This window comes from Nitrospina gracilis 3/211, assembly GCF_000341545.2.
Classification (GTDB): Bacteria; Nitrospinota; Nitrospinia; order Nitrospinales; family Nitrospinaceae; genus Nitrospina; species Nitrospina gracilis.
Map to the genome: position 1 here is coordinate 1077125 of NZ_HG422173.1, position 51357 is coordinate 1128481.

50 protein-coding genes, 1 tRNA gene and 1 pseudogene (1 of these 52 running past the window's edge) are annotated in these 51357 nt (G+C 55.0%); 13 read left to right on the forward strand and 39 right to left on the reverse strand.

The window, feature by feature from the left end:
• The 4 genes from TX82_RS05155 to TX82_RS05170 all read right to left on the reverse strand — a co-directional run.
• A protein-coding gene (locus tag TX82_RS05155; RefSeq protein WP_005007721.1) for a glycosyltransferase family 2 protein crosses the window boundary here: on the reverse strand, positions 1 to 4 show its 5' end (the start). 680 nt of this gene lie to the left of the window's left edge; the window shows 4 of its 684 coding nt (coding positions 1-4); its start codon is at positions 2 to 4; its stop codon lies off the left edge, out of view.
• A gap of 99 nt (positions 5 to 103) precedes the next feature.
• Positions 104 to 646 carry a Gx transporter family protein gene (locus tag TX82_RS05160; RefSeq protein WP_005007724.1) on the reverse strand — a complete coding sequence of 181 codons (543 nt, stop codon included), beginning with the start codon at positions 644 to 646 and terminating at the stop codon, positions 104 to 106.
• Positions 643 to 3126 (reverse strand): ATP-dependent Clp protease ATP-binding subunit, encoded by a 2484-nt coding sequence (locus tag TX82_RS05165; protein ID WP_005007728.1) that lies wholly within the window; start codon positions 3124 to 3126, stop codon positions 643 to 645. The genes TX82_RS05160 and TX82_RS05165 overlap by 4 nt, the downstream gene beginning before the upstream one ends.
• 41 nt (positions 3127 to 3167) lie before the next feature.
• Complete coding sequence (locus tag TX82_RS05170; protein ID WP_005007730.1) at positions 3168 to 4103, reverse strand: histone deacetylase family protein; 936 nt, start codon at positions 4101 to 4103, stop codon at positions 3168 to 3170.
• A gap of 85 nt (positions 4104 to 4188) precedes the next feature.
• Between TX82_RS05170 and queG the strand changes: the two genes are divergently transcribed.
• The 5 genes from queG to TX82_RS05195 all read left to right on the forward strand — a co-directional run bounded on the left by queG (position 4189) and on the right by TX82_RS05195 (position 10814).
• A complete protein-coding gene (queG, locus tag TX82_RS05175; protein WP_005007732.1) occupies positions 4189 to 5340 on the forward strand; it encodes a tRNA epoxyqueuosine(34) reductase QueG in 1152 nt (383 codons plus the stop codon).
• Between the two features lie 28 nt (positions 5341 to 5368).
• Positions 5369 to 6409 (forward strand): uroporphyrinogen decarboxylase, encoded by a 1041-nt coding sequence (hemE, locus tag TX82_RS05180; protein WP_005007734.1) that lies wholly within the window; start codon positions 5369 to 5371, stop codon positions 6407 to 6409.
• Complete coding sequence (gene hemH / locus TX82_RS05185; protein ID WP_005007736.1) at positions 6402 to 7346, forward strand: ferrochelatase; 945 nt, start codon at positions 6402 to 6404, stop codon at positions 7344 to 7346. Before hemE ends, hemH begins: the two co-directional genes overlap by 8 nt.
• A 68-nt stretch (positions 7347 to 7414) precedes the next feature.
• Positions 7415 to 8563, forward strand: a complete 1149-nt coding sequence (locus tag TX82_RS05190; protein WP_005007738.1) for an ABC transporter substrate-binding protein — start codon at positions 7415 to 7417, stop codon at positions 8561 to 8563.
• Between the two features lie 67 nt (positions 8564 to 8630).
• Positions 8631 to 10814, forward strand: coding sequence for an ATP-dependent helicase (locus TX82_RS05195; protein WP_005007739.1), 2184 nt, complete (start codon positions 8631 to 8633; stop codon positions 10812 to 10814).
• Positions 10815 to 10833: 19 nt separating this feature from the next.
• Here TX82_RS05195 and hflX read toward each other — a convergent pair whose 3' ends face one another.
• Both hflX and TX82_RS05205 read right to left on the reverse strand, forming a co-directional pair.
• Positions 10834 to 12120 carry a GTPase HflX gene (gene hflX, locus TX82_RS05200; protein WP_005007742.1) on the reverse strand — a complete coding sequence of 429 codons (1287 nt, stop codon included), beginning with the start codon at positions 12118 to 12120 and terminating at the stop codon, positions 10834 to 10836.
• An 81-nt stretch (positions 12121 to 12201) separates the two neighbouring features.
• The gene (locus TX82_RS05205) at positions 12202 to 12798 is read right to left on the reverse strand and encodes a toxin-antitoxin system YwqK family antitoxin (protein ID WP_187291914.1); all 597 of its coding nucleotides are present in this window, start codon (positions 12796 to 12798) and stop codon (positions 12202 to 12204) included.
• Here TX82_RS05205 and TX82_RS05210 point away from each other — a divergent pair.
• Positions 12779 to 12985 (forward strand): hypothetical protein, encoded by a 207-nt coding sequence (locus tag TX82_RS05210; RefSeq protein ID WP_005007745.1) that lies wholly within the window; start codon positions 12779 to 12781, stop codon positions 12983 to 12985. The genes TX82_RS05205 and TX82_RS05210 overlap by 20 nt on opposite strands.
• Positions 12986 to 12989: 4 nt before the next feature.
• Here TX82_RS05210 and TX82_RS05215 read toward each other — a convergent pair whose 3' ends face one another.
• The 4 genes from TX82_RS05215 to TX82_RS05230 form a co-directional block, all read right to left on the reverse strand.
• Positions 12990 to 13541 carry a hypothetical protein gene (locus TX82_RS05215; protein WP_005007746.1) on the reverse strand — a complete coding sequence of 184 codons (552 nt, stop codon included), beginning with the start codon at positions 13539 to 13541 and terminating at the stop codon, positions 12990 to 12992.
• Positions 13542 to 15080, reverse strand: a complete 1539-nt coding sequence (locus TX82_RS05220; RefSeq protein WP_005007749.1) for a glycosyltransferase — start codon at positions 15078 to 15080, stop codon at positions 13542 to 13544.
• Positions 15081 to 15092: 12 nt separating this feature from the next.
• Entirely contained in the window at positions 15093 to 16634 is a 1542-nt protein-coding gene (locus TX82_RS05225) for a B12-binding domain-containing radical SAM protein (protein ID WP_005007751.1), read from the reverse strand.
• A gap of 164 nt (positions 16635 to 16798) precedes the next feature.
• Positions 16799 to 17182 carry a tetratricopeptide repeat protein gene (locus TX82_RS05230; RefSeq protein ID WP_005007754.1) on the reverse strand — a complete coding sequence of 128 codons (384 nt, stop codon included), beginning with the start codon at positions 17180 to 17182 and terminating at the stop codon, positions 16799 to 16801.
• A 123-nt stretch (positions 17183 to 17305) separates the two neighbouring features.
• Here TX82_RS05230 and TX82_RS05235 point away from each other — a divergent pair, with 123 nt between their 5' ends.
• From TX82_RS05235 to TX82_RS05245, 3 genes are all read left to right on the forward strand, one after another.
• On the forward strand, positions 17306 to 18055 hold the full coding sequence (locus TX82_RS05235) for a formylglycine-generating enzyme family protein (protein ID WP_005007757.1): 750 nt from the start codon (positions 17306 to 17308) through the stop codon (positions 18053 to 18055).
• Positions 18056 to 18142: 87 nt separating this feature from the next.
• Complete coding sequence (locus TX82_RS05240) at positions 18143 to 19186, forward strand: GGDEF domain-containing protein (protein WP_005007759.1); 1044 nt, start codon at positions 18143 to 18145, stop codon at positions 19184 to 19186.
• A 59-nt stretch (positions 19187 to 19245) separates the two neighbouring features.
• Complete coding sequence (locus tag TX82_RS05245; protein WP_005007760.1) at positions 19246 to 20070, forward strand: carboxypeptidase-like regulatory domain-containing protein; 825 nt, start codon at positions 19246 to 19248, stop codon at positions 20068 to 20070.
• A 4-nt stretch (positions 20071 to 20074) separates the two neighbouring features.
• Here TX82_RS05245 and TX82_RS05250 read toward each other — a convergent pair whose 3' ends face one another.
• The 7 genes from TX82_RS05250 to mltF form a co-directional block, all read right to left on the reverse strand.
• Positions 20075 to 21640: an ankyrin repeat domain-containing protein gene (locus TX82_RS05250; protein WP_005007763.1), complete on the reverse strand. Its 1566-nt coding sequence runs from the start codon at positions 21638 to 21640 to the stop codon at positions 20075 to 20077.
• Between the two features lie 177 nt (positions 21641 to 21817).
• Entirely contained in the window at positions 21818 to 22627 is an 810-nt protein-coding gene (locus TX82_RS05255) for a carboxypeptidase-like regulatory domain-containing protein (protein WP_005007765.1), read from the reverse strand.
• A gap of 39 nt (positions 22628 to 22666) precedes the next feature.
• On the reverse strand, positions 22667 to 23140 hold the full coding sequence (locus TX82_RS05260; protein WP_005007767.1) for a c-type cytochrome: 474 nt from the start codon (positions 23138 to 23140) through the stop codon (positions 22667 to 22669).
• Positions 23141 to 23358: 218 nt separating this feature from the next.
• Positions 23359 to 23823, reverse strand: coding sequence for a tRNA (cytidine(34)-2'-O)-methyltransferase (locus tag TX82_RS05265; RefSeq protein WP_005007769.1), 465 nt, complete (start codon positions 23821 to 23823; stop codon positions 23359 to 23361).
• 15 nt (positions 23824 to 23838) lie between these two features.
• Positions 23839 to 24060, reverse strand: a complete 222-nt coding sequence (locus TX82_RS05270) for a hypothetical protein (protein WP_005007772.1) — start codon at positions 24058 to 24060, stop codon at positions 23839 to 23841.
• Positions 24061 to 24186: 126 nt separating this feature from the next.
• Positions 24187 to 24594, reverse strand: coding sequence for a peptide-methionine (R)-S-oxide reductase MsrB (gene msrB / locus TX82_RS05275; protein ID WP_042250600.1), 408 nt, complete (start codon positions 24592 to 24594; stop codon positions 24187 to 24189).
• Positions 24595 to 24621: 27 nt separating this feature from the next.
• Entirely contained in the window at positions 24622 to 26004 is a 1383-nt protein-coding gene (gene mltF / locus TX82_RS05280) for a membrane-bound lytic murein transglycosylase MltF (RefSeq protein WP_042251919.1), read from the reverse strand.
• Positions 26005 to 26220: 216 nt separating this feature from the next.
• On the opposite strand from mltF, the gene TX82_RS05285 reads away from it, so the two are divergent.
• On the forward strand, positions 26221 to 26451 hold the full coding sequence (locus TX82_RS05285; protein WP_042251920.1) for a GIY-YIG nuclease family protein: 231 nt from the start codon (positions 26221 to 26223) through the stop codon (positions 26449 to 26451).
• 110 nt (positions 26452 to 26561) lie between these two features.
• Here the strand turns inward: TX82_RS05285 and TX82_RS05290 are convergent, their stop codons facing one another.
• The 15 genes and pseudogenes from TX82_RS05290 to TX82_RS05365 all read right to left on the reverse strand — a co-directional run bounded on the left by TX82_RS05290 (position 26562) and on the right by TX82_RS05365 (position 41456).
• Positions 26562 to 27047, reverse strand: a complete 486-nt coding sequence (locus TX82_RS05290) for a hypothetical protein (RefSeq protein ID WP_144079089.1) — start codon at positions 27045 to 27047, stop codon at positions 26562 to 26564.
• An 8-nt stretch (positions 27048 to 27055) separates the two neighbouring features.
• Positions 27056 to 29260 (reverse strand): WD40 domain-containing protein, encoded by a 2205-nt coding sequence (locus TX82_RS15070; protein ID WP_005007786.1) that lies wholly within the window; start codon positions 29258 to 29260, stop codon positions 27056 to 27058.
• Positions 29261 to 29405: 145 nt separating this feature from the next.
• Positions 29406 to 29810: a CBS domain-containing protein gene (locus tag TX82_RS15075; RefSeq protein ID WP_005007789.1), complete on the reverse strand. Its 405-nt coding sequence runs from the start codon at positions 29808 to 29810 to the stop codon at positions 29406 to 29408.
• Positions 29811 to 30242: 432 nt separating this feature from the next.
• Positions 30243 to 30644, reverse strand: coding sequence for a hypothetical protein (locus TX82_RS05305; protein ID WP_005007795.1), 402 nt, complete (start codon positions 30642 to 30644; stop codon positions 30243 to 30245).
• A 228-nt stretch (positions 30645 to 30872) separates the two neighbouring features.
• Positions 30873 to 31892: a DUF8426 domain-containing protein gene (locus tag TX82_RS05310; protein WP_005007796.1), complete on the reverse strand. Its 1020-nt coding sequence runs from the start codon at positions 31890 to 31892 to the stop codon at positions 30873 to 30875.
• Positions 31893 to 32204: 312 nt separating this feature from the next.
• Positions 32205 to 32729, reverse strand: coding sequence for a hypothetical protein (locus TX82_RS05315; RefSeq protein ID WP_042250601.1), 525 nt, complete (start codon positions 32727 to 32729; stop codon positions 32205 to 32207).
• Positions 32720 to 33367 carry a hypothetical protein gene (locus TX82_RS05320; protein ID WP_144079090.1) on the reverse strand — a complete coding sequence of 216 codons (648 nt, stop codon included), beginning with the start codon at positions 33365 to 33367 and terminating at the stop codon, positions 32720 to 32722. The genes TX82_RS05315 and TX82_RS05320 overlap by 10 nt, the downstream gene beginning before the upstream one ends.
• 103 nt (positions 33368 to 33470) lie before the next feature.
• On the reverse strand, positions 33471 to 35141 hold the full coding sequence (locus tag TX82_RS05325) for a DEAD/DEAH box helicase (RefSeq protein WP_005007799.1): 1671 nt from the start codon (positions 35139 to 35141) through the stop codon (positions 33471 to 33473).
• Between the two features lies 1 nt (position 35142).
• The gene (locus tag TX82_RS05330; protein WP_005007800.1) at positions 35143 to 36270 is read right to left on the reverse strand and encodes a ParB/RepB/Spo0J family partition protein; all 1128 of its coding nucleotides are present in this window, start codon (positions 36268 to 36270) and stop codon (positions 35143 to 35145) included.
• Between the two features lie 15 nt (positions 36271 to 36285).
• On the reverse strand, positions 36286 to 37119 hold the full coding sequence (locus TX82_RS05335; protein WP_144079091.1) for a hypothetical protein: 834 nt from the start codon (positions 37117 to 37119) through the stop codon (positions 36286 to 36288).
• Positions 37120 to 37161: 42 nt separating this feature from the next.
• The gene (locus TX82_RS05340) at positions 37162 to 38553 is read right to left on the reverse strand and encodes a DNA cytosine methyltransferase (protein WP_005007803.1); all 1392 of its coding nucleotides are present in this window, start codon (positions 38551 to 38553) and stop codon (positions 37162 to 37164) included.
• Positions 38554 to 38623: 70 nt separating this feature from the next.
• Positions 38624 to 39061, reverse strand: a complete 438-nt coding sequence (locus TX82_RS05345; protein WP_237100611.1) for a hypothetical protein — start codon at positions 39059 to 39061, stop codon at positions 38624 to 38626.
• A 158-nt stretch (positions 39062 to 39219) separates the two neighbouring features.
• A pseudogene (locus tag TX82_RS05350) lies at positions 39220 to 39678 on the reverse strand (site-specific DNA-methyltransferase); the annotation flags it as partial.
• A 925-nt stretch (positions 39679 to 40603) separates the two neighbouring features.
• Positions 40604 to 41218, reverse strand: coding sequence for a hypothetical protein (locus tag TX82_RS05360; RefSeq protein WP_005007808.1), 615 nt, complete (start codon positions 41216 to 41218; stop codon positions 40604 to 40606).
• Position 41219: 1 nt separating this feature from the next.
• The gene (locus TX82_RS05365) at positions 41220 to 41456 is read right to left on the reverse strand and encodes a helix-turn-helix domain-containing protein (RefSeq protein WP_005007809.1); all 237 of its coding nucleotides are present in this window, start codon (positions 41454 to 41456) and stop codon (positions 41220 to 41222) included.
• A 137-nt stretch (positions 41457 to 41593) separates the two neighbouring features.
• Here TX82_RS05365 and TX82_RS05370 point away from each other — a divergent pair, with 137 nt between their 5' ends.
• The 3 genes from TX82_RS05370 (at position 41594) to TX82_RS05380 (ending at position 43721) form a co-directional block, all read left to right on the forward strand.
• Positions 41594 to 42130, forward strand: coding sequence for a hypothetical protein (locus tag TX82_RS05370; protein ID WP_005007811.1), 537 nt, complete (start codon positions 41594 to 41596; stop codon positions 42128 to 42130).
• Positions 42131 to 42138: 8 nt separating this feature from the next.
• Entirely contained in the window at positions 42139 to 43278 is a 1140-nt protein-coding gene (locus TX82_RS05375) for a tyrosine-type recombinase/integrase (RefSeq protein ID WP_005007814.1), read from the forward strand.
• Between the two features lie 113 nt (positions 43279 to 43391).
• Entirely contained in the window at positions 43392 to 43721 is a 330-nt protein-coding gene (locus TX82_RS05380) for a hypothetical protein (RefSeq protein WP_005007815.1), read from the forward strand.
• Between the two features lie 163 nt (positions 43722 to 43884).
• Here TX82_RS05380 and TX82_RS05385 read toward each other — a convergent pair.
• The 7 genes from TX82_RS05385 to TX82_RS05415 form a co-directional block, all read right to left on the reverse strand.
• A tRNA-Arg gene (locus TX82_RS05385) sits at positions 43885 to 43961 on the reverse strand.
• A 210-nt stretch (positions 43962 to 44171) separates the two neighbouring features.
• Positions 44172 to 44651 (reverse strand): FKBP-type peptidyl-prolyl cis-trans isomerase, encoded by a 480-nt coding sequence (locus tag TX82_RS05390; protein ID WP_005007817.1) that lies wholly within the window; start codon positions 44649 to 44651, stop codon positions 44172 to 44174.
• Positions 44652 to 45148: 497 nt separating this feature from the next.
• A complete protein-coding gene (locus TX82_RS05395) occupies positions 45149 to 45334 on the reverse strand; it encodes a hypothetical protein (RefSeq protein WP_005007821.1) in 186 nt (61 codons plus the stop codon).
• A 628-nt stretch (positions 45335 to 45962) separates the two neighbouring features.
• Positions 45963 to 47789 carry a TIGR03545 family protein gene (locus tag TX82_RS05400; protein ID WP_005007824.1) on the reverse strand — a complete coding sequence of 609 codons (1827 nt, stop codon included), beginning with the start codon at positions 47787 to 47789 and terminating at the stop codon, positions 45963 to 45965.
• Positions 47786 to 48280: a TIGR03546 family protein gene (locus TX82_RS05405; protein WP_005007827.1), complete on the reverse strand. Its 495-nt coding sequence runs from the start codon at positions 48278 to 48280 to the stop codon at positions 47786 to 47788. The genes TX82_RS05400 and TX82_RS05405 overlap by 4 nt, the downstream gene beginning before the upstream one ends.
• Positions 48281 to 48373: 93 nt before the next feature.
• Positions 48374 to 50203 (reverse strand): cation:proton antiporter, encoded by a 1830-nt coding sequence (locus tag TX82_RS05410; protein WP_005007829.1) that lies wholly within the window; start codon positions 50201 to 50203, stop codon positions 48374 to 48376.
• Positions 50204 to 50802: 599 nt separating this feature from the next.
• The gene (locus tag TX82_RS05415; protein ID WP_005007833.1) at positions 50803 to 51033 is read right to left on the reverse strand and encodes a YgaP family membrane protein; all 231 of its coding nucleotides are present in this window, start codon (positions 51031 to 51033) and stop codon (positions 50803 to 50805) included.
• Positions 51034 to 51357 lie beyond the last annotated feature (324 nt).

Below are 51357 nucleotides of genomic sequence, written 5' to 3' on the forward strand. Positions count from 1 at the left end.
TCACGGAGCCTCAGCCTGTGTAACTCGTGGTATTCATTGGGGTCAACTGTTCCAGTGTAAGGCATCAGGCCCAGGATGTCTAAATTAAATTGGGGCGGCAAACTCAGGGGACGGTGACGTTTTCCTCGCGCATGCGTTCGAGCACGTGGTTGGCGAGAATGCCGGTCAGGATGCCGGTGAGCAGTGAAAAGGTGAGGAACACGGGCAGCAGTTGCAGGAACGTTTTCTGTTGAATGAAGAAAAAGAACACGCAGAGGAAAATGGTGGTGGTGTGCGCGTAGGCGGCGGAGACGCTGACGCCGATCAGGCTGAACCAGCGCTTTCCAAGGTGATGCACGAGCCCCATGACAGCCATTGCCGCGAGGCCACCGGTCAGGCTGAGAAAAAAAGTAGGGCCGAGGAACGTGCCGCCAAAGATACCGCCCAGAAAGATGCGAAGCACTGTGACGGTGAGCGCTTCCGAAAACCCGTAGCGTACCAGTGTGACGAGGGTGATGACGTTGGCGAGGCCGAGTTTCACCCACGGCGAGGGCAGGGGGAGCATCGCCTCCACCCGGTGAAGGACCACCCCGAGTCCGACCAGGATGGCGAGCACCACAAGCTTGCGGTTGTCCGGCGTCGCGTTTTGCGTGTGAGAGATGGTCATGACGCGGGTACCGCCTCCGGCTCGGCTTCCTTCGCGGAGAATACGTACTCGTCGTCCACGTAATCGACAAGGATGGTGTGGCCCTGCGTGAGTTCGCCGTTGATGATCTTCATGGAAATCGCGTTTTCTATTTTGTCTTCAATCAAACGGCGCAACGGGCGTGCCCCATAGGTGTCGCTGAATCCTTCTTTTGCAAGCTGGCCTTTAACGCGTTCGGTCACTTTCACGCTCATGTCGTTTTCCTGCAAACGCTTGTTGAGGTTGTTCAGCATGAGGTCGGCGATGGCGCGCACGTGCTCCGGTTCCAGCTTGTGAAACACGATGAGATCGTCCAGCCTGTTGATGAACTCCGGCTTGAACAGCTTCTGCACTTCGCTCAGAACGAGCGAGCGAATCTGGTTGTAGTCACGGTCAGGGTCGTCCATGGTGGCGAAGCCGATGCCCTTGGTTTTGCCTTCCGTGATGAACTGCGTGCCGATATTGGAGGTGCCGATGATGATCGCGTTCTTGAAGCTGGTGACGCGGCCCTGGGCGTCCGTCAGGCGCCCGTCGTCGAGCAATTGCAGGAGGATGTTGAACACGTCCGGGTGCGCTTTTTCCAGTTCATCCAGCAGGATAACGGAGTAGGGCTGGCGGCGTACTTTTTCCGTCAACTGGCCGCCTTCGTCGTAACCGACGTATCCCGGCGGCGAGCCGATGATTTTCGACACTGCGTGTTTTTCCATGTACTCGGACATGTCGAGGCGGATGAGGCGGTTTTCGTCGTCGAGCAGGAACTCGGCAAGCGCCTTGGCCAGCTCCGTTTTGCCGACTCCCGTGGGACCGAGAAACAGGAACGACCCGATGGGTCGGTTCTTGTCCTTGAGCCCCGCACGGTTCCGGCGGATGGCGTTGCTGAGCGCGACGATGGCCTGATGCTGGCCAATGACACGCTTGTGCAGGTTGTCCTCCATGTTCTTGAGTTTTTCGGTTTCCGTTTCGCGGATCTTGTTGACCGGGATGCCGGTCCACGTCGCCACCACGTTGGCGATGTCTTCTTCCGTTACCGAGTGATCGACGTCCTTGAGTTCATCGTTCCATTTTTGTTTTTCGTCCGAGAGTTTGTGGTCGATCTCGATGACCTCCTGCCGCAGTTCCGCCACCTTGCGGAAATCCTGCTCGTCGAACGCCGCCTTCTGGGCTTTCAGCAGATCGTTTTTCTCCTTTTCCAGCTTCTGGATGACCGGTGGCACGTAGATCAGGGCGAGGTGTTTTTTTGCCCCCGCCTCGTCCAGCAGGTCCACCGCCTTGTCCGGCAGGGCGCGGTCGGAAATGTGTTTCTCCGACAGTTTGGCAGCGGCGCGGACGGCGCTGTCGCTGTAAATGATCGAGTGATGCCGCTCGTAACGCGCCTTGATGCCTTTCAGCATCTCGATGGTCATCTCCACCGACGGTTCCGACACCATGACGGGCTGGAAGCGGCGTTCCAGCGCCTTGTCCTGTTCGATGGATTTCTTGTAATCGTCCAGTGTGGCGGCTCCGATGCATTGGAGCAGACCGCGGGAGAGCGCCGACTTGAGAATGTTGGAAGCATCCACCCCGCCCGCACCCGCGCCGGCGCTGACCAGCGTGTGCAGTTCGTCGATGAAGAGAATGACGTTGCCATGGGCGCTCACGATCTCGTCCTTCACCGCCTTCATGCGTTCTTCGAACTCACCGCGCATCTTCGCGCCGGCGATGATCTCCGACAGCTCCAGCATCTTGACGCGTTTGTTGAGCAGGCTGTTGGGCACCTCCGCTTTCACGATCTTCTGCGCCAGGCCTTCCACAATGACGGTCTTGCCCACGCCCGGCTCGCCGATGAGCACGGGATTGTTCTTGTTGCGCCGTGACAGTATCTGGATGAGCCGGTCGATTTCCTTTTCGCGGCCGATGACGGGATCGAGCTCGCCCCGCCGCGCGAGGTCGGTGAGATCGGTCGTGTACTGGCTGAGCACGTCCATCTTGCCTTCGGCGTTCTGCTCGTCGATGGTGGTGCCGCCGCGCATGATCTCCAGGTCTTCGTGGACCTTGGCGTACTTGAAGCCGAACTCCTGCAGGATATCGGCAACGCGCCCGACGCGGGAGTCCAGCATGCCGAGGAACATGGTGCCGACGCCGATGTAGCGGTCGCCGAACTTCTTGGCCTCTTCCTGCGCCACCTCGAACAGGATGTTGGTTTCCTGGGACAGGTGGATCTGCTGGATCTGTTGCATCTCCTCGGGACTTTCCGCAGAGACGGTCTCGAACAGGCGGTCGAGGAGCTGACGGGAGAGGTCCTTGTTTTCCGGATAATAGGTTTCGAAGAAACGCTTCAGGCGGGAATCCTGCGCCTCGATCAGGCCGATCAGCACGAACTCCGGCGTGAGCAGGGTCTGGCGCAGGTTCACCATTTCCATGGCGCCGACGTTCAGGGCGTCGATGACTTTATCGGTGAATTGCCTCAAATATTGTTGAAGCATGATTCAAGTCAAAGGAATGTGGGTGAGTGAAATGATTCCTTTTATGATAACAAATTTTCCAGATGGATGTACACCGAGTCCGCCAGAGCCTCGTAATTGTATCCGCCCTCCAGCATGGAAATGAGGCGGCCCCGGCAGATTTCGTCCGCCGCACCGCGGATCAGCCGGGTCATTTCGCCGAAACACTCCGTGGTGAGCGACACGTTGGCCAGTGGGTCGTCCTCGTGCGCGTCGAATCCGGAGGAGATGATGATGAGGTCCGGCTTGAAGCGGAACATCTCCGGGACCAGCTTGTCCTTCACCACCGAGATGTAATCCGCATCATTGGAAAACGCCCGCATGGGGAAATTGAGCGTGGTGCCGAGCCCGTCGCCCGTGCCCGTTTCGTCCTTGTCGCCGGTGCCCGGATAAAAAGGAAATTGATGAGTGCTGGAATAATAAATGTTAGGATCCGCGTAAAACGAATGCTGGGTGCCGTTGCCGTGATGCACGTCCCAGTCGAAGATGAACACGCGGTTGAGGTCCTTTTTCGCCAACGCGTAGCGGGCGGCGACGGCGACGTTGTTGAACAGGCAGAATCCCATCGACCGCGTTTCCTCCGCGTGGTGGCCCGGCGGGCGCACGGCGCAGAACACGTTATCACAGGCGCCGTCCACCACCGCATCCACCGCGGTCAGCCCCGCTCCCGCCGCCAGCAGGGCCGAGTCGTAGGACTTTGTGCTGATGGCGGTGTCCATGTCCAGGCGGCTCATGCCCGATTCGCAGGCGCGGGCGACGGAATCCATATACTTTTCCGGGTGGTTGAGCGCGATCTCCTCCGCCGTGGCGGGGCGCGGCTCCAGCGTGGGCAGGCGCGAGGCCAGGCCGGACTCCTCCAGCTTTTGCGTGATGGCGCGCAGTCGGCCGGGGTTTTCCGGGTGGCTTCCGGTTTCGTGCTCCAGGAACAGCGGATGATAGATGTATCCGGTTTTTTTCATGGGTATCCGGGATGAAAAGGGGAACAGCAAAGGTGAATCCCGAGAATAGCAAAATCGCCCAACCCCCGCAATCGGTTTGAACGGCATGCACACCGCAACCCTCCCCGAAAAAATGAACGCCCTGCGCGACCGCGCGCGGGAGCTGGGATTCGACGCGCTGGGGGTGGCTCCGCCCGATGTCGGCGACGACGGCAAACGGTTTCTGGAATGGCTCGACCGCGGGCACGATGGTGAGATGGCCTACCTGAAACGCGGCGAAGCCAAACGGCTTGATCCCGCGCTCATCCTGCCCGGCGTGAAAAGCATCCTGTGCCTGCGCACCAATTACCACACGCGGGCCAAATCCCTCGACTTTTTAAATCAGCCCCAAACGGGCGATATTTCCAACTACGCGTGGAACGTCGATTACCACGACCTCATCAAACCGCGCCTGCACAAGCTGGAACATTTTTTATGGGAACTGTTTCCCGACTGCACCAGCAAGGCGTACGTGGACACGGGTCCGGTGCTGGAAAAAGCGCTGGCCGAGAAGGCCGGGCTGGGGTGGGTCGGCAAGCACTCGAACCTGCTGACGGAAGGACTGGGATCGTATTACTTCCTGTCCGAGATTTTGATCGACGTCGCTCTGCCGCTCTCCGAGCCCGCCACCGACCACTGCGGCACCTGCACGAACTGCATCGACATCTGCCCCACCCGCGCCATCGTCGCGCCGTACGTTCTCGACGCGCGGCGGTGCATTTCGTACCTGACCATCGAACTCAAGGGCGTCATCCCGCTCGAATTCCGCAAGGCCATCGGCAACCGCATCTACGGATGCGACGACTGCCAGATCGTGTGCCCGTGGAACTCGTACGCCGTCACCACCGGCGAACCCGCATTCCAGGAGCGCGACGGCACGCGGTTGCTGATCGACCTGATGCGGCTCGACGAAAACGGGTTTCGCGAGCGGTTCCGCAAAAGCCCCGTCAAACGCATCAAGCGCCGCGGCCTCTTGCGCAATGTGGCCGTCGCCCTGGGGAACAGCGGCGACCCACAGGCCGTGCCCGTGCTCATGGAAGTGCTTTCCGATCCGGAACCGCTGATCCGCGCGCACGCCGTGTGGGCGCTGGGGGAACTGCTGGGCGAGGAAGCCTGGCAGGCGGTACAGGGTGCCTTGTCGGAGGAGGCCGACCCCGCCGTTCAGACCGAAATCGAGCGCCTAAAACCCGTTGATAATCTGGGACGAAACGGCCTATAATCAGCATTTCCCCAAAATCAGGAGCACCATGGACAAAAACGGAGAATACCGCTTTCTGAAGGCCTGCCGGGGCGAGCCGGTGGACTGCACCCCGGTCTGGTTCATGCGCCAGGCGGGCCGCTACATGAAGGAATACCGCGACCTCAAGGCCAAGTATTCCTTTCTCGAAATGTGCCGCACGCCGGAGCTGGCCACCGAGGTCACGCTCCAGCCTCTGGACGTTCTGGGCGTCGATGCGGCCATCATTTTCGCCGACATCCTTCTGCCGCTGGAGCCGATGGGCACCGGGCTGGAGTTCACGGCGGGCGATGGTCCGTCCATCCCGCGTCCGGTGCGCACGCGGAAGGATGTGGACAACCTCAGGCCCGTCAACAGCGAGGAGCAGTTGGGTTATGTCGGGGATGCGATCAAGCTGGTGCGCAAGGAGATTGCGGGGAAACTGCCGCTCATCGGGTTCAGCGGCGCGCCGTTCACACTCAGCAGTTACATGGTGGAAGGCGGCAAGTCGAAGGAATTCACCACCACCAAACTCATGATGTATCAGGAGCCCGAGACGTGGAACCGGCTCATGGACAAGGTGGTGGACGTGCTGGTCGATTACCTGAAGATGCAGGTGAAGGCGGGCGCGCAGGCTCTCCAGATTTTCGACAGCTGGGTGGGATGCCTCAATCCCGGCGACTACGAACGCTACATCCTGCCGCACACCAAACGCGTGTTCGACGGGTTGAAAGAATGCGGTGTGCCGGTGATCAATTTCAGCACGGGCACCTCGACCATGTTGCCGCTGGTACGGCAGTCCGGCGGCGACGTCATGGGCTTCGACTGGCGCATTCACCTGGACGACGCGCGGAAACAGATCGGTCTGGACACGCCGGTGCAGGGCAACCTCGACCCCAACATCCTGTTCGCGCCGATTCCGGTGATCCGCGAAAAGGTGCTCGATATCCTGAAACGCGCCGAAGGGCGGCCGGGCCACATCTTCAACCTCGGTCACGGCATCCTGCAACACACGCCGGTCGATCACGTCAAAGCCGTGGTGGACATGGTGCACGAGTATCAGCATGGTTAACCCAACCGCACAAGATGTGAAGACGGGCGTCATCCTGCTGGCGCACGGTGCGCCCACGCGCGTTGCCGACATCCCCGAATACCTGAAACGCATCCGCGGGGGCACCGCGTCGAGTACGGAAGTGATCCGCGAAATCACCGAACGCTACGAGGCCATCGGAGGCAGTTCGCCCCTGCTCCAGATCACCAAGGCCCAGGCCGAGGCGCTGGAAACGTTCCTCAATCAGGAAGGCGACCGCTTCCGCGTGTACATCGGCATGCGTAACTGGTACCCGCTCATCGAAGAGGCCGTGCAGAAGGCGAAGGACGACGGTGTGGAGCGCCTCATCGCCCTGTGCCTGGCGCCGCAGTTCAGCAAGTGGAGCACGGAACGGTACCTCAACTCCTTCAACGAAGCGCTGGGCGCGTGCGACGCGGGCGGTATCCCGGTGCAGTTCATCAAAAGCTGGCCGAACCAGCCGTCTTTGATCGACGCCTTTGTGGAACGGTTCCGCGCCGCGGAGTCGGACCTCAAAGCCAAGGGTTACGACACGTTCCACACCGTATTCACCGTGCACAGCATTCCGTCGGCGTACGTGGAGGAGGGCATTGACCCTTACGTGCAGGAATACGAAAAAACGCTGAACGGCATCCGCCAGCAGGTGCCGATGGAACCGTGGCACCAGGCGTACCAGAGCCAGGGCATGATTCCCTGTCCGTGGCTGGAACCGAGCGTGGAAGAAATCCTCGACAAGATCGCCGATGCGGGCGGCAAGGCGGTGCTCATTTTCCCCGTCGGGTTTGTCTGTGATCACATTGAAATCCTTTACGATATCGACATCGGGTTCAAGAAATACGCGGAAGAAAAGGGTCTTTCCCTGTTCCGCACGGAATCCCTCAACACCTCGCCCCTGTTCATCGAGGCCCTCGCCGGGGCCATCTGGGAACACCTCGCCTGACCCCTGTTTCCTCTTGTGGATTTCCCTCTTTCAACAGTGATATTCTGTTTGTATTGAGGTGACCCGACATGAAATATTTTTCCCGATTTTCGATTTGGGCGCTGGCGCTGTGGGCGCTGGGCGCTTTTTTCTATCCACAGAGTGCCGCGGCTGAAAGCAGGGAAACCCGCATTGTGCTGGGCGCGGTCCTGCCTTTGAGCGGCGAGAACGCGTCGCAGGGCATCGACGCCGAACGCGGCATCCAGCTTGCGTTGAAGACCCATGCCCCTGCCCTGGCCGGGAAGGGTCTCAAGGTGAAGATGGTGATGGTGGACGACCGCTCCGATCCCGAGCAGGGCAAAAAGGTGACGCGCGCGTTGATCGAGGAAGAGCACGTGCAGGCCATCATCGGACCCTTCACTTCCCCCGTGTTCCTCGCCATGTCGCCCATCGTGCAGCAGAACAGGGTGGTGTTGATGTCAGGAAGCGCCACCACGCCGAAGATCCGGAAGGCGGGCGATTACGCCTTCACACTGGTCACGCCGGACGACCGCCAGGGTAAGGCGCTGGCGCGGTTTGCGTATGAAATCCTGCGCGCCCGACAGGGCGTCATCCTTTACCTCGATAACGATTACGGCCGCGAGTTCCAGAAGGTGGTGCACCGCGAGTTCGCCAGGCTGGGAGGGAGTGTCGACTGGGTGCACGGCATCATCAAGGGCACGACGGATTTTTCGGCAATATTGGAAAAGGTGAAGGACCTGGACCCGCACGCGGTGTTCTTCCTCACGTATCCGGCGGAAGGCGGACTGCTCCTCAAACAGGCGCGGGACATCGGGCTGGAAGCGCCGTTTCTGGGCGGTGACGGAGTGTACAGCCAGGATTTGATCGACATCGCAGGCGAAGCCGCGCGCAACACCTTCGCTTCCGCCATGAACTGGCGGCTCAAATCGCCGAAACCGCACGTGCGGGATTTCGTCAAACGTTTCACCACGCAGTACGGCCTGCAACCGAATTTGTACTCGGCCAGTTATTACGACGCCACGACCATCATCCTGCAATCCCTGATGGCGGGGAAACTCGATGCCGAATCCATGCGCCAGCACATCGAACAATCGCGGTTTCAGGGTGCGACGGGAGAGATCCATTTTGAATCCGACCACGCCGTGAAAAAACCCATCGACATTTTCAAGGTCGAGGATTACACTTTCGATTACTTTCAAACCATCATGACGCACTGAACGCGCGCATGATGCGTGGAGCGTGACGGGCGCCCGCCCTTCCAGATTCTCCCGCCCTTTTGGTTACATGGATACCAACGAACTCAATCCGCAACAACTGCAGGCCGTCCGGCACACGGAAGGTCCGCTCATGCTGGTCGCGGGCGCCGGGTCGGGCAAGACCCGCGCCATCACGTTCCGCATCCTGCACATGATCCGCGACAAAGGCATCGCGCCGGAGAACATCCTCGCCATCACCTTCACCAACAAGGCGGCGGGGGAGATGCGCGAGCGCGTGCTGGGGCAGATGGGCGAAGGCGGCCGCGCGCCATGGATCAGCACCTTCCATTCGCTGTGCCTGCGCCTTCTGCGCCAGCACATGGAGTTTTCAGGCTACACGAAAGACTTCGTCATCTACGACGCGCAGGACCAGTTGTCGCTGGTCAAAAAATGCATGAAGGCGGCGCAGGTGAATGAAGAGGCGTTTCCGCCCAAAACCATCCTGAACCACATCAGCGGATTCAAAAACGATTACCAACTGCCGGAGCACATCAAGCTCGACGCCCTGCCGTACGGCCACAAGCTGAAAGCGGCGCACGTGTACCCGCACTACCAGAACGCGCTCAAGGAAAACAACGCGCTTGATTTCGACGACCTGCTGATGATGACGGTGAAACTGTTCAAGACGAACAAAGAGCTGTGCGATCATTACAACGACCGGTTCCGTTACATTCTCGTTGATGAGTTTCAGGACACCAACCTCACGCAATACCATCTCATTCAACTGCTGTCGCGGGCGCATCACAACGTATGCGTGGTGGGCGACGACGACCAGAGCATCTACCGCTGGCGCGGCGCGAATCTCGAAAACCTCCTGCACTTCGAAAAAGATTTTCCCGGCACCACCGTCATCAAGCTGGAGGAAAACTACCGCTCGACGCAGACCATCCTGAACGCCGCCGGGGCCGTGGTGCGACAGAACGCGGCGCGCCGCGAGAAAAATTTGTGGACGCGCAACGAGTCGGGCGAACCCATTTTGTATTACCGCGCCGAGGACGAAATCGACGAAGCCCGCGCCGTGTGCGAACGCATCCATCAATGGGTGCAGGACGGAGCGTCGCTCAACGACATCGCAATCCTGTACCGCACCAACGCGCAGTCGCGGGTGCTGGAGGATCAGCTACGTCACCTGGGTGTGACCTACCAGGTGATCGGCGGCCTCAAGTTTTACGAACGCAAGGAGATCAAGGATATCCTGAGTTACCTGCGCGTGATCCTGAATCCCAACGATTCGGTATCGCTCAAACGCATCGTCAACACGCCGGTGCGCGGCATCGGCAAAACCTCCGTGGACAAGATCGAAGCGTTTTGCGGCGAACATCACCTGAATTTGTTGGAGGGACTGCGCCGGGCGGCGGAGATCGTGGGAGCAGGTCCGGCAAAAAAGATTGCGCAGTTCGTCGCCATGATGGACCGCTTCCACCAGGTGGCGGAGGACAGTTCGGCGGTGGATCTGCTGAAAGAGGTGTTCGAGAAAACGGGCTACCTCACTGCCCTGCAGAAAGAGAACACGCAGGAAGCAAAAAGCCGTCTGGAAAACCTGAACGAGTTGTATTCCGCTGTCGAGCAGTTCGTGGACATCGACCGCAAAGGCTCGCTGAGGGAGTTTCTCGATACGACAACCCTCGTTGCCGATCTTGATAACCTGGATGACAGCCGCGGCGTCTTGGCATTGATGACGCTTCACACTTGCAAGGGACTGGAGTTCGACTCGGTGTGCATCATCGGTTTCGAGAACGGACTCCTGCCGCACGCCAGTTCGCTGTCGAGCAACGACGAGTATGAGGAGGAGCGGCGGTTGTGTTACGTCGGCTTCACCCGCGCGCGCAAGAGGCTGATGGTCAGCAACGCACGCCGGCGGCGCATTTACGGAAGCACCTTCACCTACCAGCCCTCCGATTTCATCAACGCCATTCCTCGTGAAGTGATGACGATGGAATCGAGTGCACCTTCGATGACCGCCTCTTCTTCCTATTCTCCATCCTACGCCTCAAAAAGCGGCGGCGACGAGTGGTCGCTCCCCGCGGGCGCACCGCCGCCCGCGACCGATACCGGCTTCGCCGTCGGCACGAAAGTCCTGCATCCCAAGTTCGGCTCCGGGGTCGTGGTCAATCGTGAAGGCAGTGACGGCGACATGAAGGTGGTGGTGTTCTTCAAAGGCGCGGGCAAGAAAAAGCTCGCCGTCGCTCACGCCAATCTCATCGTGGTTTGAATTTAAAAGGCGGTCCGCTTCAGGCGTAGCCGTTCAGGAGTTCCATCAAGCGGGCTTTGTGGTGCGGCCAGATGCGCAGGTCGAGCGTCATGGTCTCGTCGTGATACCGCTCGTCCACCACCAGCGCGTGTTTGCGGATTTCGGGAATGAGGTCCGAGCGCGTGTAATCGAGTTCCACCTGGTAGGGAACCAGCCGCGCTTCGTAGTGATGCACGATGGCGCGGCGCAGATCGTCCAGTCCCAATTCCTTCCGGCAGGACACGAACACCGCGTCGGGATACAGCCGCCGCATCTCCTCCACATCCTGCTGGTTTTCGATTCGGTCGATTTTATTGAACACGTTCACGGTTGGCGTGTCGTGCATGCCGAGTTCGTTGAGCACGCTCTCGGCGGTCGCCATCTGCCGCCGGTAATGCGGGTGGCTGATGTCGATGACATGCACCAGCAGGTCCGCATTGCGCACTTCGTCCAGCGTGCTTTTGAACGACGCCACCAGATCGTGCGGCAGTTTGTCGATGAGGCCGACGGTGTCTGCAAGCAGGATCGGATAAGGAAAATTCTTTTTCACCTTGCGCACGGTGGCGTCCAGCGTGGCGAACAGTTTGTTTTCAACCAGCGTGTCCGCCCCCGTCAGGCAGTTCATCAACGTCGATTTGCCGACGTTGGTGTAGCCCACCAGCGCGACCTGGTAGGTGGTCTGCCGACTTTTCCTCTGCGTCTGTTTTTCCTTGTGAATGCGGTTGAGCTTCTTCGTGAGCTTGGAGATCTGATCGCGGATCATGCGCCGGTCGAGCTGGATCTGCGTCTCACCCACGTCGCGCATGCCGATGCCGCCGCGCTGGCGCGACAAGTGACCCCACATCCGCGTCAGTCGCGGTAACGAGTATTTCAACCGCGCCAGTTCCACCTGCGTTTTCGCTTCGCTGGTGCGCGCGTGATCGCTGAAGATTTCGAGGATGATCCACGACCGGTCCACCACGTTGCACTTGAGCAGGTTTTCCAGGTTGCGCGTTTGCGCGGGCGACAGGTTTTCATCGAAGATCACGATCTCCGCGTCGTGGTGCTTCACCGCCTGGTGCAGTTCCTCCACCTTGCCGCTACCGAGATAGGTTTTGGGGTGGATGGTGGACAGGCGTTGGGTGAGATGGGCAACGGGATCGTAATGCGCCGTGGTGGCGAGCCCGGACAGCTCGTCCAGCGAGTCACCGACCGGCGGGCCCGTACCCTGGTTCGTCTCCACGCCGACGAGGATGGCGCGGGGCTGGTGGTTGTTCACTTTCTGTGTATCAAAATAGACAGGCTTCATTCACCCCCATTATATCGCGGTGCCGGAAGCCGTGCCAAACAATTGCAAAGCCCCCGGCATGGAAAATTCATTCGAGATCGGTCAGCGCCCGCCGGGTGATGGATAGTATTGCTTTTCAAGCAGTTGCCCGTCCCGTCCGTAATGCTCGCTTTCCAGCATGCGGTCGTTGTCATGGCGGTACACGAACTGCACCTGCCCGTCTTCGTAATACGTTTTGCTCTCGCCGTGGCGGCGGCCTTCTTTGAATTCGAGTTGTGCCTTCACCGTGCCGTCGGGATGGTACAGCGTCACCGGACCGTGCAGGAGGTCGTTCTTGTAAAATCCGCGGTCCTTCACTGCCCCGTCCTTGAAGTAACCGATGCTCTGTCCGTGCCGCCGGCCGTCCTCGTACACCCACACGGTCATGAGCTCGCCCGTATCGTAATAGAAGCGGGCGAGCCCCTGTTTCACGCCGTGTTCGTGCATGTACTCGCTCATCAACGACCCGTCCTCGCGGAACTCGCGCGTCCAGCCGTGCCGGAACCGGTTTTCGTCGATTTGGATCTCGAAATGCACCCCGCCGTTGGGATAGGATTGAACGACGGTTTCCCGTTCGGCCAACGCCGGGGCGGGACATGCCACCGCGAGCCACAGCAAGGTGGCGGCGAAGGAGGCGGGCATGAAGGCGAAGCGTGTCAAAATCATCCTGCTGGTTGTGGGGGGCGGAATCTACGCCGTTTGGGCCTGGCGCGGTCCCATCCATGCGCTGGAACTCAAGTACGGCGAAAGCGGCTTCACCTGGGGCCTGCTGGTGTTCGGTGTGTTGATTCCCTACCTCGTCTATTTTATCACCGGCCTGTTCAAACCGGACACCCCGAAGGAGTGACGCCTCAATCGTCTGCGAACAGGTGGCCGAGCCACAGCAGGACGACCATCACCACCGACAGCGTGTGCTGGGTGTGAAGCAGGCGTGTCACTTTTGCGCCGGGTTGGTCCGCCCCCTGCAGTTTCATGGCGAGGCCCGACAGACACAGCACGCCGATCAACCCCCATCCCGCCCACAATACCCAGTTGCTGTCCTCCGCCCATAAGCCGTGAAGGTAGCTGAGGCCGAGTATGACGGGATTGCCCCAGTAGTGATAGTTGCGCCAGCGCACTTTCCATTGCACGGGTTTGCGTACGATAAAATCCGGAAGCGCTTCGCGCACACCGCGCGGCAGTCTGCGCACCCCCATGTGGTAATACCAGAGCGCGTTCAGGATCACCAACCCCCACAACGACACCACGCCCAGCGCGTCGCTCACCGCCTCCAGAAACGAATCGCCGGACTCGTCGTGATCGTCGCCGTTGGCCAGGGCCGGAACAGAAACTCCAGAGAGAAATAAAACCGCAAGCCACACTGAAAAGATCCAGAATCGCAAACGGGAATAGTGAAGGGTCATTTATTTGTTCGGTGCGGGGTGTTGAGGTGAGGACGATTCGACAGGCAGGGTGATGGCTTTGCCGCGCCACTGCCGCCAGAACAGCCGCAGGAACACTTTCAGGTAATTGGGGCCGGTCTTGTGCAGGTTGAAGCTGGAGAATCCCATATCCACCGAACGGTTGATCCACGAGATGGGCACCTCCTCGACCTTGTAACCGAGCAGGAGCGGCTGCAGTCCGGTTTCGGCGTTGGCGGCAAAATCGTGCGCCTCCAACTGAAGATTCTGTGCCACTTCGCGTTTCATCAGTTTGAGGTTGTTGGTGAGATCACGCAGGTACTTGCGGAACAGGAGTCGCGCGAATAGATGAAACGCACGGTTGGCGATAATCTTGGTGAACGCGTAATTGAGTAGAACGCTGTCGCGCGAGAAGCGGGAACCGATGGCCACGTCCGCGCCATTGGCCACCGCGTCGAACAATCCGGTGAGCTCCGGCAGGATATGTTGAAAGTCGCAGTCCATGAGCAGAACGTAATCGCCCTTTGCGTCGGCGAGCCCGTCGCGAAGCGCCCGGCCCACGCCGTTCGGCGGCGTGCGTTTGAGCACGCGCACGCGCGGGTCTTCAGCGTGCAACGCTTCGCCCACCTCCGCCGTGCGGTCGGTGCTGTTGTCATCGACCAGCACAATCTCTTTGATGTAATCGTCGAAGTACCCCGTCAGGTTTGCCACCAGCGGTTTCAGGTTCGCTTCTTCATTGTGGCACGGCACCACCACCGACACACGGCCTTTCAGCGACACGTGTTCGGTGAGCGGGACATACGGACGCATCCAGCCTTCCGGCGCGGGATTCTGTCCGTTGAGATACAGCTCGCCCGCAAAGTTACGTACGTAGGGCATGTTCTCGAGGATGAGACTCAGGTTCTGCACCGGCCACAAAAGGGCTTTCGGCAAGGGTGGAAACAGAAAATCGTAGGGCAGAATGCGGATGCCGGTGAACCCGATCTCCGAGAGGATGGACATCATCTCGATGCGGTTGAAGCGTGGACCCTCGTCGCGCAGTTTGATGAAGGGGATCAGCCGCGTGAAGAAGCGGCGTAATTGCGAATACGGATTCCACGGGTTGGGCTCGAACAGCAGGAAGCGGCCTCCGGGTTTCAGCAGTTTTCGCGCTTCATGAAGGAATGCGCCGTAGTTTGGGTTGGGAAGCATGTGCCAGGCGACCACGGTGTCGAACTTGCGCCCAGCCAGCGGACCCGGAAATTCGTTCATGAGAACGGGTTCGACGTTCTCCGGTTGGTCCGCGTTCAGGTTGTCGAAATAATCGGGATTGAAGGTCGCCGCGGTGACGGGGTGTTTGTGGTTGTGCAGGTCGGCGATCTCGCGAGTCCAGCGTCCGTCGCCGCAGCCGAGATCGAGAATGCTCTCGCCGGGCAGGAGGTGGAACAGGTGGCGCGCCATGTGCGCCCGCCATTGCAGGCGGTGCGGGATGAAGTAATCCTTGCGGTCCCAGTAATGCATGCGCGCGCGTTCGCGCTCACGCAGGGCGTCCACCACATCCATCGGGCAGGGTCCTCATGCAGTTTTGAACAGGCGGCCGAGCCGTGCCTTGAGCAGGCTGAAGGCGTCCTTGACCATCGACTTCACCATCTTGTTGCTCTTGTTGGCGGCGCGGTCGGAAAAGAAATCACGGAACAGGTAGTAGATGCGCACCGGCTTGCGCAGGAAATAAAATACGTAGAACAGGCCCTGCCCGAAGATCACCAGGAACGACAGCTCGCGGTGGCCGAAGCGCGGGTTGTAGGACGTCTTGCACGCGCCGAAATCCTGGAACGTGAACAGACTCATCAGGTAATCGTCGTCGAGCTCGGGGATCATGCCGTTCTCGCGAAGCTGGTTGAACGACTCGGTGTTCGGTTGTGGCGAATAGGCGTTGAGATTCACGTTGGTGAATCCGAGCATGGCGCACTTGATCATGGCGGCGTAGGTTTTGAACACGCTTTTGTACGTGTCCTCGGGAAAGCCGATGATGAAGAAGCACCCGACGTTGATGCCCGCCTTGAGCGCCTCGCCCGCGGAATGAAACATCTTGTCGAGATCGACCTTCTTCTTGATCGCCTGCAGTACTTCCGGGTCGCCGGACTCCGGGGCGAAAGCAAACTCGTGGCATCCCGCCGCTTTCAGTTTTTTGGCCAGCTCGAAATCGATGGCTTCACTGCGGGTGCCTGACGGCATCTGGAACGTGATCTCCATGCCGCGCGCCAGTACCTCGTCGCAGAAGGCATGCATCCAGTCCCGGCGCACGATGGCGGTCAGATCTTCGAACTGAAAATCGGTGACGCCGTAGCGTTTCATGTAGGTCTGCATCTCATCGACCACGTTTTTGTGGTCGCGCGCCGTCCATTCGGTGGTCCACATGTGCGGGCTGGTGCAGAACGTGCACTGGAACGGGCATCCGCGTGTCGCCAGCATGGGCATGAAGCGGCCTTGCGATGCGCCATGCGGCTGGTTGACGGCGTTGTACTGCTCGATGTCGAACAGGTCCCACGCCGGCCAGGGAATGGAGTCGATTTCGCGGATGCGGTTGTGACGCGGATTGGTCTGCGCCGTGCCGTCGGGTTTGCGAAAGGCGATGCCCGCGAGATCGTCAACCGGTTCGCCATTCTGCCAACGGTCCAGCAGGCGGACGATGATCTCTTCGCCTTCGCCCAGCACCACCGCATCGAGCGGCGCCTGTTCCAGGGAAAATTCGGGAAAGCCGGTGACGTGTTCGCCGCCCATGATGAGGCGTTTGTTGGGAAACCGTTCGCGGATGCCTTTCACCAGGTCGCGCACGTACACCCAGTTGGAACTGAACATGCAACCGAGGCCGATGACGTCGGCGTCTTCAGGTATGCGCTCGATGATTTCATTGTTCTCCAGGCCGCGGATGTTAATGCCACGGAACTCAAAAAACTGGCGCGGCGCGGAGCCGGGTCCGTCCACCACCGTCACCTCGTGACCCGCCTCGCGCAGGGCGGCGGCGATGTAGGCCAGGCCGATGGGCGGCATGCTGATGGTCGAGACGAAGTTCGTCAGCGACACGAATTTGGATGGCTCGATCAGGCAAATTTTCATAAAAAGCGCCGTTCCGGTTGCGGGCGGAGTGCGTGAAGGACTGTCTTTTCAGTGTAACAGGATAAATCCCCATCTCAAGCGAATCGTGAAAAAGGAAGGAGGGGTGGGGCCTAAGACGGCTGGGTCGGGAGCCGGCTTCGCTAAGGAAGGGTTTTACAGCGGTTTCAGGTTTTGCCGTTGCCGGGAGCGAACTCGCCGGGATCGAGTTTGAATTTGTGGTACAGCTCCTGCGTTTTGGTGCGGGCGGTTTCTTTCTGAACGGGTGCGTTTCTCTGCGCGAACAGGTTGCCCGCCTTGATCATGTGCACGATGGCGTTTCGTCCGTCGCCTACTTTTTCGTACAGGCAACCGAGGTTGAAATGCGCTTCCGCCGAGCCCTCATCGAGGCGCACGGTTTCCTGAAAGGCCGCCAGGGCCTCCTGGTTTTTGCCCAGCCGTTCGTATTCCACTCCAAGCTCGAAATGCAGGCGCGGATTGTCCGGATGGTGCCGCAGGCGTTCCTGGCATTCCTTGATCTTGTCTGTTTTTAACCAGTCGAGAAGTCCCATGGATTTCTTCTTCACCCAGTCTGTGTAGGAAATATGTCGTCGTGCGTTCGGGTTTATATAATGTTAGGATGCATCGGACATCAATTCGTTTTACTGAAAATTTTATTGGTTGAAGGAATGAAAATGAAATTCGGAGTATTTAAGCGGGCCCTTGTGGCCGTGTGGTGTGTGTCGGCGGCATGGATCGCCTTTCATCCGGGGCTGGTCCGCGCGGAGGACCCACTGCAACCTCCGGCCGGCATGGTGTACATTCCTCCCGGAACGTACACCATGGGTCTGGAAGGAGCCAGCAACAAGTACCCTCACAAAGTGTTCGTGGATGGATTTTTCCTCGACAAATTCGAGGTGACACAAAAAGAGTACGTGGCCATCCGCGGGGCCAATCCCTCGAAGTTCGAGGGTGAAAACCTTCCCGCCGACCAGGTCACCTGGCTGGAAGCCAGCGCCTACTGCAAACAGGTGGGCAAACGCCTGCCCACCGAAGCGGAATGGGAAAAAGCCGCCCGCGCGGGAACGCAGACCGCGTATTACTGGGGCGACGAACACAGCGGCGAATACGCCTGGTTCGAGGACAACTCCGATGAGACCACGCACCCGGTCGGCCAGAAAAAGCCCAATGGGTTCGGTCTCTATGACATGTCCGGCAACGTCTGGGAGTGGGTGTCCGACTGGTACGACAAAACCTATTACGAACGCAGTCCCCCCGCCAACCCGCAGGGACCCGAGACCGGAACGGAAAAAACATTGCGTGGCGGATCGTGGTATTCCGGCGCGCGTCACCAGATGAGCGCCACGCGGTTCTGGTCGGAGCCACACCTGCGTAATTCCAATTTCGGATTCCGTTGTGCCATGGATGCCCCAAAAACGCCATAAGGCCTGGACCAAGGGTGGTTCCCCGCACTGACCGGGTTCCCAATCTGGTACAATCGAAATGCAGTTAAATCATCGTTTCAGGTGAGAATGGGAACTCAATCCGAACAGCCTTCTTTCAAACTGCGCGGTGGCGGCACCGTGACCCCGGAGGACGTCGAATCCCTTGTGGCCTTGTTGCGTGTGTTTGTGGAAGGAACGGCACGGGGCCTGCCTCAGGATCACGACCTGCACGATAAGCTGGACCTGCTGAAAAACCGGCTGCCGCCGGTGGCTCCGGGTCTCAATGCTCCGCTGCAAAAGGAGATCGAGCAGGGCTTTGATTTTTTAAAAATGAACACCGACTTGCGGCTGCTGGAGCGGGCGGGGCTGGTGGAGATCATCCGCGCCCTGGCCCGGTCTCTCACATCGATGTTCGGCAAGGGAAGCAAACTCGATCAGGGCCTGGAAAAAATCATCGATGAACTGGAAGAAGCGCGCGAACTGCGGCACACCCTGGCCATCCGCGACAGGATGCTGGATGTCACCGAACAGATTCAGAAACGGTTCGGTATCGTCCGGCAGGAGGTCGAACGTCTGCACCAGCATTGCCTGACCCTGCAGTCACGCGCCGACACGCAGGGACAGGTGATCTTGGACGGATTGACACGGGTCCTGAACCGGTCGGCCTACGACATCAAAATCGAAGAAAACCTGAAGGCCTTTCACAAAACCCTGGAACCGTTCTTCCTCGCGCTTTTCGACATCGATGATTTTCTATCGATACAGAACAAGTACGGGGCGGAAGCGGCGAACAACACATTGTGCAGTGTGGCGGCGGTGATCCGTGACGGAGTGCGGCAGTCGGATTTTGTGTACCGGTACACGCAGGACCGGTTTGCCGTCCTGTTCCACAATTCCTCGTACAAAAATGTGCGGGGTGCCGCCGAGCGTTTGCGAGACCGCGTCGAGACCGTGCGGACGCACCTGATGAACGACATCAACGACAAATTTGGAAACCGGGTGCGTGTGACTGTCAGTGCCGGACTTGCACAGGCTAAGGAAGGCGATACGAAAACAACATTGTTCAAACGGGCGGAAGGCGCGTTGGAACGGGCCAAGCTTCAGGGAAAAAACCGCGTTGCCAGCAGTTAAAACCGATTGATCCTGAAAAAACTTGCGGCCCTTCATGATTCCTTCGCCGGGTTCAGTCTATGAAAACCCCACGCGCAATCAATTTTCTGTTTCTGGTTCCGGCTATTACTCTGGCCGCCTGTTCCGGCGAGCATAGCATCGAAGGCACGGTGGTCGATTACGATACCCGCGAGCCGGTATCCGATGTGCGGGTTCAGACTCGGCAGTACGGCTGGAAGATCAGCCGCGATAGCCTGGTGTGGGATCATCCCACGGTTTACGATACGCGGACCGACGCCCAGGGGAGGTTCCGACTGGATTACGAAGGCACGGACAGCGCCAAGCTTCAGGTCACCCTTGAGGGATACGTTCCCTTTACACACTGGTATGAAAGCGAATCGACCGCCTTCATCAAGATCAAACGGAAAGATCCCGACCGCCCCCCGGTGAAATCCGGTCTCATGCGGATCGGGGTGGAAAACCATCAGCCGTTCGGGTGGTCCTTCAATGAAGGACGACGCGCTTTGGATCCCGAAGAGGCGGATGTATTTCCGATGTTTGGATCGAGGACGGATTGGAACCACATCCGGCTGGCGGTATCCGGTGGGGGTGGGCTGCAGTTTGTCTCCGGCCCTGAACTGGAAGTGGAAAGCGATTTCCTGGTTTACACCGACCGGGCTCCGCCGGAAGGGTACGCTGAAAACCTGTCGATGGATTTCGACAAGCCCGGCGGCGTTTATTATGTGCGTACCCGTGATGGGCGGCACTATGCGAAGTTTGAATTCGATCCCACCCGGCTCGCTACGGAGGGGGGGACTACCGGCTACACGCAGGGCAACTGGGCTCTTCTTCTGATGTACGTTTACAACCCCAAAGGAAGCCGTAACCTGAAGTACGAGAAGTAACGTTTTATCCTGCCGCCAGCAGTTTTTCCAGTTCGGCATGCCCGCCCAGACGGGCGCTTTGGGCGGCGGTCCATCCATCCTGTGTGCGCGCTTGTGGATTGGCTCCTCGTTCCAGAAGCAGTTGCACGATCTCGCGGTTGCCCTCAAACGCGGCACTCATGAGAGCGGTCCAGCCATTGTTCGCTTGTTGATTGACGTCCGCGCCCTTATTCAACAACAGGCGGACTGTGTCTCCATGATTGCCGAAGGCGGCGCTGATCAGCGGTGTCAGGCCCCGGCTGTCCGCCTGGTTGACGTCGGCTCCCTTGCTGAGAAAGAGTTTTACGATCTCGAGGTTTCCTCCGAATGCGGCACTGTTGAGGGGAGTGAACGGTTCGTCTTTCCGGAACTTGGGCGTGGCTCCGTGGTCCAGCAGCCACCGCACCAGCCCGAGGTGTCCGCGTGAGGCGGCGATCTTGAGCGGCGTCATCCCCTGTTCGTCACGTGTGTTCACATCCGCCCCGTAATCGACGAGAAGGCGGACCACCGGTTCGTGTTCCCCTCGCACGGCGCCCGCCAGCGCAGTCCTGCCGAAACGGTCCCTGGCGTGCACGTCGGCTTTCTTGTCCAGTAAAGTCTGTACCGTTTCCGCGTCGCCCCGAAGGGACGCGGCCATCAAGGCGGTCAATCCATCGTGGTCCTGCAGATTGACATTCGCACCGTGCTCCACAAGCAGGTGAACCATATCCTGACGGCCGCGGTAGGCGGTGTCGATGAGCGCGGTGCGGCCGAAGGAGTCTGTGGCATTGATGTTGGCGCCATGTTGAAGAAGAACGGGAAGGATGTCCATCTTGCCACCGACCGCCGCGTCCATAAGCAGGGTGAAGCCGTCGTTGTTTCGCACGCTGGTTTTCGCACCGTGGTCCAGAAGCAGGCGCACGATTTCCAACTGATCGCGCATGGCGGCCAGCCATAAAGCCGAATAACCGTTGCGGTCGCGAAGGTCCACCTCGGCCTTGTTGTCGAGCAACAATTTCACCATGGCCGGGTCTCCCATGGTGGCGGCCCACATGAGGGGAGTGAAGCCGAACTGGTCGCGGTGGTTTGGATCGACTTTCAGGGGGAAAAGGGTCTGCACGAGGTGGTGATTGCCACCGGCAACCGCGCTCATCAAGACCGTGCGCCCGTCATGATCCCGCGCAAGGGGATCGGCTCCCAGTTTGATCAGGGAGGTTGCCAGCTCGGCGTTGCCATTCAGGGAGGCGTGCATGAGAGCGGTGAAGCCGGTGGAATCGGAAGCCGTAGCGGGAGCGCCGCGGTTGACCAGCCATGAAGCCGCACTGCGCGCGTCGGATTCCACCGCTGCGAGAAGGGCCACGGCCAGTGTATCGGGGTCCTTGCCGTGCCCGGCCACCCACATGTCCATTTGGGCAATATTTCCTGCCCTAGCATACTGGATCAACTCCTTCACGGCCTCGGGGGGGATTCCGCTGTCCTTGCGTTCCGAAGAAGGTCCGCAGGCAAGCAAGGTGAAACACAGGACCAAAACAATAAGCCGGGATGGGCGTCGGATAAAGAGGCGGGATATCATACGAGTGTCTCAACGGGTGAATCAACCGCGGTCACTTCTGTCCCGAGTTATACTCCTTCAATCCGGTTGATTCAACCATTGTTTTGAACAGGCAGCGCGTGGGGAATTTGTAATAAGGGGGAAGGCGACGCCGGACCGAAGCCCGGCGCCGCACCAGGGAGGTTCAGGGGAGGTGACTCACTTCGAAGTCAACTCGAAGTCCAGATTCGCGGTTCCGTCGGCGCCGACGGTCACCTCCTTCGTTACCTCACCGACGTAGGGATGCCACGCGGTGATTTTGTAAGTACCGGCGGGAACCTGATCCAGCGTGAACGCGCCGTCCTTCCCGGTGACCGCGTAGTACGGATTCCACACCACGCGCGCATCGGCTTCCATGAAGTTGTGCTGATCGCACTGCAGGAAGAAATGCTGGTCGCGTCCCGGCCGCATGCGCATCAGGTTCTTCGTGACATCGGCCACGTCTCCCTTGCTGGGAAGCGGTTTGTTGAACAGCGTCTTCCTCTGTGCGCCCTTCACTGCATAGCCGTGCGGGTTGTGAAGAATGTCCGGGTCCTGGTTGACGATCTGCACGAGGCCTTCACGAACTCCGCGCGGGGGGCGCCGGACGACAGACACCTTCGGGAAGATGTCGCAGTCCTTGAAATCGAACTGAATGGTCTCGTCTTTCCAATCCTTGCCCTTGTCGATGTTCTGGATGAACACAACGGCGCCGTTGAGTTTGCCGTCCGTCACCTGCACCTTATGCCGTGGACGCATTCCGTCCTTCGTGGCGTCGGGGTGCTGTGCGCAGAACTCGGCGTTCTTTCCCTTGGACAAGTCCTCCATGATCGGGTCCGGGGGCGTGCCTTTGAACAGCACGGTGCCGGTCAGCGTGCCGCCGTTTTTCACATCGACAGCCTCATAGCCTTTTGCCTGGACGAGACCGGTTCCGGTGGCGAGCCAGAGCGCCATCGCTCCGGCGAGTGTCGGAAGCATTGGGGTTTTCATGATGACACCTCCTCTATGGAAGCGGGTTGGCATTGCGGTTTATTTTGCAAGGGACGTATTGATGTACTTCACCAGGTCCCAGATTTCCTTGTCGCTGAGTTGCTTCCCGTGGGCCACCATACCGGTGCCGGGAGAGCCGTTTTTGATGACCCAGAACATCTGTCCCGGCGAAATGTCGTTCATCGTTTTGGCGCAGGTGAAATTGCGCGGAGCCGGTTTCAGCGCCTTGCCCAGGGGCCCCTTGCCGTCGCCTTTGTCACCGTGACACATCTTGCAGGCCATTGGTTTGGCGGATTTCTGGAACAGGGTTTCTCCGTTCTGGGCACTGGCGGTTTTGGGAATCTCCATTTTCTGAAACTTGGACGGGGCGGTTTTGGTCTTGCGCGGTTGCGGGCAGTCCTTTGCCGCCAGTGCCGGCGCGGACGCCAGCACCAGGCCCAGCGTCAGCAGAGCCAGCACCGTCGTTGCCCTGGTTCCCTCAGTCCGTTTCAAACGGGGTCGGTGATAAAGCATGATCGATTCCTTTCCTGTGGGTGAATGATCTGTGACTTTTTGCGAACTCCCTTTGTTGCGTCGAGTGTCCTTTTCACTTTTCAATATAGAAGGTGAAAATTAAGAGACCCTTAAGGCGGCCTTAAAACTTTTTAATTAGATGTGGTTAATGTTGTGGAATGAGGGTTGTGACAAATTGCTGAAAAAGATCTGAAAAAGGCAGGGTTGAAACGGGTGGATCAGTAGCCCAACTGGCGCAGGGCTTCGTACACGGCAATGGAGACGACATTCGACAGGTTCAGCGACCGCACGCGGTCATCGTATTGCGGTACGCGCACGGCGGTCTCTGGGTGGGCATTGATCAATTCTTCCGGCAGGCCCAGCGTTTCTTTGCCGAAGATCAGGTAACTGCCGGGCTGATAGCGGTGCTCGGAATAAAGCTTTTTCGCTTTTTTGGAGAAAAAGATGCAAGGGGCGTCGGGAGGCAGAGTTTGTAAAAACGCGTTCCAGTCAGCGTGCCGCACCACATCCAGGTGCTGCCAGTAATCGAGCCCGGCGCGTTTCAGACGGCTGTCGGTGATCTCGAAGCCGAGCGGTTCCACCAAGTGGAGGGTGGATTGTGTGGCCAGGCACAACCGGCCAATGGACCCCGTATTGGATGGGATCTCCGGTTCCAGCAAAACGACGTTCAGGTTGTGCGGCATGCCGGTGGGTGCGGGTCAGCTGCGGGGACGGATGCGGTAGAAGTACCCGTCCAGGGCGGCAAAGCTGCCGTTTCGGACCACGCCCAGAAAGGTTCTGACCTTGTCTTCCGGCGCCGAGTCCAGAATGGATTCCAACTCCTCGTGGGACACATCCTCCCACTCCTGGCAGTCGGCGGAGCGTTCTATGGGATAGGGTGAAATGTCTTCCATTTTGATCTTGTACCTGTCCGTTCGCATTTCGGGTTCACATCCTTACAGAGGGAATTTCTTCGTGGAGACCACGATATATATACCACAACCCGAAAGGAATGGAACGGATAACTGATGGAGTGCGGGCCGCTTGTCGGAAAACCGCCCGGTCCTTCAGCCGCCGGACCCGGATGATTTGTGTTTGAGCGAAGCGGAGTTGATGCAGTAACGCAGGCCCGTGGGGGCAGGGCCGTCGTTGAACACGTGGCCCAGGTGCGCATCGCACCGCGAGCACAACACCTCCGTGCGCCGCATCCACAGCGTCCGGTCCTCCTTTTCCGACACCGCGTCCTCTCCCTGCGGGGAATGAAAACTCGGCCAGCCGGTGCCGGAGTCAAACTTGGTTTCTGCGTCGAACAACGGCTGGTCGCAACAGACGCAGTGATACATGCCGGGGGTTTTGGTGTTCCAGTACTCTCCGGTGAAAGCCGGTTCGGTGCCGTGCTGGCGGCAGATGCGGTACTGTTCCGGACTCAGCTGATCTTTCCATTCCTGATCGCTTTTCTGAACTTTATCCATAATGCAGACTCATGCGAACGGGTGATTCAATCACTTCAACTCCCGCGCCAGGATATTGGCGTAGTCCCGTATGCGTTGCACGTAACGCACCGGTTCCCGGCCGCGGGCGTATCCGTATTTCAACTTTTTATAATACTTTTTCTGGCTGAGCAAGGGAAGCACCTCCCGCAATTCTTCCCAGGAGTAAGGATCCTTGCCCATATCGCGCGCCAGTTTTTGAGCATCGTGCATGTGGCCGCGGCCCACGTTGTAAGCGGCGAGTGCCATGTAGGTGCGGTCGGGTTCCGGAATTTCCTTGCGGAAGCGTTGCTTGAGTTCATGCAGGTACTGCGCGCCCGCCATGATGCTGGCTTTCGCATCCATGCGGTTTTTCACACCCAGTGACTTGGCTGTGACCAGCGTGAGCATCATGATGCCGCGCACGCCGGTGGGGCTTTTCGCCCGCGGATTCCAACGCGACTCCTGGTAGGCCTGTGCCGCAAGCAGGTTGTGCGGCAGGCCGAATTTTTCCGAAGCCTTATCGAATAACTTTCTGTATTTCGGGTAACGGTTGCGGAAATGACGCTTGAAAGTGGCGATGTTGACGTAATCGAATTTGGGAATGTACTTGTAGTACTTCGCCATCACCGAATCAAAATCGCCGCTGTGACTGAACTCTTCAAGCCAGTCGGCGATGGCGTCGTTCAATTCGTCCGCTCCCTGTGGCAGGACCCACGCCAAGGGCTCGGGCTGGGTGCTGTCGAACTGCACGGTGAGTTCCGGATAATAACGGCGGTTGATCTTCACGATGGTGGAATCGGCGACGGTGCAGTCGATTTCCTTTTCCCACACCTGCTCAAAGATTTCCTCGGTGTCCATGTCGGTGGTGGCTTTCCAGTTGAGACCCGGATGTTTGGATTTCAAGCGTTCCAGGTTTTCCTCATAACTGGTACCCGCCGCCACCACCAGGTTCACTTTCTTCTCGATCAGTTCTTTCAGCGATTCCGGTTGCACATTGCGGCGGCGGCAAACGACCTGTTGCGTCACTTCCTGGTAAGTGGGGCCGAACAGAAACTGCCTGCCGCGCACCTCGGTTTTTGTGATCCCCGCGGCGGCGAGGTCGGCCTCGCCTTTCTTGATGCCGTCGAGGATTTCAGTCATCGAATTTTTAATGATGAACTGCGGCTCGACGCCCAGCGATTGGGCGAAGCCGGCGACGAGGTCGTATTCGGGTCCCGTGGGATTGCCCTGTGCATTGAAATGATACGTCGTGGGCGCATTGCGGGTGAGCACCACCAGCTTGCCGGATTCCTTGATGTCGTCGAGGCTTCGGTAGTCCCCGGTCAGGGAACTGCCACATCCTGCCAGCAAAACAGCGAGAAGCACAGCAAGGAATGTTCGTTTGCAAAGCGGTGTGATCGAAGAATGGATCATTTCCAATATTTTAAAATCCTGGTTCATACGTATACAGGGTAAAAAAAGAAACCTGTGAAAACAAGCAGGGAAAGGTAAAAGCGATCGGAAGCATAACCATGGGGTGCAAACACAATGTTCTGGTAAAAAAACAGCAGACGGGTATGGTTAAAATCAGCACCGATTGGTTTTATGCCGGATATCAGAACTTACAATTTTTTGGGAGAAAAACGCCGGATGGCGGAATGGTCGGTGTACCTGGTGCGGGCGCAGGATGGGAGCCTGTACACGGGGGTCAGCAACGATGTGGAACGCCGCGTGGCGGAACATGCCTCCGGTGGTCCGCGTGGGGCCAAGTTTTTTCGCGGCAAGGGACCGCCGGAGCTGGTATTTCAGGAGACCGTGGGGGACCGTTCGCAGGCGCTACGCGCCGAAGCGGCGATCAAAAAAACTGCGCAAGGAAGATAAAGAGAGGCTGGTGCGCAGGGAAGTCGAGTTGCACACTCTGCTGTCGCCGCCCCGTTCCTGAAATTAAAGAGAGCTTTGTATTCAGGCGAGAAGAGAGTGCCGGACGCCATTCATTCCGGCTGTGATCCGTTCCACCAGCGCCCCCATTTGACGGAAGAGATTTTCTGGCTGAAATTGGGCGCGGGTTGGTAATACACGTGCAGGCCTCCCGACCGGTCGATCGGTCCCCGCTTCACCCAGTTACCTTCGGGAAGCGTTTCAAAATCGATCAGCCACACCTTGCGGTCGTCGGTTTTACGGATGACGAGGAATCCGTTTTCTTTTCCGAATCCGCTCCGGCCGAACAAAGTCACCACGTCCCCCCGTTTCCCTTCAAGAGTCAGGGTGTAACGTCCCTGGCAGGCGTACAGGCGGAAGCCGCGCAAGTGCTTGATATCTTTTCCACGATGGACCTCGAAAATGCCGCTGCACGTGGTGCCGCTGAATGTCGGGTCCAGTCCTTCCTTGATCAGCGACAGCATTCCATCCTGTGCTGAACCCGCGACGGGGAACGTCAGAAGGAAAAGCAGAGCCGAAAAAATAAAAATCCGTTTCATATTCATTTTCATTTTTTGATGAACACGAAATCGCCGCCCTCATGGCCGGAGTTTTTGATGATGTTGTATTCCGGCACCTGCTGTGCGGACCCGGCGACGCGTTCCTTGATCTGGTCGTGGAACAACTGTTCGGCGGTGAACACGGGGCTCTCCGGCTGTTGCAACGCCTCAATGAACGCGCGCGCGAACACCGAATGCCCGCCACCGCCACCGTCGGCCACAGGTTCGTTGCCGCCGCTCGCCATCAGGGTTCGCGAAGGACGGGACCGCATCTTATCCAGAAAGCGCCTTTTTTCTTCAGCCGTAGCCAGCCGCGTGAGAGCGGAACGCGTCAGCGTGCCGGAGTAACAACTGTCCGCCACAACCAGCACGTGTTTGGCCGCCATCCGCTTGATGTTGGAAGTGATGTTGTCCACGATGATCCACTTCGTGTCGCTGTTGGGCCGGGCGTCAGCGGGAAGCCAGTACGCCTTGTTGACGGTTTTGTCGAACTCGCCGTGGCCCGCGTAGTAAATCAGAAAATGATCATCTGCCGTCAAGCGGAGACGGATGCCGTTGAACGCGTCCATGATGGCATCGCGGCCGGGATCGATCAACAGCGTGGTCTCAAATCCATAGTGATCGCGCAGGATGCGGTCCACTTCCTGGGCGTCGTGCACCGCGGTTTTGAGCGGCGGCAGGTGGCGGTACTGATTGATGCCGATGATGAGCGCGTGGAAATGGCCGTCGTTGGCGTCCACCGATTTGGGTTTGGGTTTCTCCGCCACCCGTTCTTTCTTAACGGGATTCTCGCCTTCCACCCAGAAGGTTTCCCACGCCAGGTTGCCGCGTGTGTCCTCGGCCATGACGGTGACCTTGGTTTTGCCTTCCTGCAGGGGCACGCCGGCGGAAAAATTGCCGGACACGTCCACGCGCGCAGGACGGTTGTTGACGGTGACGCGGGCGACGCCGCTTTCATCGGTCACGCGGCCTTCGACGAACGTTTCCGGAAGCGCCGGCACCACCACGATGCCGCGCAGGATTTCATGCGACGTGATGACGATGGTCGGCGGTTCGGTATCGGGAGACTCCTCCACAGGTGGAGTGGGCGTTTGGGATTTGGGGCCCGATTCGGGAGCGGACGTTTCCGTTTTTGGCGTGGTTTCGGATTTGGGTGCTTCCGCCACAACGGTGGGCGCGATGTGCGGTGCGAGATCCCATAACCGTACCGTTTGATCGGCGCTTCCCGAAACGACGAATCGATTGTCCGGTGAAAAGGAGACTGAAGTGACTTCTTTGGTGTGACCCTCAAAAGTGTGAAGAAGGGTGCCGTCGTTTGTTTTCCATAATCGGACCGTGTTGTCAGTTCCCGCAGAGAGCAGATGCGCGCCTTCCGGGGAAAAGGCAACCGCGTTCACTTTTTCATTATGTCCTTTCAACGCATACAGGAGTTCCCCCGTGGCAGTGGAGAACAGCCGGACTGTACCGTCCTGTCCTGCGGAAGCGATGCTTTTGCCGTCGGGAGAAAACGCCGCGGCGAAAAGTTTTCCGTTGTGACGCGAGAAAACGCGCAGGCGCGTGCCGGTCGAGGCATCCCACAGTTTCAGCGCGTCGCCTTGGGCTGTGACCAGCGTCTTGCCTGAAGGAGAAGCGGCCACCGATCGCACCGGTTCCAGTGCAACGAACTCCGACCCCGAATCGTTTTGATCGGCGAACACGCGCAAGGGTTGTCCTGTTCGTATGTCCCACAGGATGACGGATTCTCCGAGCCCGCTGGAGATGAGGCGCGTCCCGTCCGGAAAAAAGGCGACGCCGGTGACCTCATCGAAATGGCCGGGAACCGACCGCACTTCGTTTCCGGATTGGATATCCCACACCTTGATCCGTGTGTCCGCGCCGCCTGTTGCGAGCGATCTCCCGTCAGGGGAAATGGCGATCGCGTTCACCGCTCCATTGTGCCCGCTCAAGGTTTTCCACCTGTCCCCTGTGCGGGCGTCCCATAGGATGAGTGCCCCGTCGCCTCCCGCTGAAACGATAAATTTGCCGTTCGGAGATACCACCACGTACTGCACTGCGCCCGTATGTCCGTTCAGGATCCGGGGTGCTTCGGCGGAAGAGGTGAGGGGCGTTGAGGCGAAAAGAAAAAACAGGAACGCCACGAGGGCTTTTGAAAATGCAGCAAAATGCATTTGATGTTGGAGTGGGCTGTCTATCTGGTGAATTTGGTTCGGCATCGTCTGCCATCCAGAGTGAGCGGTTTTTCTAATATACACCTCTTTTGGATTTGAAGGCAACGCAGGCGGGGGGGGCCTCATTCAGGCCGGGACCGGGCCAGAAGGCAAAACTTTTTTACATGGGGGCCGAATGGTAACGAGGGCGTCAGAAATTGGTTTTCTGGTGCATCTTGTAATAGAACTTCTCGAGGTCCTTCACCGATAGCATGCCGACGATCTTGCCGTTGTCAGTGACAGCGAGGTGGCGGATGACCTTCTCTTCCATGATCATAGTGGCTTTCCCCACGGTTTCCTTGCGGTCGATGGTGATGATGGGCGAGCTCATCATGTCTCCGACTTTGACCTTGTGCGGGTCGGCCTGGCCTCCCATGGTCAGGTGCATCCAGTCGGTTTTAGTGAAGATACCTTTGAATTCGCCGTCAATCTTAATGAGCAGGGCGCTCACCTTGTTCTGGTACATCTTGTCCACCGCGTCGAAGGCGGTGGTTTCCGGTCCCGTGAAGAACAGGGTCTTGCTCATCTGGTCGCCTACGGTGTTTCCGGTGGTCATACCGACTCCTAAGTTAAAGGTTGCCGTCCATGTTCCATTCCTGCGTAAAGGGGCCATCTCCCCAGAGAAATGGCGCGCCTGGGCCGATTCGAACGCCCGACCTGCGGATTGGAAATCAGTCCACGTTACTTTAAACCAGGAAAATTAAACGTATTGCCAACGTCTTTTTTATTGTTTTATAAACTGAGTTATAAAGTTCGCAGGTTTCCACTACCCGATAATTATAAATGAACCGATTCAACCCTGCCACACAATAAGGGTTTTAGAGGGTAACTCGAACCTCTTTAAAAGGTAGTTATAGGACTTAGAATTTGCAGTCGGACATGTTCCACTTTTTGTCGCCGCTAGCGAGGAGTTCAATCTCTGCCGCGGGCAGTGAAAATTGTGAACCGTTTGTTGGGGTGAGGACCTGGGTGGGATTGGAAGGTTGAATCATAAATGAAACATCCAATCACCTTTTTCATTTTTGTACAGAATAAACTTACCGTTTTTTAGCTGAAAAATGGCCTTGCTGCCATCTTTACTCAAATGAGGCTTTACTCGAGAGGCTTCTCTTAATCCTGCTATTACCTTGCTTCCCCACTTTGCTCTAAATCTTAAAATCAATTTCTCCCGATCTGAGGATGATCTGAATTTATGTTGTTCTCCGTAAAATTCGTCGACGTATCTCTCCCAGTCCCCGGCCTCTGCTACTCTAAGCATTGTAGATAAAGTAGCTACAGAGTGGGATAAATCCTCAGACTTGGAATCTGCATAACTTGACAATGGGAACGTTGGAAAAAGAAAACCAAGAAAAACCAGAATTCGTAAATTCTTAGAATTAATTGTCATCATTCCGCTCCTTCCCTTGAGGTGGCGCGCCTGGGGCGATTCGAACGCCCGACCTACGGATTAGAAGTAAACTAACAAATTTTTCGGGAAATTTCCCGATGATTCTAAAACCTTCGGAATAATTAGAGTTAGAACTTTTTCCCGGTTTTCAGGGAGTCCAGCGAAATCCCGTAAAATCGCCCCTTTTCCGGGAAGGATTACACAGGAATTACACACAAAATTGGATTCATTTTAATCGCCCTCTTGGACGACAACCCAAATCCGCTTGAGGGGCAGTTCCGCCTGAATTTCATCCGGCATTTTATCGAAATCCTCCAAAAGGGATGACATCAATTTCTTGTCATCCCATAGGCGGACTTTAAAAAAGAGTTCTTTATTGCTTGTCAGGGCCGTCTTATTGAATCCATCCCAAGACACGAATAACCCCTGTTCCGCCCCCATCCGGCTCATCACGCCTTCCAGTTCCCTTATGGCAGAGTCGTTTTGCACTCCCCCGGATTTCACCTGCACACAAATGCGGGGTGGATCGAATCCCATTGGCCCATGACCAGCAAGTAGGTCCACGCCCCCATCAGGGCCTTCTGGAGCCCGCCAGGTTTGGTAACCCTGCACTTTTAGAATGGATTCGACCAATCGAGTCAGGCCGTGCCCCTTGAATTTGGATTCAATGATCCTGCGAATCTGGTCGTAGGCTTGCTCCTCTAAATCAACTTGAGGGTCCTCTTCAGGGCCAATTTCTCCCTCAGGAGTGACTAGAATATCTCGTCCAGGCGTGAACTTGGGATCCGCCTTGCCCTTGAGCATACTTTTAAGGCGGTCCTCAGCATCGTTTCGCTTGATCCGGCAAACGGTCATGAAGGCACCAAAAGAATAGAGAAGATCCTGACCAAAATCGCTCCTTGGTATGTCATTTCGAATCCATTCCACAGGCCGGGTATGGCGTCCATCCAGATATTTATAATCCCCGGTTATTTTCCCCAGGGCGATGGTGGAATGGGTTTTCAATGGAAGGACAACAATATCCCCTTTTTGCATTTTTTGGGAGAAAGCCCAAATCTGAGCAGCGAGATTCGCAATGGCAGAGGGCGATTTGTCTGGATAAAATTTCTGCTGTATGTTTTTCATTTCCTCGTACGAGGAGACTTTTGAAACATCGGGCATGCTACGCCAACCAATAATCGCCAAGCCTTTTTCCAAGGCTGTGTTTTCATCTTCCCCAAGCTTTCCAGCTCTAATTAACCATACCGCCATGATTTAGATCCCGTTTGATTGAAATACTTAATTAAATCTGTTGAAATGGAAGAACTACAATATGTTCCAATTCAATTGAAATAAATTTTCTATAGTGCTTTTCGGTCGAACAAATACATGATGTTTTTTCTCAATATCCTTTTGGGGAAAATTAGAATCTCTTCGTATTTCTTCGGAGACGGATGGCAATTCGTCCACCTGAAAGCAATTCCCAAAATGATTTCTTTAAGTGTGTTTTCTGCTCGGGATATCCTTCGATAGCTACTTTATGTACTCAGAAAAATTTTGGCAATTTCACATTTGACAGGCTGATCAATGGCTTTTCAACGATGTCATAGACTCAAAACACAAGAAATTTTCCAAGGGGTCCTCGTCTCTCGATACTTTTTGTGGCCAAGTTTTTTCTGAATTATAGAAAAACACGTAAACATCGAAAGAACCTAGTACCTTGAGGATGTAGGAATTTAGCTTCAACTGCCCCGTTGATTCCACGACAAGGACGCGGCAGGTATTTTTGTAACCGTTGCTTTTTAAGGCCTCCTCGTAGCAAGCAAGCTGAAAAAGCCCCTTGGCGCACTGGCTGGTCAGATTGTCTAGAGTCGCCGTTTTTAACTCGAAGATAAAATTTTTTTCGCGAAGTTGAAGGAACAAGTCTATTGAAGAGGACTGCAGGGGGCTAAGGCCAATAGATAGCAATCTCGATACAATCTCCCTCAACATATCTTGGTGTCTCTTTTCCGCATGTTCTGTCTTTTCAAAAGCCTCGGCATAATCGATGCCAGTAGGGTCTTTAGCTACAAATCGCCTGGCGAATATTCTTTCCGGGGCTATTGGCAAGAGCTTGATATCGACAACGGGAACGGCTCTTTTCTCGCGATGGTTTTTATTGGCGGCCGGTTTTTATTGGCATGATTCGTAGTTGGGTCGGCATCGGAAAGCGCCTTCCTCATCTCCGGAGTTGCTTCGTTGTCATGATGCTTCGTAAGCCATTGATAAGCGAAATTGGCGAACGGGGGGATCCTAGTCTTGCTGCCGGAACCCCACAACTCGTCCAGGCAAAATGTCGCGGTCGTTGCCGCGATCAACGCATGGGCTTTGCATGAAGCGTCTCCCTTCAAGGGGAAAACCTTCGCTTTATTGAAAAGCTTATTTGGGAACCCTTGTAGCCTTACCGTAAGGTTGCGTTCCAAGACTTCGGTCAGCCGCTCATCGATTTCTTCTTCAGCTTTGTGGAGGCCTTCTTTGAACCCACCTGTGAAAGGGGTTTTAAAGGAGTGGACAGGGATGTTCAATTTTCGTGAACATGCCAAGGATTTCGAAAGATCCACGGTCAGGCAAAAGTCTCCAGCGTTCATGCCATCCTCGAAAATTTCTACCAAATCTACATAAACTTTTCCAAAAAGGGAGTCTCCTCGCGCAGCTCTCAGGACAATCCAGAGCCTCGCGCCGGCGAGATCTTCCGGTTTTTCGGGCACGAGCGCTCTTGGTATCACGTATGACGGCGATATTCCTGTGGTTCCGCGCAGGTGTGGGGCCAAGGAGGAGTCGATTATCCATACGTAGCTCATCATAAAAGACCTAGTCTGCGGTTAGCTCCTTCAAAGCCTCGTCCAAAGACGCGGGCCAAGGGATGTGGTCTCCCAAAAGAGAATGCTGTTGTAACTCCTTGCCTCTAAGCCTGACCACCTCGGTTTCTTCGATAGTTCCCTCGCAAACTAGGAGATAGTAATTGACCTCCTGCGACTTTTGTCCGCGTCGGTGGATGCGGTCGAGGGACTGGAGGTAGTGCGCGGCCTGATTCGAATAAGAAACATAAACGGCATCGTAGGAAGCGTGCAACGTAACACCGGCACCTGCAGCCGCAGGGTTACCAATGAACACCATCCTTTCCGGGTCTTCCTGGAACCGCCGCACTGCCTCTCTGCGTTCTTCCACCCCAACAGACCCGTCTATTCGAACGGGGGCATAGGACGCGTAACGGCCCATTAGGTCGTCAATGCTATTTTTATAAAACGACCATAGGATGACCTTGCGTCCCTTGGAAATCAAATCACCAAGCAAGCCGTCCAAATACTCGTGTTTCACGGGAACGTCTGTGTTTGTGGGATCTACCATTGAAGGAATTGAGCATATTTGAAGCAATATTGCCCGCCGCTGAAAATAAGTGGCAAGCTCTCGTTTAAACTTGGTGTTATCGAGCGAGCGAAGTTCAAGCTCCAACTCGGAGCGCGCTTTTTCGTATAATAGAGCCTGTCGGCCTTTCAGGGGAATTCGAACAACGTGGAAGTTTTTCTCGGGAACATCTTGGAGAACCTCGTTCTTCAATCTTCTTATTAAGGCGCCCTTATTTTCGACCAGGTTCGATATGGCTTCCCGATCCGCCTCCGCGTCCTTTGTTTTTTTAAACCCGGCAAAGGTGTACCCGGTATCGGCAAGATTAAACTGGTTTATTAGATCGTAGGGAGAGTTCGGCGCAGGGGTTCCACACAAGACGAAGCATCTGGCACACGAGGCACGTAGCCTTCCGGCGGCTTCGGAACGTAGGGATTCCGTATTTTTGACGTAATAGGATTCGTCAACGACCAGAAGATAACGCGTCTTCTCCGCCGTGGCAGTGAGCGCTACCTGCATATGGTCAACGCCTTCGTAATTCGTTACTAGGACATCGAATTCCTTAAGCGCCGTTTCAAACTTTTCGCGTCGACCACCCGCAGCGGTGGAAATTCGGTATTTGCCTGGAAGAAACTTCTCGATATCCTGCGGCCATTCGCTCACCATTGTCTTAGGACAAACTACGATCATTGCATCGATCTTGCCCGATTCTTTTAAAATATTGAAGGCTGCAATTGTTACTACGGTCTTGCCACTACCTTGTTCGTCGAACAGGCAAAGCCCCAGAAGATTGGGCACGACCATAGCCGAAACAGCGAATGATTGCGCCGGGTCCAAACATTTTTCCCACACTTCGGGGACGTTGTCGGAAGTGCCGTTCTCAAGTATTTCCAGAATCCTTTTTCTGGCTTCAGTGTGTCCATCAAACTTTTTGAATGCGTTCTCTGCCTCTGGGGTCTTTTCGCCACCTTCCAGGAGGTCGCGCACGAGAGGCAGCGCGCTAGCCGGAAAGATGAGGACTTCTTTCTCAGTTTTTAAATTTCCACCTAACCGGCTGTTGAGCTTTGTTTTGATCTTAATTTGCTCCATGGCGGAGCATTCCAGACGGGCTTCGTTGTCGACTACGGATAACTTCATGTCATTTCTTCGATGTAGCTTCCCCCATTTTTATGACAAGCTCGAGTGACTCCTTCAGGTTTTCGAGAGAGGCTTCAGGAATTATATCTATCTGTTGGGCTGTCATCTCTCTTAGAAACTTTACGAAGTTGTCTATGCGGCCCACCGCCTCGTCTGTGCTTTTAACGACACGGGTGTTATAGTCCAGAATTGCCTTTGCCGATTTGGCGGCTGTTGGATCCGGCTGAAGCAGTGCGGCTTTTGCTTCCGGATGTCTCCATGCATTGTAGGCAATACGGACTTCCTGGAAGCTGGAAAATTTGCCTTCGTGTATCCACTTAAAAAACTGTATCTTGAAGTCAATTTCGGTATTCAGTTGCTCGAAAAACGACTTTTGGGCTTCGTTGAAAAACTGGTAGTTCTTGGCCGCTTCGTTCTCGGCATCCTGCTCCGTCATACCCAATCCGCCTCCGTATTCGTCCTCGGGATCAACGTCTGCAGTGGCAAAAGTGATATAATCCGTGATTATTTGGTGTATTTTCAAAGTTTGTTTGATCTTAGACTTTGCCCAACTGTATTTTTTTGAGATGTCATTGATGTCAAGGCCGGATTCGTGGGCATCAACCACTTTCAAGGCCTTGACGTACTCGGGCCACTCGATTTTTAGTGAGGCGGAGAAGTTCTCCTCGACCAAAACGTTCTGTTCGTCTTCCTCGGACGCCTCTTCTGTTAAAACGTGAACATCGATAGTTTCAAGGTCTTGCTTATTCGGATCCGCCACCGTCATAATTTCTAAAGCATATTTAATGGCAAAGAAGCGACGGTTCCCGTCCAGTAACTTGCCTTGGAACGATAGCGTGAGTGGTTCGCGTAGACCGTTTTTAATTATGTCGTCCCGAAGCTCCTTAAGTTTAACCTCAGGGCTGTTCTTCATCAATTCGAAGACTTCGTCTTGAGACAAAGCCCGGTATCCGACTTTTTCCTGCATAGTCTTCTTTGCGAGTTCGATCCGGGGATTATCGACCCAACCTAGTATTGATGAAATGTTGACCTTCCCGTCCCAAACCATAAGCTTTCTTCCGTTGTACAAGCGTTGACGGATTTTTGGGGGTTCTGGGTTTTCCAATAAAAAAGAAGGGCGGGTCGTCATTGATCCTCCGATCCGTTAATCCGTAATCGATTGATATTCGATGTCCTGGGCGTCTAGCAAACCTTCCAGATAGACTATTCTGTCGGCAAGAACATCCTTGTCAAGGGTCTTAAGCGCGGCCCTGTCGCTTCCGTTACATTCCATTGTGAAAGCGTCCGCCGTAAGCGGGTCGCTGTATGAAGATCGGAAAGGATCTTCGCAATGCTTGACAAAAACCTTCTCTGCGTCCATGCGCTTCTCCCAGAAGGTGGCCAAATCTTGCCCAAAACGATTGCGAATAGCAAAAGACAGTGCCTCATGGACTTTGGTGTAATCCTTCGGAATCGGATCATTCCTGGTGACGAATACTGCTAGATCGGTAAACGGGGTGTTTCCCTTCAGTTCCACCAAAAGTTTCGGAAGGTTCGTTTTCCAATCGTTGTGGTAGTCTATTCCCCATTTGATGCGCGCGGCTGCAGATCCCATTTTTAGGAGAGGGGCGGGCCGGTTTGGATAGTTGCAGGCTTCGGCAGATTCTGAAGCTTTTTTGACCGGAACCGTGAAAAAATTCGAGGAAATCCGTTTTTCAGGAGGAGTCCCTCCTTTTTCAACCTTGCCGAGCACGACCACGTGGCGGGCTTCCTTGTCCTCAGACGGCTTTAGCTGCATAAGCTTGATGAATTCAAGCTCCATGACTTGTCTGTTGTTCTTTCCCTTGATGGACCTAGGGTTCATGTCTAAGGGACAGCAACCGAGTTTTTTGACCGCCGCATCAAAGGCAAGAAAATACATGAGGGCCGATGTGCGCTCCAAGGGCTTCTTGCCGGCGCTTGAAATGGGGGCCAATCGTTTGAACGACAGTTCGATCATCTTGGGGTTTAAATAACAACTCATGGAAAACCTCGAGCATGCTTACCCTTCATTATTGGAAGCGCCGCTTTTTGAAAAGACAACATCTCGGTCGCAAGCGCGAAGAGGTTTTCCTGTCTTCACGAATTGCTCGAAGGTTAGAAGACCACTTTCGCCGCGTAAATCCTCACCATTCAAGGTCTTGTCTATTTGCGCCGCCAACTCGTAGGCCAGACGCGGAGGCACCGCGTTGCCAATTTGCTGATATTTCGATTTAATGTTTCTGCCTTCGAATCTGAACCAATCAGGGAAGCTTTGGATGCGTGCGATCTCTCTTACAGAGAATACGCGTTGCTCTAAGGGATGCCAAACGCCAGCGTTCTCTGGCTTAAATGCTGCTGTTATCGTTCCGGCTACTTCATTGCGATGAAAACGGCGATAAAAGTTTGGCCAGCGGTATTTTTCCATGTTGTCTGCGATTTTCTTCAATCTTTCCGGGAGTTTTTCGTAGGGAATGCTCTTCCACGATCCTCCCTCCGGAACCATCGAGCCGATATGGATCGCTTGGGGGTTTAACTGTATAAGTTCCTGCTGATTCTGTGTATTCTGACAAATATCAAGTATTGTATGCTTGAGCGTGAGATCATTCCTTTCCACAGGGGCGGGAAAGGAGAATCGCCCGTTTTTCTTGGCGCGCTCTATCCCGACCATGAACACCCGCAATCTTTTTTGAGGGACGTGGTGTTTTGAGGCGTCCACAAGGCTGAATAGGACATCGTAGCCCAAAAAGTCAAGGTGCTCGCAAATCTCTTCGATTAATAGCTTCTTTTCGGTCTTGAAAGATAAAAGACCCCGAACGTTCTCGAAGACCACAGCCCTGGGCTTTAGCTCTTCAACGACTTCCAGCGCAGTTTGATAAAGAGTGCCGCGCTTGTCCTTAATACCTTTCCGAGAGCCTGCGTTAGAGAAGGGCTGGCAGGGGAATCCGGCAGAAAGGATGTCCAGCTTTTTCCTCATGCGCGGCAAGGACACGGTATGAATGTCCCCTTCTACAATCTCTCCTAGGTTGGAGCGATACGTTGAACACGCATCTGGGTCTAGGTCGTTGGCGAAAACAGTTTTAAATCCGGCTTGCCTGAATCCCAAATCAATGCCGCCGCAGCCTGAAAAAAGGCTCACGTGCGTTCTTTCGCATTTCGATTCCTCCCTCAAAGGCTCTAAAACGCTCCAAGGACGGGGTAAGAGATTACTCTGAGAATCGAGCAACGATTTGAGCGTATCGAACAGAAGGCCTTGCAAAGTAGTTTGCCGGATGTTTGCCAACATTTTGATTTTGCCGTGAGTTTCTTTGTCCACTTCGATCGTTAAGGTCTTTAGCCGTTTGCGGCGCTCAGACTGACATTTTCTTATGGCAGCGGCTCTTTTGGTTTTCGGTTCTTTTGCGATTTGAGGCATGACAGAACGGAGGGTCAAGGTCTTTAATTATCTTCACAAGAGGATACGACAATCTTGTTTACATGTAAACCTATGACCGGCTTATTTCGATAAAAATTTTATCAGTTTTTTTAAGACCTTTTCGTCTTTGCGTTGACATTCCCAGATCGTAAACGGTTTCCATCCAAGCCTTTTTAGTTTCCTTAGATTGTTGGAGTCCCTTTTTTTGTTTCTTTCGATTTTTTCGCTCCAATACTTCTTTCTGGTCTTTGGGAGTTTGTCTTTTCGGCATTTGTGCCCATGCCAGAAGCAGCCGTGTACCAAAACTACCTTGAATTTGGACGGAAATACAATGTCGGGGGTTCCCGGTAAGTCCTTGCGGTGAAGTCGATAGCGGTATCCAAGCCCCCAGAGAAATTTTCTTATCTGCACCTCCACCATTGTGTTTTTGCTCCTGATTTTCGACATCAGGACACTTCTTTCTTTCTTTGTAAGTGTGTCCATATTCAACTTCGGTAATTGCTGTCACTTTGCTGTTTGTGAGTGGTCGCAAAACCGGAATGTTTTTGATTCAAACTGAGTTCCATGCGCAGTTTTTAGCGAAATAGGCCTCGGCCTGTCCGTTTCATTGTAATTTTCGGATAATGCGCTCACATTTTTGAACCTGCCGGTAGGCTGAAAGTGCTAGCCGTACTTGATGCCGTAAGGCGGATCGATGTACACCATCTGCACCTGCCCGCCCAGCCCTTCCTTCTCCAGTAGTGAGTTCATCACCACCAGCGAGTCCCCGGCAATGAGCCGGTTGGACCAGCCGTGCTTGTGCTGGTAGAAATCCAGTGCGTCTTTCAAGCCTGGGTTTTCCCCCGGAGTCTCGAACAGGGGCATCTGCCCATGTCCGTTGCCGTTCTTTTTCTTCACCGCCTCATTGGCGGTTTTTGGATCGATGCGCTCATGGACGTGCAGGGAGACCGTGGGCACCTCGAAGCTGATATGCTCCGCCTTGCCCGCCCACACCAACTGTAGGTCCAGGTGGGGATCGTACTGGTATTGTTTCTTGCCGGAGGGTTTGTCCGTGGTGGGCGTCACCAGGCCGACCGGCGGCGGATTGTTCACCCGTTCTTTGTCACGGTGGGCGTACTGGTCGATGGGTTTTTTGCGCGTTTGATTGGCGCGCCGGGCTTTAGGTAGGGTGGCGGATTTGGCTTTCGTGGCCTTGCGTTTGGTCTTTGCTTTCGTACTCGTGGATCCCTTCGGCCGCCCCCGTTTGCCAGTTGCCATACCACAACTCCCCCTCACATGAATCGGGCAATTACAGGCCGATTAAACAATATGAGTACCATAGAGTCAATTGCAGATTCGGAATATAGAAGCATAATCTTTATGGAAGCTTGTGTATGGTACGCGGCATCGTAAAAAGATCACCCCTTTAGGTGTAACCCATGATTCATTCTATTAAGAGGGTGCAAGTGGGTCTCTTTGGAATTTTTAAAAAATTACATGTGCCGGGGACCGCATGTTTCGCGGGGGGCCTGTTTTTCCGGGGGTGGGGGGCTTGCTCAAAAATTTCGTTGATGGTTATCCAACAGAGTGCATGTCTTCTTCCATGTTTCCGGATCAACCTGAGCACCCCACGTTTATATCAAAGCCCTCTCCTGTCGCTTGGTTTTGTGCTTGAATGCCACAGAAGGTGGACACCACCTCCTGCCCGCCCTGAATAAATCCGCCCTTTTTATGGAGTAAAGAAACTCCAGGAGGGCCTTTGCCGCTCTTCCTTTTTATGGACTCCAAAAACTCCTCTTGCATCAGGGCGGAAAGGTTTTGATGAAGGCGGAAGATCAACCGTCTCCTGTCATCGATTGCCCTGTCCCGGCCTTACAAATGTCATGTTTTGTAAGCAATCCTTAGTAACCTCCTTGGATGTTTTGAGGCTTGTGCGAAAGCCCGATAATGGGAACCAAACTTAAGGGGGGTGGGCTGGATTCGTTTGGAAACCAGCAAAGCATGCTTTTTGAATGTTGCACCCGCCGCATCTCCCTATGGAGTGGAAACCTATAGAATAGTAACGGTTTTGTTACTGGCAACGGGAGTAATAGCCGAATGACTCTTGGCCCTTTGCAAATAGGAGGATAACTCCCTTTTCCCCAGTAACACTTTTGTTACTGCGATTTCCCTTGGTTTTGGGTGAATGAGTAACGATTTTGTTACTTGTCCTGGTAACGTTTTCGTTACCTGTTTTTGTTTTCGGCCTTCTATTTTTACCTGTTCGGTCTGGCCAGTTTTCGGGTGTGAAGCCCAAACCACGGGTATCTTTGGGAATTGTTTTATGAACGAAACCCTCCTTCCCATACAGCTTCCAGCGGTCACTGATCCAATACGTGGACGTATCCCCCACCATTCCGCCCCCATGGTGGTTGATATCAATGAAGCCTTTTGCGACCAGATCTTCCAAGGCCCTTTGAAACCTGGGGGCGGTGAGGCCAAACCTTTTTTTTGCATCCGCGTAAGGAAAAACGATTTCGCCGTTATTGGCAACGTCCCAATCTTCACGTTTTGGGGTACCCTGATTAACCATCTTTCGCCGGTAATAAAACCAGATCAGCACCTTGGAGGCGGTACCAGCAAGGTCGTTGAAGGCTTTGGAGAAAATCAGGGGCTTTTCCAAAAACACACCCTTGGCTTTGGCCATTTTACTCACCGGAAAAAGAGGCGGTTTGAGCCGTGCTCAGGCGTTTTCCACCTTTACGTAACCATGCGTCCAGATCATCCTTGTAATAGAAAACCCGGCCTCGTTTGATGTAAGTCGGCCCGGTTCCCTGACACCGCATCATGGCCAGCGTTTTCTGGCTCAAGCCCAAGTATTCTGACGCATTGGTGGTGTCCATCCGTCCATCGGGGAAAATCACTACTTCTACAAACTTGGTCATTCTGATGCTCCATCAAAGTTTCCGATAACTGCTTCAAACTTAAAGCAATTATAAGGCATGTAGAAGTGTATTGTCAAACACCACGTGTAATGGTAGAATGATTTCGAGTTATAGAGAACTTTTGCCCAAGAGGACACATGGCAAGCAAGAAGAAATCAAAATCCAAGAAGGGTGGAGGAGGGAAATTGACGCGCTCGGAGATTGTCCAAGTTCGTTTGGACCCCAAACTGAAGTTTGCGGCGGAACTGGCGGCTCGCAAGCAAAGGCGAACTCTGAGCAGTTTCATTGAATGGGTGGTGGATCAGGCAATTAAAAAGGAACCTCTCTCCATCGACCCTCAAAATCATTTAACCATTTTTGAAGCCGCAGAGTCTGTTTGGGATTTAAATGATGCCATCCGGTTTGTGTTGTTAGCCAGGAAACTTCCGTCATTACTCACATATGAGGAGGAATTGATTTGGAAATTAATTTGTGAGACTCAAGTTTATTGGCGTTATTCAGAATACATGGAAGATGGAATACGTATTGAGGACGGAGACTTGGCCTATATGAACCTTGATGTATTAAAAGAAGAGTTTGATAGTTTCAAGAAAGTGATAAGTGGTGATATTGATGAAAATCAACTGCACAAGATACTAATGGAAAAGCAAAAAGAATTAGAACCTCCGTTTTAGGAGAAGCTATGGCCTTGAAATTCACTAAACTCACCCGCCCGAATATTCGGAAGCTTCTTTCGGAAGGCCGTCTCCAGGAGCATGGGATTACCTTTGACCGCCTAACCAATAGTGATGGGAAATACTCCGTAAACATTATGGTGGACGGGCAACGGGTTCACCGTGTCATTGGGAAGGAGTCAGAGGGTGTCACGCGGAAGCAGGCGGAAGAGTTCATCGAGCAGGTCCGGTCCGATGCGCGGAAAGGCCGTTTGAATCTGCCCAAGGGAAGGAAGACGATCCTCCAGTTTGATCAGGCGGCTGAAATGTACCTCAAGAGGATGGAAGAAGAGGGTGGCAAGGACCTCAAGATGAAAAAGATGCGTTTGAATCAGAATCTGGTCCCTTTCTTTAAAAGCAAGCCGGTGGTGCAAATCGGTTCATTCGATATTGAGCGGTACAAGAAAAAGCGGCTGACCTCTAAAGTCGCTCCCGGAACGGTCAACCGCGACTTGGCGGTGCTGTCTCACCTGTTCAATAAGGGGATTGAGTGGGGATGGTGGGAGCATCGGCCTGCAAAGATCAAGAGGCTTCAAGAAAACCCCGGACGAATCACCTACCTCACCACAGAACAGATTGCCAGATTGGTTGAGGCGGCCAAGCAAGACCAGAACCCGCACATCTATCCGTTCATTGTGATTGGCTTGGGAACCGGTATGCGCCGAATGGAAATCCTTTCAATCCGGCTGGAGCACATCGATCTTGAACGGAAAACCATTTACATCCCGAATGCCAAGGCGGGGGCCAGGACACAACCCATGACCAATGAACTGGCGGAGTTCTTGAGAGGGTATATTGAGACGGCGGAACCGGGCCAAGAATGGTTGTTTCCTGCCGTGGGTTCCAAGACGGGCCACACCGTGGCGATTGAAAGGGTGTTTCGCCGGGTTGTCAAGAACGCGAAACTGGACCCTGAGAAGGTGGTCCGGCATACCTTGCGCCATACCGCTATCACTCATTTGGTTCAGGCAGGCGTGGACCTGCCCACGGTAAAGCGGATCAGTGGTCATAAAACCTTGTCCATGGTAGAGAAGTACGCACACCAGAACGGGGCGCACATCGAAGCGGCTATGGATAAGCTCCAAGACCGGCTCAAAGCGGCGAATTGAGGTGGGCAATAAGTAGGTTTTTCTCGCATGATTAAATTGGGTCGTAAAATATACAGAAGTTGATAGTGTCTGTATTCGACCCAAAGCGGACATTCACATTAAGATGGTGAAGTATGGAAATAGAAAATAAAGAAAGAAAAATGATACTCAGTGCAATAAATGAGCTTGTGCGTGGCATTGGTTTGGGGGCTATTCCCAATGGCACGGAGTTTAGCGAAGAAGAAATGCTAATATTTGAGAAGAAGATCGAGCGACATGACGGAGGGACCTTGGAACTTGCTTGCAAGGAATACATACTATTAAGGGCGTTAATATGTACTCTACTAAAAGAACTTGATCACTTTGAATTCGATACGCGAACTGGATTTACAGAAGAAGATTATTATAGTTTGCTTACTAAAGTGAGAATTAACCTTGACGATGTTTGTTATCTGGGGGAATAGCTCTATTTGCACTAGCTTAAAATGCCCGCTTGTGGCCGGTTCCCGACGGTCGATGGTGAAACAATATGATCGCCAGTAAGTATTTATTTCCCGCCCGATTACACCAAAATTACACATAAAAATAAAAAGGACTTGGAGGGTAATCTCTAAGTCCTTATTTTATTGGCGCGCCTGGGGCGATTCGAACGCCCGACCTACGGATTAGAAGTCCGTTGCTCTATCCAGCTGAGCTACAGGCGCTTGCGGGGTAGCCGTCCAGCGGCATTCTAACACAAAAAATCCAGACCCGGTTTGCCCGCCGGAACGTCCGCGAAGTATTTGCTGGGGTGCCCGCCTTTACCGGTGTCTTGCGAGAGGAAGCAGGGAAATTTGAGAGCAGGCACGGGGCAAAAAAATCCCCCCGTCGGGCTCCGACGGGGGGATTCTGTTGTTGGGTTTTGTTGTCTGGGATCAGTGGCCGTGTTCGTTGCCGGTGTGGGCGTGGCCGTGGTCCAGCTCTTCCTTGGTGGCTTCGCGCACATCCAATACTTCGATGGAGAAATGGAGGGTCTCGCCGGCAAGCGGATGGTTGGCGTCGATCTTGATCTGCTCTTCTCCAACCGAGAGCACCGTGAAGATCTGCTGCTTTTCACCCATGTCGGCGGTGAACTGCATGCCGGGCTGAATGTCCACATCCTTGGGGAAATGCTGACGCTCGATCTCCATCACCAGGCTGGGGTTGACGTTGCCGTAGGCGTCTTCCGGCTGAACGGTGACGTCTTTCTTGTCTCCGGAGTTCAGTCCTTCCAGCTTGGACTCCAGCCCGGGGATGATCTGCCCCTTGCCGTGCAGGTAAACCAGCGGCTGGTCCGCGCCGGCTTTATCCAGTTCCGCGCCTTCCTTGTTTTTCAGGGAGTAGCTGAGAGTGACGACAGAATCCTTCTTAATCATAATTTACCTCTGGGATTTGTTATGAACCCGGTCCGCAAAAATCGGTTTTGGACAGATGCGCAATACCCCCCCGGCACGGCGATTCCTTTTGGGAACAGGCACGGGAGTTGGGAAAAGTAGTGCGGGGAACGAAAAGCGACCTGACGGTAAACTCTGCTTATGTGTGCGGAGTCTCCTTACGGTTCGTAGTTGAAAATAAATGGAAACCTGCATGATGAACGGCTAAGACAACGCCCTGCAGGGGGACATCCATTTCATGGGTTGCGGCCGAATCGACCTGTCTTGTAACACCATACCGGAATTATCAGAGATTTCAAGGCAGGGGCGGCAAACCGGTTGAAAGCCGAATGTTTTCAGCCTGCTTGGGAGACGCGAATGCAACCGGAGTGTCTGAGAATCAGGGGGGAGGGTAAAGAACGAAAGGAGGGGTTTTACCGGGACAAAAAAAGCCGGGACGCCAATGCGCCCCGGCTCTCTTAACAACGGAAGGAAACGGGTTACTCGGGTTTTTCCTGATCCTCTTCGTCGTCTTCGTCATCGTCGTCTTCTTTCTGAATGTCATCAGAGAGAATCAGGACGCTGCCCTGGTCCATGGCTTTGGAAGCGAAGGCGAATGCGGTGGAGGACAGGGACAACAGCATGGATACGAGGATGATTAAAAACAGCAATGCGATTTTTTTCATTTCAAAAGAATCCTTAAGATTTTAAAGGGTTGATACCAATGGTTGATTCATTCCTGGAAGGTGCGTTCATCCTAGGCGACCGTGTGGATAAACTTCCATCTCTCCTCAAAAGTTGATATTCAGGACAGACCAACTTGGTGCCGAAAGCATCGCAAACTCCCGACGGCCCTTGCGCCCGGGTCTATAGGCGACCGCGGCGGGAATGCACTTCCGGCGTGAACCCAGCAATTCGATTTCAGCACGCACGAGGGCGGCCGGTGTCGAATTGAAAAATTGTGTTATTTAAAGGAAACCTGTTGCGAAAAGTGACTGTTCCAGCTTATCGGTGACGGCAAAGTCAGTGATGTCTTCCCGGGGAAGGAAGCTCGCAGGGTGAGGAGACCCGTCAAAAAGCAAAAAAGAATAAAGAACGCAATGCGCGAACATCTTGTGTCAGGAACAGCTCTCAGGGTGCAAAATTAATTCTATTAGACGGCATTCCCCATCAAAAACAAACAAAAAAATAAGGGTTTTGAAAAAAAACTTGGTCGAGTAGGAAAATAGCAACCCGTTGTTTTATAACCAGTTAGTTGGATTTCGGGGTGTTGGGCACAACGGGAAGGGCAAGCGGGGTTTCCGTGGAGTGGGTTCAGAACGGAAGTTTGAACTGCTTAAGCAGGTCGCCTGCAGGGCCCGGCAGTTTGGGGAGCAGGGCTTTCTGGGTGGCCTCGCCCAGCAGGTTCTGCAGGGAGGACTCGCGGGAGTCGAGCAGCTTGCGCAAGTCCACGAGATTGGACACGGCGCCGGTGGAATCTTTCAACGGTCCCTTGGTTTTTTCCAGAATGGCGGCGTTCAGTTTTCCTTCGAATTCTTTCACCTTGTCGTCGAACACGCCGCGAATGGCGCGGTTCAGCGTTTTGTCGAGATCGGATTCCACTTTCACCGCGTAATCATTCACGGTTCCGGAAACAAGGAAGTTGAGATAAAACCTGCTGACGGAGTTGAGGGTCTTTTGCATGATGTCGGCCAACTCGCCGCTTCCGGACTGCGTCCACTTCATGTTCATGTCGCGCGTCTGCACGTTTATGTTTCCGGTCAACGCCTCCTCGCTGACGATGTTGAATGTGCTCTTGATGTCGGCCCCGCCCTGTTCCACCTTGACGGCCTTGCCTGTTTCAAAGCCGGACAACTTCAATCCCTCGATACGCGTCTTCAAAGTATCGCGGCCCGCGGTGCCGGTGCGGTCCACAGTCAGGTCGAGATTGAAGCGGTCGAATTTGGGATTGTTGCCTGCGTCGAATTTCACAACCATCGGCTTGCCGTGGATCTTCTGATTATCCGAGAGGTCCTTCAGGTCCCCTGAAACATCCTGGCCGAAAAGTGTGATGGACAGTTTTCCGTGGCGTACGAGGAAATCCGGCGTGGGTTTGGGTTTCAGAAACTCGATGGTCAGACCCTTGCCGCGTTCAGGCGTCTCCGGCTCCGGCACCACGGGTTCCTTTTTCTTTTTGAGGTAGGGTTTGGCTTTTTCGTAATAGCGGCGGGCTTTGTTGAGGTGGTCTTTCAACGGCCCCGCCACCAGTGCCCCCACCATGCCGGTACCGCCCTTGAGATCCAGTGAATACTTGCTCTTCAACCGTTCGAGGTCCTTCCGAGGAAGGTCCTTGAGGTCCCGAACCAAAGCTTGGGCTTTTTCCGTCTCCGCCTTCAGTTCCGATTTCAGGTTTTTGATTTCATCGACCCGGCCCTCGATGTCCCCGCGCAGGCTTTGGATGTCCGCGGTGAGGGCCTGAACATCTCCCGGTCCCGAAATCTTTTTGGCACGCTGCTTGATGCCGTCGATTTTCTGTTTGATTTCATCGATGGCCCCTTTACCGTACCGGTTTTGAATACGATCTTCCCATTTCGCTTTCGTCGCCTTCACGTCCTCCCTTACTTCCTTCACGCGTTCCAGCGTTTCCAGTTTTTCGCTTTCCAGGATTTCCTTGGGCGATTTGAACTGCATGCCCTTGAGGGCATCCAGGCCTCCGAAGCCCGGCCCTGAACTGCTGTCGTCCGCTTCCTCTTCTTCCGGCGTCTCCTTTTTCTTTGCCGGTTTTTTTACCGGGCGTGCCGGAGTCTTTCGTGTGGTGTTGAAGGCGATGCCGTCTGCAGTCAGTTCGTCGATAATCAGTTTTTTGGAAAAGGCCTGGTTGAGGTCGAAGTTGAACGTGAAGTTGCCGACCTCGATTATGTTTTCATCCAATTTCTCTGCGTTGGCGATTTCGATGCCGCGGATTTCGATGGAATGGTCCAGCAGGGATGTTTTCACCGATGCCACATCGACCTGCGCACCCAGCGCCTGCGAGCCCTGCTCCTCGATGGTGCTTTCGATCAGGCTGTCGAGAAACAGCAGGAGGAATCCCGCAATCAGTCCCGTCACGACAACGAAAGGGATCAGTCCCCACCAGCGGATGAAGCCCGGTTTTTTATTCATGACGCGGTCTCCACGGTGTCCGGAATTTTGAGGAATTTGAGGAACGGAATGCGGTCGATCAGGGCATTGAACGCCAGCCGGTATTTGACGATGAGTTTGTTGAATACAAAAATCAACGGCACGCCCAGGACCAGGGAAAAGACCAGGCTTCCCATCACGATGGTGTTGTTGAGGTTGCCGAGCAGAAAGACGGGGCAACTGAAAAACTGTGTCCAGAACCCATGCAGGTCTTCCGAGGTCAGCAGCGCGTAACCGATGCGATGGAAGAGAGGGTCGAGGAGAAACGCGAACAGAGTGCACCCGGCGAGGCTCAACAGGAACATGCCAAAGTTGACGTTGAGGAAAAAAACGAGAAGCAGGACGACCAGGTTGTGCAGGCTGAGAAGCGGAGTGAGGCCGGCCACTGCCCCCAGTACCAGGGCTACGCTGATCTGCCAGGGGCGCTGGTTGGAGTTGAGCGCTTTCAGAATTTTAAAAATCCGGCTATACACGTGGTCCCCCCTCGATGATGGAACCGGATGAGGCGATTCAGCAAACTTCCAAATACGGAAACAGTGTAACACACCCGTAAAAAGTTCAAGGTCTCATTCCTTGGCCTCACTGAACTTCTTTTTGGCGTTTTTCGATGCGGGGGCATTCAGTTTTGTAAACGCGATCACCGTATCCCCGGGTCCCGGGTCCCCGGAAAAGTTTTCCAAACCGAATGCGATTTTTCCTTTTCCCGTCACAAGAATCAGGTAGTAAGGGGGGTGCAATTTGGCAGCGAAGGCGTCGAAGGTATGCTCCTCGGTCAGCTTCGATTTCTGGAATACCCACCCCTGGTAAAAGAGGTCCATCAGGACTTCAAAGCGGGCCTCTTCACCAAATGCGATGCGACCCAGGTGGGCGCTTTGCACGCCCTTTTCTTCCTCAACCTTTTTCTCATGGAAAGGCAACTGGTACACCCGGTCGCGCCCGAAGTGATGAATGAATGCGTTGCAGACAAGGGCGTTGTAGGCATCGTTCTCGGAGGCGGCCAGCAGGTACCCCATCTCCGCCAGGTCCATGTTCTGTTCGCTGGTTTCAGACAGGATTTCACCGTAATGGATCGGCAGGCCGCGCAGCCGGGCGTCCTTCAGGCGGTGCCAGGTACCGTCCACCAGGATTACCGGAAGGTCCAATTCGCGTAACACCGACGCCAGTTCCGTGGTCCAGGGATTGGCCCCGACGATCACCACTCCTTCCTGCTTGTCGGATGACAATTCAAGTTTGCGGGAAAGCCATTCCAGGGAAAGCCCGTGCAGGACGACGGTGAAAACGATCACGCCAAACACCAGCGGCAACAGGTACACCGCATCCCCGTATCCCCGTTCTATCAGGCGCGGTGCGAACAATCCTGCGACCGAAGCCGCTACGATGCCGCGCGGCGCTATCCACCCCAGCAGCAGGGTTTCATTCCATTTCAGGCCCGAACCCAGGGTGCCCAGTCCCACCGCCAGCGGGCGTACCAGGAACAGGATGCAGAAAATGAACCCAACCGCCCGCCAGTCGAGGTTGGTGAAATGATTCGCATCCAGGTCTGCCGTGAGCAGGATGAACACGGTTGCGACGAGGAGGGTGGTGACGTTTTCCTTGAATTTGCGGAGTTCGTAAAAGATGAGCATTCGAATGTTGCCCATGGTGATGCCGAGCACCGTCACCGCAAGCAGTCCCATCTCCTCCGCCAGCAGGTCGGCGATGCCGAACAGCGAGATCACCATGCACAACACCATGGGGATTTTCAGAAACTCCGGGACGTGTCCTTTCTCAAATGCAAATTTGAGAAACAGGCCTCCCGCAATGCCCAGCCCCACCGATCCCGCAATGGCCAGCCCGAAATGCACCAATATGGATTCAGTGGTCTGTGCGGCGCCGTGTGTGAGGATTTCCGCCACCAGCACCGCCAGCAAAACGCCGATGGGATCGTTGATGATGCCTTCCCATTTCAACACCGACGCCGTGCGCGGGGACAGTTTGGCGTGGCGGACCAGGGGAAGGATGACCGTCGGGCCCGTCACCACCAGGATGGCCGACAAAAGCACCGAAACCGGTACCGACAATCCGGCGACCCAATGACAGGCGGCGAACCCGAGCCCCCACGACAATGGAAGGCCCAGCAGAATGATCTGCTTCACCGCCCGGCCGGATTGTTGCAATTCATGAAAGCGCAGGTTCAATCCGCCTTCGAACAGAATGATGGCGATGGCCAGTTTTATGAGAGCCTGAAGCAGCGGGCCAAAGTCTTCAGTGGGATCGACCCATCCCCCCACCGGGCCGATCATCACTCCCGCCGCGAAAAACAGCACGATAGATGGAATGCGGATTCGCCAGGCCAGCCAGTGCATGCTGATGCCGAGGATGATGACACCAACCAGTTTTTGCAGGGTAAATTCCAATGTTTGGATTCCGGTTGTGAGAGAAGATGGATGGCAGACTTGAGGAATTTATTGTAAAGCAATATCACCGGAAAAGAAGGACATCATTTCGATATAAACTCAAAACGTGGTGGCGGGAGAAAGAGGGCGGGGGGGTGCCTCGGAGCCGGGCCCCGTTCTTTTCGAGCCCGGCATCCATTGGAATGGAATCAGGTTTTCGATTCAAATCACTCCTGCAGATGATGGGTGAAATTCCACAGGAAACCCACAAAAGCGGTCAGGGCCAGGGCGGCCATGGACAGCGCCGTGGGATCGGCGTAATCATAAATAGTCGGCATAGACATTCACCTCCTTCAGCGTTCGAAAGAAAGTCAATAACATTCGACTTCCCCCTACAAGGGGCGCGCCCGGCAAAGAGTATCCCTCAAATTCATTCCCGGGCGGGGCCTCAAACTCTTGATGAAATTTAATAAAACGGGTGGTGGGAAAGGCAAGGCGCCCGGTGCCGGACAATAAAAAAATCAGGAATCGGTTGGTATTGGGAAGGCGGCGGATGAACCACAAGGGCTCACGCTGAATCCCGCGCAAGCCCTTGTTCCGAAGCTACCGATGGCATTGAGTCAGGCCTTGGGAGGCGAACTCATACGGTTGCGGTCAAATGGGCAGGTGTTGAAATTGAAGATGGCGTACAGGGGGCACCACCCAAAAATTCCCGTCAGGATGGGGATGAAGGCGATCACGCCCAGCGTGATACCCCACGGGCCTCCCGACATCCAAGCTGCGGCCAGAAGTGCAATCCCAACAACCACCCGCACCCAACGATCCATTCGCCCTGCATTTGCGTTCATCATGACAACCTCCTTTCAATCTGTTTTTCCTTCCTTCTTCTGGAGGCGTGATTCCCGCCTCCACTACTAAAATGGTTCCTTTATCCTTGGGAATCCATTAATTCGACCTGCCGGGAACCGATTTTAGAGGGGAGTGAGATTGAGAAGAGGTATCAAAATTTAACTGCTTCCACCAAGGTGAAAAAGTAAAATCGGGGATGCGAATCTGGTCATTGGACGGGCGCGGGGATGGTGTACAATGGCCCGGATTGAAAGCGACCAACCAGGGATAGTTCCTTTGGCCACACGTGTTCCCAAAATCGATTCCTTCGACCTCAAACCACAACG

What these genes read in the sequence shown, in the direction of transcription:
- TX82_RS05160 (WP_005007724.1), bottom strand. Translation starts at nt 646, where the DNA reads ATGACCATCTCTCACACGCAAAACGCGACGCCGGACAACCGCAAGCTT.
- TX82_RS05165 (WP_005007728.1), bottom strand. Translation starts at nt 3,126, where the DNA reads ATGCTTCAACAATATTTGAGGCAATTCACCGATAAAGTCATCGACGCC.
- TX82_RS05170 (WP_005007730.1), bottom strand. Translation starts at nt 4,103, where the DNA reads ATGAAAAAAACCGGATACATCTATCATCCGCTGTTCCTGGAGCACGAA.
- queG (WP_005007732.1), top strand. Translation starts at nt 4,189, where the DNA reads ATGCACACCGCAACCCTCCCCGAAAAAATGAACGCCCTGCGCGACCGC.
- hemE (WP_005007734.1), top strand. Translation starts at nt 5,369, where the DNA reads ATGGACAAAAACGGAGAATACCGCTTTCTGAAGGCCTGCCGGGGCGAG.
- hemH (WP_005007736.1), top strand. Translation starts at nt 6,402, where the DNA reads ATGGTTAACCCAACCGCACAAGATGTGAAGACGGGCGTCATCCTGCTG.
- TX82_RS05190 (WP_005007738.1), top strand. Translation starts at nt 7,415, where the DNA reads ATGAAATATTTTTCCCGATTTTCGATTTGGGCGCTGGCGCTGTGGGCG.
- TX82_RS05195 (WP_005007739.1), top strand. Translation starts at nt 8,631, where the DNA reads ATGGATACCAACGAACTCAATCCGCAACAACTGCAGGCCGTCCGGCAC.
- hflX (WP_005007742.1), bottom strand. Translation starts at nt 12,120, where the DNA reads ATGAAGCCTGTCTATTTTGATACACAGAAAGTGAACAACCACCAGCCC.
- TX82_RS05210 (WP_005007745.1), top strand. Translation starts at nt 12,779, where the DNA reads ATGAAGGCGAAGCGTGTCAAAATCATCCTGCTGGTTGTGGGGGGCGGA.
- TX82_RS05215 (WP_005007746.1), bottom strand. Translation starts at nt 13,541, where the DNA reads ATGACCCTTCACTATTCCCGTTTGCGATTCTGGATCTTTTCAGTGTGG.
- TX82_RS05220 (WP_005007749.1), bottom strand. Translation starts at nt 15,080, where the DNA reads ATGGATGTGGTGGACGCCCTGCGTGAGCGCGAACGCGCGCGCATGCAT.
- TX82_RS05225 (WP_005007751.1), bottom strand. Translation starts at nt 16,634, where the DNA reads ATGAAAATTTGCCTGATCGAGCCATCCAAATTCGTGTCGCTGACGAAC.
- TX82_RS05230 (WP_005007754.1), bottom strand. Translation starts at nt 17,182, where the DNA reads ATGGGACTTCTCGACTGGTTAAAAACAGACAAGATCAAGGAATGCCAG.
- TX82_RS05235 (WP_005007757.1), top strand. Translation starts at nt 17,306, where the DNA reads ATGAAATTCGGAGTATTTAAGCGGGCCCTTGTGGCCGTGTGGTGTGTG.
- TX82_RS05240 (WP_005007759.1), top strand. Translation starts at nt 18,143, where the DNA reads ATGGGAACTCAATCCGAACAGCCTTCTTTCAAACTGCGCGGTGGCGGC.
- TX82_RS05245 (WP_005007760.1), top strand. Translation starts at nt 19,246, where the DNA reads ATGAAAACCCCACGCGCAATCAATTTTCTGTTTCTGGTTCCGGCTATT.
- TX82_RS05250 (WP_005007763.1), bottom strand. Translation starts at nt 21,640, where the DNA reads ATGATATCCCGCCTCTTTATCCGACGCCCATCCCGGCTTATTGTTTTG.
- TX82_RS05255 (WP_005007765.1), bottom strand. Translation starts at nt 22,627, where the DNA reads ATGAAAACCCCAATGCTTCCGACACTCGCCGGAGCGATGGCGCTCTGG.
- TX82_RS05260 (WP_005007767.1), bottom strand. Translation starts at nt 23,140, where the DNA reads ATGCTTTATCACCGACCCCGTTTGAAACGGACTGAGGGAACCAGGGCA.
- TX82_RS05265 (WP_005007769.1), bottom strand. Translation starts at nt 23,823, where the DNA reads ATGCCGCACAACCTGAACGTCGTTTTGCTGGAACCGGAGATCCCATCC.
- TX82_RS05270 (WP_005007772.1), bottom strand. Translation starts at nt 24,060, where the DNA reads ATGCGAACGGACAGGTACAAGATCAAAATGGAAGACATTTCACCCTAT.
- mltF (WP_042251919.1), bottom strand. Translation starts at nt 26,004, where the DNA reads ATGATCCATTCTTCGATCACACCGCTTTGCAAACGAACATTCCTTGCT.
- TX82_RS05285 (WP_042251920.1), top strand. Translation starts at nt 26,221, where the DNA reads ATGGCGGAATGGTCGGTGTACCTGGTGCGGGCGCAGGATGGGAGCCTG.
- TX82_RS05290 (WP_144079089.1), bottom strand. Translation starts at nt 27,047, where the DNA reads ATGAAACGGATTTTTATTTTTTCGGCTCTGCTTTTCCTTCTGACGTTC.
- TX82_RS15070 (WP_005007786.1), bottom strand. Translation starts at nt 29,260, where the DNA reads ATGCCGAACCAAATTCACCAGATAGACAGCCCACTCCAACATCAAATG.
- TX82_RS15075 (WP_005007789.1), bottom strand. Translation starts at nt 29,810, where the DNA reads ATGACCACCGGAAACACCGTAGGCGACCAGATGAGCAAGACCCTGTTC.
- TX82_RS05305 (WP_005007795.1), bottom strand. Translation starts at nt 30,644, where the DNA reads ATGATGACAATTAATTCTAAGAATTTACGAATTCTGGTTTTTCTTGGT.
- TX82_RS05310 (WP_005007796.1), bottom strand. Translation starts at nt 31,892, where the DNA reads ATGGCGGTATGGTTAATTAGAGCTGGAAAGCTTGGGGAAGATGAAAAC.
- TX82_RS05325 (WP_005007799.1), bottom strand. Translation starts at nt 35,141, where the DNA reads ATGAAGTTATCCGTAGTCGACAACGAAGCCCGTCTGGAATGCTCCGCC.
- TX82_RS05330 (WP_005007800.1), bottom strand. Translation starts at nt 36,270, where the DNA reads ATGACGACCCGCCCTTCTTTTTTATTGGAAAACCCAGAACCCCCAAAA.
- TX82_RS05335 (WP_144079091.1), bottom strand. Translation starts at nt 37,119, where the DNA reads ATGATCGAACTGTCGTTCAAACGATTGGCCCCCATTTCAAGCGCCGGC.
- TX82_RS05340 (WP_005007803.1), bottom strand. Translation starts at nt 38,553, where the DNA reads ATGCCTCAAATCGCAAAAGAACCGAAAACCAAAAGAGCCGCTGCCATA.
- TX82_RS05360 (WP_005007808.1), bottom strand. Translation starts at nt 41,218, where the DNA reads ATGGCCAAAGCCAAGGGTGTGTTTTTGGAAAAGCCCCTGATTTTCTCC.
- TX82_RS05365 (WP_005007809.1), bottom strand. Translation starts at nt 41,456, where the DNA reads ATGACCAAGTTTGTAGAAGTAGTGATTTTCCCCGATGGACGGATGGAC.
- TX82_RS05370 (WP_005007811.1), top strand. Translation starts at nt 41,594, where the DNA reads ATGGCAAGCAAGAAGAAATCAAAATCCAAGAAGGGTGGAGGAGGGAAA.
- TX82_RS05375 (WP_005007814.1), top strand. Translation starts at nt 42,139, where the DNA reads ATGGCCTTGAAATTCACTAAACTCACCCGCCCGAATATTCGGAAGCTT.
- TX82_RS05380 (WP_005007815.1), top strand. Translation starts at nt 43,392, where the DNA reads ATGGAAATAGAAAATAAAGAAAGAAAAATGATACTCAGTGCAATAAAT.
- TX82_RS05390 (WP_005007817.1), bottom strand. Translation starts at nt 44,651, where the DNA reads ATGATTAAGAAGGATTCTGTCGTCACTCTCAGCTACTCCCTGAAAAAC.
- TX82_RS05395 (WP_005007821.1), bottom strand. Translation starts at nt 45,334, where the DNA reads ATGAAAAAAATCGCATTGCTGTTTTTAATCATCCTCGTATCCATGCTG.
- TX82_RS05400 (WP_005007824.1), bottom strand. Translation starts at nt 47,789, where the DNA reads ATGAATAAAAAACCGGGCTTCATCCGCTGGTGGGGACTGATCCCTTTC.
- TX82_RS05415 (WP_005007833.1), bottom strand. Translation starts at nt 51,033, where the DNA reads ATGATGAACGCAAATGCAGGGCGAATGGATCGTTGGGTGCGGGTGGTT.